60 protein-coding genes and 1 pseudogene (1 of these 61 cut by a window edge) are annotated in these 56,365 nt (G+C 49.6%); 19 read left to right on the forward strand and 42 right to left on the reverse strand.

Features of this window, described 5'->3' with window-relative positions; translation table 11 throughout:
- Positions 1-376 precede the first annotated feature (376 nt).
- The 7 genes from P0Y67_RS06010 to P0Y67_RS06040 form a co-directional block, all read right to left on the reverse strand.
- On the reverse strand, positions 377-886 hold the full coding sequence (locus P0Y67_RS06010; RefSeq protein WP_342391135.1) for a GNAT family N-acetyltransferase: 510 nt from the start codon (positions 884-886) through the stop codon (positions 377-379).
- Between the two features lie 64 nt (positions 887-950).
- Positions 951-1,112 carry a hypothetical protein gene (locus P0Y67_RS06015; RefSeq protein ID WP_192014184.1) on the reverse strand — a complete coding sequence of 54 codons (162 nt, stop codon included), beginning with the start codon at positions 1,110-1,112 and terminating at the stop codon, positions 951-953.
- A 65-nt stretch (positions 1,113-1,177) separates the two neighbouring features.
- Positions 1,178-1,768 carry a GNAT family N-acetyltransferase gene (locus P0Y67_RS06020; RefSeq protein WP_342391136.1) on the reverse strand — a complete coding sequence of 197 codons (591 nt, stop codon included), beginning with the start codon at positions 1,766-1,768 and terminating at the stop codon, positions 1,178-1,180.
- Between the two features lie 20 nt (positions 1,769-1,788).
- A complete protein-coding gene (locus P0Y67_RS06025; RefSeq protein ID WP_342391137.1) occupies positions 1,789-2,514 on the reverse strand; it encodes an esterase/lipase family protein in 726 nt (241 codons plus the stop codon).
- A gap of 233 nt (positions 2,515-2,747) precedes the next feature.
- The gene (locus P0Y67_RS06030) at positions 2,748-4,808 is read right to left on the reverse strand and encodes a PhoX family protein (protein ID WP_342391138.1); all 2,061 of its coding nucleotides are present in this window, start codon (positions 4,806-4,808) and stop codon (positions 2,748-2,750) included.
- Positions 4,809-4,977: 169 nt separating this feature from the next.
- Entirely contained in the window at positions 4,978-5,376 is a 399-nt protein-coding gene (locus P0Y67_RS06035) for a carboxymuconolactone decarboxylase family protein (RefSeq protein ID WP_342391139.1), read from the reverse strand.
- 75 nt (positions 5,377-5,451) lie between these two features.
- Positions 5,452-5,805: a DUF2750 domain-containing protein gene (locus P0Y67_RS06040; RefSeq protein WP_342391140.1), complete on the reverse strand. Its 354-nt coding sequence runs from the start codon at positions 5,803-5,805 to the stop codon at positions 5,452-5,454.
- A 248-nt stretch (positions 5,806-6,053) separates the two neighbouring features.
- Between P0Y67_RS06040 and P0Y67_RS06045 the strand changes: the two genes are divergently transcribed.
- Both P0Y67_RS06045 and P0Y67_RS06050 read left to right on the forward strand, forming a co-directional pair.
- Entirely contained in the window at positions 6,054-6,671 is a 618-nt protein-coding gene (locus P0Y67_RS06045) for a class I SAM-dependent methyltransferase (RefSeq protein ID WP_342391141.1), read from the forward strand.
- 48 nt (positions 6,672-6,719) lie between these two features.
- A complete protein-coding gene (locus tag P0Y67_RS06050; RefSeq protein ID WP_342391142.1) occupies positions 6,720-7,475 on the forward strand; it encodes a hypothetical protein in 756 nt (251 codons plus the stop codon).
- A gap of 1 nt (position 7,476) precedes the next feature.
- On the opposite strand, the gene P0Y67_RS06055 is transcribed toward P0Y67_RS06050, so the two are convergent.
- The 3 genes and pseudogenes from P0Y67_RS06055 to nrdD form a co-directional block, all read right to left on the reverse strand.
- Complete coding sequence (locus P0Y67_RS06055) at positions 7,477-7,740, reverse strand: DUF2960 domain-containing protein (RefSeq protein WP_120512255.1); 264 nt, start codon at positions 7,738-7,740, stop codon at positions 7,477-7,479.
- 207 nt (positions 7,741-7,947) lie between these two features.
- A complete protein-coding gene (gene nrdG / locus P0Y67_RS06060) occupies positions 7,948-8,457 on the reverse strand; it encodes an anaerobic ribonucleoside-triphosphate reductase-activating protein (RefSeq protein WP_342391143.1) in 510 nt (169 codons plus the stop codon).
- Between the two features lie 15 nt (positions 8,458-8,472).
- Positions 8,473-10,296 (reverse strand): annotated as a pseudogene (gene nrdD / locus P0Y67_RS06065) (anaerobic ribonucleoside-triphosphate reductase); the annotation flags it as partial.
- A gap of 210 nt (positions 10,297-10,506) precedes the next feature.
- Between nrdD and P0Y67_RS06070 the strand changes: the two are divergent.
- A complete protein-coding gene (locus tag P0Y67_RS06070; RefSeq protein WP_342391144.1) occupies positions 10,507-11,535 on the forward strand; it encodes an endonuclease/exonuclease/phosphatase family protein in 1,029 nt (342 codons plus the stop codon).
- A 195-nt stretch (positions 11,536-11,730) separates the two neighbouring features.
- The gene (locus P0Y67_RS06075) at positions 11,731-11,859 is read left to right on the forward strand and encodes a hypothetical protein (protein ID WP_255558089.1); all 129 of its coding nucleotides are present in this window, start codon (positions 11,731-11,733) and stop codon (positions 11,857-11,859) included.
- Positions 11,860-11,938: 79 nt separating this feature from the next.
- Here P0Y67_RS06075 and P0Y67_RS06080 read toward each other — a convergent pair whose 3' ends face one another.
- From P0Y67_RS06080 to P0Y67_RS06105, 6 genes are all read right to left on the reverse strand, one after another.
- Positions 11,939-13,285, reverse strand: a complete 1,347-nt coding sequence (locus P0Y67_RS06080; RefSeq protein WP_342391145.1) for a VpsR-related response regulator — start codon at positions 13,283-13,285, stop codon at positions 11,939-11,941.
- 271 nt (positions 13,286-13,556) lie between these two features.
- A complete protein-coding gene (locus P0Y67_RS06085) occupies positions 13,557-14,084 on the reverse strand; it encodes a hypothetical protein (protein ID WP_342391146.1) in 528 nt (175 codons plus the stop codon).
- 15 nt (positions 14,085-14,099) lie between these two features.
- Positions 14,100-14,780, reverse strand: coding sequence for a C39 family peptidase (locus P0Y67_RS06090; RefSeq protein WP_027254228.1), 681 nt, complete (start codon positions 14,778-14,780; stop codon positions 14,100-14,102).
- A 148-nt stretch (positions 14,781-14,928) separates the two neighbouring features.
- Positions 14,929-15,477: a hypothetical protein gene (locus tag P0Y67_RS06095; RefSeq protein ID WP_342391147.1), complete on the reverse strand. Its 549-nt coding sequence runs from the start codon at positions 15,475-15,477 to the stop codon at positions 14,929-14,931.
- A 180-nt stretch (positions 15,478-15,657) separates the two neighbouring features.
- A complete protein-coding gene (locus P0Y67_RS06100) occupies positions 15,658-15,990 on the reverse strand; it encodes a hypothetical protein (RefSeq protein WP_046219929.1) in 333 nt (110 codons plus the stop codon).
- A gap of 44 nt (positions 15,991-16,034) precedes the next feature.
- Entirely contained in the window at positions 16,035-16,703 is a 669-nt protein-coding gene (locus P0Y67_RS06105) for a hypothetical protein (protein WP_342391148.1), read from the reverse strand.
- Positions 16,704-17,069: 366 nt separating this feature from the next.
- Between P0Y67_RS06105 and P0Y67_RS06110 the strand changes: the two genes are divergently transcribed.
- The 3 genes from P0Y67_RS06110 to P0Y67_RS06120 all read left to right on the forward strand — a co-directional run bounded on the left by P0Y67_RS06110 (position 17,070) and on the right by P0Y67_RS06120 (position 19,193).
- Positions 17,070-18,098, forward strand: coding sequence for a transporter (locus P0Y67_RS06110; RefSeq protein WP_342391149.1), 1,029 nt, complete (start codon positions 17,070-17,072; stop codon positions 18,096-18,098).
- 199 nt (positions 18,099-18,297) lie between these two features.
- Positions 18,298-18,699, forward strand: coding sequence for a DUF2750 domain-containing protein (locus P0Y67_RS06115; RefSeq protein WP_161444629.1), 402 nt, complete (start codon positions 18,298-18,300; stop codon positions 18,697-18,699).
- A gap of 125 nt (positions 18,700-18,824) precedes the next feature.
- Positions 18,825-19,193 (forward strand): HopJ type III effector protein, encoded by a 369-nt coding sequence (locus P0Y67_RS06120; RefSeq protein ID WP_337111312.1) that lies wholly within the window; start codon positions 18,825-18,827, stop codon positions 19,191-19,193.
- A gap of 55 nt (positions 19,194-19,248) precedes the next feature.
- On the opposite strand, the gene P0Y67_RS06125 is transcribed toward P0Y67_RS06120, so the two are convergent.
- Positions 19,249-19,692, reverse strand: a complete 444-nt coding sequence (locus P0Y67_RS06125; protein ID WP_342391150.1) for a methyltransferase family protein — start codon at positions 19,690-19,692, stop codon at positions 19,249-19,251.
- Between the two features lie 232 nt (positions 19,693-19,924).
- Between P0Y67_RS06125 and P0Y67_RS06130 the strand changes: the two genes are divergently transcribed.
- On the forward strand, positions 19,925-20,347 hold the full coding sequence (locus P0Y67_RS06130; RefSeq protein WP_218386605.1) for a DUF3010 family protein: 423 nt from the start codon (positions 19,925-19,927) through the stop codon (positions 20,345-20,347).
- Positions 20,348-20,399: 52 nt separating this feature from the next.
- Here the strand turns inward: P0Y67_RS06130 and P0Y67_RS06135 are convergent, their stop codons facing one another.
- From P0Y67_RS06135 to mrcB, 5 genes are all read right to left on the reverse strand, one after another.
- Entirely contained in the window at positions 20,400-20,633 is a 234-nt protein-coding gene (locus P0Y67_RS06135; protein ID WP_192014215.1) for a DUF3820 family protein, read from the reverse strand.
- 45 nt (positions 20,634-20,678) lie between these two features.
- Positions 20,679-21,296 (reverse strand): fumarylacetoacetate hydrolase family protein, encoded by a 618-nt coding sequence (locus tag P0Y67_RS06140; RefSeq protein WP_342391151.1) that lies wholly within the window; start codon positions 21,294-21,296, stop codon positions 20,679-20,681.
- A gap of 77 nt (positions 21,297-21,373) precedes the next feature.
- Positions 21,374-21,961: a YceI family protein gene (locus P0Y67_RS06145; RefSeq protein WP_342391152.1), complete on the reverse strand. Its 588-nt coding sequence runs from the start codon at positions 21,959-21,961 to the stop codon at positions 21,374-21,376.
- A gap of 154 nt (positions 21,962-22,115) precedes the next feature.
- Positions 22,116-22,649, reverse strand: a complete 534-nt coding sequence (locus tag P0Y67_RS06150) for an NUDIX hydrolase (RefSeq protein ID WP_342391153.1) — start codon at positions 22,647-22,649, stop codon at positions 22,116-22,118.
- A gap of 70 nt (positions 22,650-22,719) precedes the next feature.
- Positions 22,720-25,116: a penicillin-binding protein 1B gene (mrcB, locus tag P0Y67_RS06155; RefSeq protein ID WP_342391154.1), complete on the reverse strand. Its 2,397-nt coding sequence runs from the start codon at positions 25,114-25,116 to the stop codon at positions 22,720-22,722.
- A 175-nt stretch (positions 25,117-25,291) separates the two neighbouring features.
- Here mrcB and P0Y67_RS06160 point away from each other — a divergent pair, with 175 nt between their 5' ends.
- Positions 25,292-25,753 carry an exoribonuclease R gene (locus P0Y67_RS06160; RefSeq protein ID WP_342391155.1) on the forward strand — a complete coding sequence of 154 codons (462 nt, stop codon included), beginning with the start codon at positions 25,292-25,294 and terminating at the stop codon, positions 25,751-25,753.
- 123 nt (positions 25,754-25,876) lie between these two features.
- Here P0Y67_RS06160 and P0Y67_RS06165 read toward each other — a convergent pair whose 3' ends face one another.
- From P0Y67_RS06165 to P0Y67_RS06190, 6 genes are all read right to left on the reverse strand, one after another.
- Positions 25,877-27,598, reverse strand: coding sequence for a phospho-sugar mutase (locus P0Y67_RS06165; protein ID WP_342391156.1), 1,722 nt, complete (start codon positions 27,596-27,598; stop codon positions 25,877-25,879).
- A gap of 298 nt (positions 27,599-27,896) precedes the next feature.
- Positions 27,897-29,231, reverse strand: coding sequence for an N-succinylarginine dihydrolase (gene astB, locus P0Y67_RS06170; RefSeq protein ID WP_342391157.1), 1,335 nt, complete (start codon positions 29,229-29,231; stop codon positions 27,897-27,899).
- 615 nt (positions 29,232-29,846) lie between these two features.
- Positions 29,847-30,191, reverse strand: a complete 345-nt coding sequence (locus P0Y67_RS06175; protein ID WP_337112048.1) for a DMT family transporter — start codon at positions 30,189-30,191, stop codon at positions 29,847-29,849.
- A 130-nt stretch (positions 30,192-30,321) separates the two neighbouring features.
- Positions 30,322-30,708 carry a hypothetical protein gene (locus tag P0Y67_RS06180; protein WP_337111320.1) on the reverse strand — a complete coding sequence of 129 codons (387 nt, stop codon included), beginning with the start codon at positions 30,706-30,708 and terminating at the stop codon, positions 30,322-30,324.
- Positions 30,709-30,905: 197 nt separating this feature from the next.
- The gene (locus tag P0Y67_RS06185; protein ID WP_342391158.1) at positions 30,906-31,871 is read right to left on the reverse strand and encodes a cation diffusion facilitator family transporter; all 966 of its coding nucleotides are present in this window, start codon (positions 31,869-31,871) and stop codon (positions 30,906-30,908) included.
- 130 nt (positions 31,872-32,001) lie between these two features.
- Positions 32,002-32,577, reverse strand: coding sequence for a DNA-3-methyladenine glycosylase I (locus P0Y67_RS06190; protein WP_342391159.1), 576 nt, complete (start codon positions 32,575-32,577; stop codon positions 32,002-32,004).
- A 378-nt stretch (positions 32,578-32,955) separates the two neighbouring features.
- On the opposite strand from P0Y67_RS06190, the gene P0Y67_RS06195 reads away from it, so the two are divergent.
- A complete protein-coding gene (locus P0Y67_RS06195) occupies positions 32,956-33,243 on the forward strand; it encodes a hypothetical protein (protein WP_342391160.1) in 288 nt (95 codons plus the stop codon).
- 277 nt (positions 33,244-33,520) lie between these two features.
- Here the strand turns inward: P0Y67_RS06195 and P0Y67_RS06200 are convergent, their stop codons facing one another.
- The 5 genes from P0Y67_RS06200 to phhA all read right to left on the reverse strand — a co-directional run bounded on the left by P0Y67_RS06200 (position 33,521) and on the right by phhA (position 37,680).
- Positions 33,521-33,877 carry a hypothetical protein gene (locus P0Y67_RS06200; protein WP_342391161.1) on the reverse strand — a complete coding sequence of 119 codons (357 nt, stop codon included), beginning with the start codon at positions 33,875-33,877 and terminating at the stop codon, positions 33,521-33,523.
- Between the two features lie 161 nt (positions 33,878-34,038).
- Complete coding sequence (locus P0Y67_RS06205; RefSeq protein WP_342391162.1) at positions 34,039-35,232, reverse strand: cystathionine beta-lyase; 1,194 nt, start codon at positions 35,230-35,232, stop codon at positions 34,039-34,041.
- Positions 35,233-35,358: 126 nt separating this feature from the next.
- Positions 35,359-36,066, reverse strand: a complete 708-nt coding sequence (locus P0Y67_RS06210) for a hypothetical protein (protein ID WP_342391163.1) — start codon at positions 36,064-36,066, stop codon at positions 35,359-35,361.
- Between the two features lie 467 nt (positions 36,067-36,533).
- Positions 36,534-36,875 carry a 4a-hydroxytetrahydrobiopterin dehydratase gene (locus P0Y67_RS06215; RefSeq protein ID WP_342391164.1) on the reverse strand — a complete coding sequence of 114 codons (342 nt, stop codon included), beginning with the start codon at positions 36,873-36,875 and terminating at the stop codon, positions 36,534-36,536.
- The gene (gene phhA, locus P0Y67_RS06220) at positions 36,868-37,680 is read right to left on the reverse strand and encodes a phenylalanine 4-monooxygenase (protein WP_342391223.1); all 813 of its coding nucleotides are present in this window, start codon (positions 37,678-37,680) and stop codon (positions 36,868-36,870) included. The genes P0Y67_RS06215 and phhA overlap by 8 nt, the downstream gene beginning before the upstream one ends.
- Positions 37,681-38,196: 516 nt before the next feature.
- On the opposite strand from phhA, the gene P0Y67_RS06225 reads away from it, so the two are divergent.
- The 4 genes from P0Y67_RS06225 to P0Y67_RS06240 all read left to right on the forward strand — a co-directional run bounded on the left by P0Y67_RS06225 (position 38,197) and on the right by P0Y67_RS06240 (position 43,148).
- Positions 38,197-39,327: a homogentisate 1,2-dioxygenase gene (locus tag P0Y67_RS06225; RefSeq protein ID WP_161458566.1), complete on the forward strand. Its 1,131-nt coding sequence runs from the start codon at positions 38,197-38,199 to the stop codon at positions 39,325-39,327.
- A gap of 54 nt (positions 39,328-39,381) precedes the next feature.
- Entirely contained in the window at positions 39,382-40,404 is a 1,023-nt protein-coding gene (locus P0Y67_RS06230; protein WP_342391165.1) for a fumarylacetoacetate hydrolase family protein, read from the forward strand.
- Between the two features lie 12 nt (positions 40,405-40,416).
- Complete coding sequence (maiA, locus tag P0Y67_RS06235) at positions 40,417-41,055, forward strand: maleylacetoacetate isomerase (protein ID WP_342391166.1); 639 nt, start codon at positions 40,417-40,419, stop codon at positions 41,053-41,055.
- A gap of 77 nt (positions 41,056-41,132) precedes the next feature.
- Entirely contained in the window at positions 41,133-43,148 is a 2,016-nt protein-coding gene (locus tag P0Y67_RS06240; protein ID WP_342391167.1) for an acetoacetate--CoA ligase, read from the forward strand.
- An 85-nt stretch (positions 43,149-43,233) separates the two neighbouring features.
- On the opposite strand, the gene P0Y67_RS06245 is transcribed toward P0Y67_RS06240, so the two are convergent.
- From P0Y67_RS06245 to P0Y67_RS06255, 3 genes are all read right to left on the reverse strand, one after another.
- Positions 43,234-43,707 carry an NYN domain-containing protein gene (locus P0Y67_RS06245; protein ID WP_027254201.1) on the reverse strand — a complete coding sequence of 158 codons (474 nt, stop codon included), beginning with the start codon at positions 43,705-43,707 and terminating at the stop codon, positions 43,234-43,236.
- 144 nt (positions 43,708-43,851) lie between these two features.
- A complete protein-coding gene (gene fghA, locus P0Y67_RS06250; protein WP_342391168.1) occupies positions 43,852-44,715 on the reverse strand; it encodes an S-formylglutathione hydrolase in 864 nt (287 codons plus the stop codon).
- 74 nt (positions 44,716-44,789) lie between these two features.
- Positions 44,790-45,938 carry an S-(hydroxymethyl)glutathione dehydrogenase/class III alcohol dehydrogenase gene (locus P0Y67_RS06255; protein WP_342391169.1) on the reverse strand — a complete coding sequence of 383 codons (1,149 nt, stop codon included), beginning with the start codon at positions 45,936-45,938 and terminating at the stop codon, positions 44,790-44,792.
- A gap of 173 nt (positions 45,939-46,111) precedes the next feature.
- Between P0Y67_RS06255 and P0Y67_RS06260 the strand changes: the two genes are divergently transcribed.
- The gene (locus tag P0Y67_RS06260) at positions 46,112-47,014 is read left to right on the forward strand and encodes a LysR family transcriptional regulator (RefSeq protein WP_342391170.1); all 903 of its coding nucleotides are present in this window, start codon (positions 46,112-46,114) and stop codon (positions 47,012-47,014) included.
- Positions 47,015-47,041: 27 nt separating this feature from the next.
- Here the strand turns inward: P0Y67_RS06260 and P0Y67_RS06265 are convergent, their stop codons facing one another.
- On the reverse strand, positions 47,042-47,815 hold the full coding sequence (locus P0Y67_RS06265) for a helix-turn-helix domain-containing protein (protein WP_342391171.1): 774 nt from the start codon (positions 47,813-47,815) through the stop codon (positions 47,042-47,044).
- Between the two features lie 126 nt (positions 47,816-47,941).
- On the opposite strand from P0Y67_RS06265, the gene P0Y67_RS06270 reads away from it, so the two are divergent.
- Positions 47,942-49,204: an MFS transporter gene (locus P0Y67_RS06270; RefSeq protein ID WP_342391172.1), complete on the forward strand. Its 1,263-nt coding sequence runs from the start codon at positions 47,942-47,944 to the stop codon at positions 49,202-49,204.
- A 161-nt stretch (positions 49,205-49,365) separates the two neighbouring features.
- Here the strand turns inward: P0Y67_RS06270 and P0Y67_RS06275 are convergent, their stop codons facing one another.
- The 5 genes from P0Y67_RS06275 to P0Y67_RS06295 form a co-directional block, all read right to left on the reverse strand.
- A complete protein-coding gene (locus tag P0Y67_RS06275; RefSeq protein ID WP_342391173.1) occupies positions 49,366-49,854 on the reverse strand; it encodes a GNAT family N-acetyltransferase in 489 nt (162 codons plus the stop codon).
- A 114-nt stretch (positions 49,855-49,968) separates the two neighbouring features.
- Positions 49,969-50,706 (reverse strand): SDR family NAD(P)-dependent oxidoreductase, encoded by a 738-nt coding sequence (locus tag P0Y67_RS06280; RefSeq protein ID WP_342391174.1) that lies wholly within the window; start codon positions 50,704-50,706, stop codon positions 49,969-49,971.
- A gap of 113 nt (positions 50,707-50,819) precedes the next feature.
- Positions 50,820-51,194, reverse strand: a complete 375-nt coding sequence (locus P0Y67_RS06285; RefSeq protein ID WP_342391175.1) for a nuclear transport factor 2 family protein — start codon at positions 51,192-51,194, stop codon at positions 50,820-50,822.
- Positions 51,195-51,599: 405 nt separating this feature from the next.
- The gene (locus P0Y67_RS06290; protein ID WP_342391176.1) at positions 51,600-52,271 is read right to left on the reverse strand and encodes a hypothetical protein; all 672 of its coding nucleotides are present in this window, start codon (positions 52,269-52,271) and stop codon (positions 51,600-51,602) included.
- A gap of 191 nt (positions 52,272-52,462) precedes the next feature.
- A complete protein-coding gene (locus tag P0Y67_RS06295) occupies positions 52,463-53,251 on the reverse strand; it encodes a bestrophin-like domain (protein WP_342391177.1) in 789 nt (262 codons plus the stop codon).
- 307 nt (positions 53,252-53,558) lie between these two features.
- Between P0Y67_RS06295 and P0Y67_RS06300 the strand changes: the two genes are divergently transcribed.
- The 3 genes from P0Y67_RS06300 to P0Y67_RS06310 form a co-directional block, all read left to right on the forward strand.
- Entirely contained in the window at positions 53,559-54,548 is a 990-nt protein-coding gene (locus tag P0Y67_RS06300; protein ID WP_342391178.1) for a CobW family GTP-binding protein, read from the forward strand.
- A 65-nt stretch (positions 54,549-54,613) separates the two neighbouring features.
- Entirely contained in the window at positions 54,614-55,996 is a 1,383-nt protein-coding gene (locus tag P0Y67_RS06305) for a TldD/PmbA family protein (RefSeq protein WP_342391179.1), read from the forward strand.
- Positions 55,996-56,365, forward strand: partial view of a TldD/PmbA family protein gene (locus P0Y67_RS06310; RefSeq protein ID WP_342391180.1) — the beginning only. Its footprint extends 971 nt past the window's final position; the window shows 370 of its 1,341 coding nt (coding positions 1-370); it begins with the start codon at positions 55,996-55,998; its stop codon lies off the right edge, out of view. Before P0Y67_RS06305 ends, P0Y67_RS06310 begins: the two co-directional genes overlap by 1 nt.

Consider the following 56,365-nt stretch of genomic DNA (forward strand, 5'->3'; position numbering starts at 1 on the left):
TTGGCTATCTCAGCCCTGAGAATTTTGAATTGAAGAACAGTGCTTAGCTAAGTGTCCAGAGTTAGTGGATCAGATCATGGTGATCGATCCTACGATTTAACAACTTCTCATTCATGATACAAAATATATCATCTTGTCTTAGCTGAATGCCATTTGCTACTCGTTTCAACACAGGTAATCAGGGCTGTAAATATTTATTGTCGGATCATCAGCAAACCCCGCTCCGCGCCTGAAACGGGCCTTTTAGTCAAGTCGCCCGAGCGGTGGCTATGCTAGAAAACATTGACTTTCAAACGGTTAAAGACTGCTTGCCAGCAGACCGGGTGCGAGTGACCCCGCTCCCGAGACTGTTTGTGGCCAACACACTTACAAGGTTTTACACCGTTAATTGCTTATAGAAAAATATCGTTGCATCCAACTGACCTGACGCACTCAGGGCAAAGTCAGGAATTCTTCCCGCTTCGGTATAACCCAGTTTACGGTAAAGGGATGAAGCAACATCCCCTTCCCGGGTATCGAGCACAATCAGGCTGCGCTGCCACTGCTGACAACATGCTTCAGCCGTGGCCATCAATGCTTTTCCAACCCCTTTGCCGCGGGCAGCCGTGTTAACCATCAGTTTTTCCACTTCCGCCCTGTGGTATCCGTTACGTTTTGACGTCAAAGCAAGCTGCACCGTGCCAATGACGGAGTCGCCCTCACAGGCGACAAACAATTTACGCCCGTCACCTATGTCATTTCCCACTCCAAGCCAGTAAGCCTCGGCTTCCGCATCGCTTAACGGGGGCAAAAAACCTATGGAAGCGCCGTCATCCACGCAGTTTTGCAACAGCGGAATTAACTGCGCCTTAAAGGGTGAAACGTCCTGAATCTCTATCACATCCATATTAGTTACCCGTACAACCAAAATAATATTTTACCTGTTAAACACTGTCTCTATTTAAGCGTGATCATGGGGTCTGAATCACGCAGATCGGGAAATCACCCGGGTTTCTGCCGCCGCCCATATCCAAACATACGTCTTCATAGCGAAAACGTTCAAATTGCATACCGGCCCAGAAAACAGCCAGCAGTATGGCCAGAGCAGCAACGACTTGCATCACTTTTTTCATAACACCCTCTCTGAAGCAGACTGAATATCAGCCTGAACATACAGACCTCACCTGGCACAATCCGCTCAAGTGAAGCTATTTCCACATCCGGGCGCTGCGAAAGACAGCCCCGTTTTTTTCCAGCGGCGGAGGTCCATTTCCATAGTGACAACGTCCCACCAGCGCCCTTTAAAGTAACGGTGGGAATGCAACCGCTCGGCTTCGATCATACCAAGACGGCGACAAAGTGCTATTGCCGCTTTATTGGCCGCCAATGTTTCTGCATACACTCGGTGAATCCCTAAATCTTCAAAACCAAAGTTGACTAGCCCTATCATTGCTTCTTCTGCAATGCCCTGCCCATGACAGGCTCGCAGCAAACCGCAGCCAACCGATGCATCACCGCTGTTATCTATGCGTAATCCCGCAGTACCGATCAAAGGAGACACTGGTTCCTTGCCTTGTGCCAGACGGATCGCTAACTGATATTTTGCCCGGGGGCGTTCTCTGGCCTGCTCAACAAACAGAGTGACCAGATCACGCATAGTCTTCTCATTGCAATCTTGCTCACTGTAAAAACGCTGATACTTTTCATCTTGTGCCATCGCCAGATACGCATCTGTATCTGACGGCAGGAAATCCGTTAAGGCTAACCGTGGTGTAGGAAGTACAAACATGCGGGCGATCCTTGAATCTTTTAATGATTATCTATAAAGCGGCCCTGACGTAAAAATGTCATGGTCTGAGCAATAACTTCATGATTGTTCATGATAAAGGTATGGCTGACCGGCAGGACCAGATGCGATTGCATCCCCTCGACCCGGGTACTGGCGACCGACACTTTACCGTCATGAGGCAAGGGCAACAGCCAGGAGGTCAGCAGGTTGATACTGTAATTGCCTGCAATCACGCCCAGCTCAAACTGAACCGGTCCGAGCGTATTGGGCACACTGGCCTTATCCGTGCCCAGTTGTTGACCCGCCGGGCCGTAAATCCACTGATACAGTGTAAAATCACGCATCGCATCCACAATTTCACTGCCTTTGTTGGGCGGAGCAAGCATCACAACCCTGCCAAGGCCTGATATGTGATTTGCCGATAGATACTGCCGGACTAAGATGCCGCCCATTGAGTGTGTAACAAAATGAACCGGTTCAATGTGCTGGCACTGAGACAGCGCTTGCGGAATGACGGACGCCGCAAGGGTCTCAATACTTGCCGTTGTCGACGGGTAATCCATATTCACAGTCTGATACCCTGCCTGCTCCAGTGCCGTTGCCATGGTATCCATCGCATTTGCTGTTCTGGCAAGGCCATGCAACAAAATCACACATCCCGGCGACTGTGATGGCGCCGCCTTAACAGCGACAGATACCGCACACAAAACAACCAGCAGAACAACCTTCACACCTGCATATCTCATTCGCTATCAATCCTGACGGTAAACCCGGTCAATCTGAAAGACGCATCAAAACATCCTTTACAAATCATAGATCTATTATGCATCAGGGTGAGTTTTAATGAAATCTTCATCAGGGAAAGTCGCGAAGAAATGAAATCGGAGGATAGATATCAATAGAAAGGTATCAAAGGAAATTGCAACGAAAAACCCGCAGTCAGACTGCGGGTTGATAACGGGTTAGAAGACCGCTGACATCAGATGCCAATCTCTCCGCCATCATTACGGCGAATCACTACAGTGGCGGCACGAGGGCGAACCGTCTGACCTGACGGGGTTTCTGTCGTCGCGTTATCAGAATACGGCCAATTGTCCGGATGCTGAATGTTAATAAAGACAGATTTATAATCAGGACTGATCGCAAAGCCCGTCACTTCACAACCGTTAGGGCCGACAAAAAAGCGTTTCAGCTGGCTTTGGTTTGCGCCGGTGACCGCTTGCTGCTGACCCTGACTGTCCACCATGGCAGAGGGTACAATCGCCAGCATCTGATCATTGGTATAACTGGTGACATCCGCCGCCCCATTATCCGTCTGCACCCACAGGATACCGCGCTCATCAAATGCCAGGCCATCCGGGCTGGCAAACATATTGAGCTCGGTCAGGCCAGACAGATTAGTGTCGGCATCTGCACTGGCGGGTGAGCCAAACAGGAAAATGTCCCAGCTGAACGAGGTCGCATCACTGCCTTCATCCCAGCGGATAATATGACCAAAGTAGTTATTCAGGCGCGGGTTAGCGACATTGGCTTCTGTGCGGCTCGAATTGTTGGTCAGCGTCAGATACACAGTGCCTGTAAACGGATCCACTGTGGTCCATTCCGGTCTGTCCATTGGCGTTGCCCCCACAAGATCAGCCGCCCCGGCGGTATTGAGCAAAATAGCGGCCAATGAATCAAAGGTATCGCCCAGCACACCACCACCTGTGGTCGGGCTGTTCATGGTCAGTGGTAACCAGCTACCTGCCCCGTCTTCTGAAAACTTCGCCACGTACAAGGTGCCGTGATCCATATACTTATCGCCCACAGCGCGGCGGTTCGACGGATTGGCATCTGCCGGGTCCCATACCGCGTCAGAGACAAATTTGTAGATGTATTCAAATTTTGAGTCATGCCCCGAATAGAAAACAATCGGTTTTCCTTCCTCCAGCTTGCCGAAAGCGCAGCCTTCATGGCGGAAACGGCCCAGAGCGGTACGTTTTACCGCACGGGCATTCTGGCTGTAGGGATCGATTTCCACGATGTAACCAAAGCCATTGGCTTCGTTGCGATAATCAGCGGCGGCACTTGCCGCGGTTGGGGTGACATTAAAACGCGTAAATTCATCAAGGCGTTCATCTGCATCACCGGCCAGATCATCCCAGCCATAACGTGTGGCCGAGCCCGATACGCCGATGCGATTCTGCTCTTCGGTCTTAGTGCCTGTATTGACAAAATAACCCGGCCAGTTCTCTTCACAGGTCAGATAGGTGCCCCAGGGGGTATAGCCGTTACCGCAGTTGTTCAGTGTGCCGCGGGTCTGGCTGCCATCGGGCGAGAAACGGGTTTCAAGATAAGAGGTGTACGCCAGCGGGCCTGCCATATCCATCACAGTGGCCGCCGTAAAACGCCGGTTAAGCGGATCGTTATCAACAATCGCCCACTGATTACCGGTGAGTTTTACACGCACTACACTGACGCCGTGCGCGTTGATCTCTTTGCGGATTTCCTCGGCACTGGTGCGCAAATTGGTGCCAAAATCTGTCGTCGGTCCGTTGGGATGTAACGCATCAGGTTCGATGTACTCATGGTTAATACACAGTAAACCATCATCGGCAGCGTCGTTGAGCGGGAAAAAGTGCATGCCGTCATGGTTCATCCCCATCGCGTTCGCCTGATCCTCTGCCGAGTTATTGCCCGTGTTATCCCAGGCGCTGGCTTTATTGTTCAACGGGGTGCCCCAGGGGACCAGCACCTGGGCGGAATAACCGGCCGGCACAGCCACGGCGTCCAGTAAAGAGCCGGGAATGGAATCGAAATTCAGCACGGCTGTGCTGCGGTTTGGCGCTTCAGGATTTGTCCCCGAGCCGCCGTTAGATTTACCAGAGTCACTGTCACTGCCACAGCCGGCCAGACCAAAGGTGCTCAATGCGGTCAGTGCACCCAGACCTAATGTGCTTTTCAGTGCGGTACGGCGGGAAAGGTGCTTATCCAGCACCTGCTGAAACGTTTCATTGCCACTCTTGTTGTAACATGTTGGATCGAATGTTGCCTTGCTCATCAGACTTCCCCAGTTAAGTTTCTTATCAGCTTTTATGTGTTAACGGGCACACATACTGAGCGCAGAGTGTTACAACTGGGTGCAATCTTAATGACGCTTAGGTTTCATTATCTTTAAAATCAGAATCTTACAAGGTGAAAATTCAAACTGGCTGACAGAGCGCTTCTGCTCAGTCACTCAGTTCAGTGGGTATGATTCCCGACTCCTGAAACACGTTTTTTGCCACTGTCATGCCGTTGATCGCTGCCGGAAAACCGGCATAGACGGCCATCTGCAGTATCACTTCGACAATCTGCTGAGGCTGGCAGCCAATATGGAGTGCACCTTTGATATGGCTGGCCAGTTGCGGCTGGCAGTTGCCCATCGCCGTTAACGCCGAAATAGTCGCCAGCTCGCGGGTCTTAAAATCCAGCCCCTCTCTGGAAAGCACCTCACCGAACGGAAAGCTGATAATAAAATCGGCCAGCTCAGGACAAATTGCCTGAAAGGTTTCCTTCAAATGCTGCTCTGCTCCCGGGTCCAGTTCATTGAGCCTGGCCAGCCCGGCCTGATAACGTTTTGAATCCATAAATTGCCTGCTTTTATAAAAAATAGCGCCAAAAAAACCGCCTGCCGGCGGTTTTCACTGTATGTTCGAAGAGTATTACAAATACTGTTTCGCCACTTCCTGAGGTTCCATTTCAGCACCTTCCAGTTCCTGGTTCCAGTTCAGGCCAACCAGTACCCCTTCTTCAGACAGGGTGATCATCCAGTCCTGAACAAACACGTCTAGTGGCAGCTGAGATGGCTGAAATTCAGCCCATTCTTCCACACAATGAAATTTCGCATCCGCTTCAGTGGACCAGAACGGCATCACTTCCGACTCTTCAAACTCGCTTGAGTCAACAGACAGCCAATCCCCTTCTTCATTGCACAGGCCGTACACCACATGCGTCTCTTTAGACTCAGTGAAGAACAATTCAGCATTCGCCTGTACGTCTGTAGTTAATTTCGTCATGATGATTTCTCTCTTGATTGGGGGCTCGCTGGTTCGCGGGCTTGTTGGCGCAAATAGTAGCAAAGTTTGTGCGCAATGTAAGATCAAATTCTTGATACGGCGCAACACTTTTGCCTCTGCCCGCCTGCCGGGGCCATGGATGACAGGTCTGAGAATCCGCACGAAGAGGATGCACAAAGATTATCGCTGTGTCTAACAATTGAACGTTGGCTTCAGCACGCGCGGCTTATACTTGAAATGACCACGAAGTGAGCATTATCGAGGTATACATGGCCACCATAGACTGGCAAACCTATCTGTTTCCATCCGCTCTGCAAGCGCCCCGTACGCACTTGGTTGAAGCACATCAATTACTGGGTGAACGACTCAGAGGGAAAGTGGCGGTTGACTGCGGGTGCGGCCATGGCAGAGATACCTTCTATCTGTTAGAGCAGCGTTATCGTGTGTATGCCTTTGACAATAATCTGGAAAGCCTGAGGCAGTTATCCACCCATCCTCTTGCTGCCTCGAATCCGCTGCTGGATCTGCAGCATTGCTCCTTCAGCGAATACCGCTTTCCTAAAGCCCATCTGGTCAATGCCAGTGCGTCATTGTTCTTCTGTCCGCGCACAGATTTTTACGGTGTATGGCAGAAAATCGTGCAGTGCCTCAATCCGGGGGGAATCTTCTGTGGCCATTTCCTGGGCATGAATGGTGATGATTCCGACTTTTCAGACAAGATAATGACGCACAGCAAGCCAGAGCTGGAGCGGCTGTTCAGTCAATTCTACGTCGTGACCTGGCAGCAGCGCCATGAGGTCTCTTCCCGGCTGACGGGCGAAAAACGCCAATGGCACATTCATACTTTCATTGCGATGAAAAAGTAGCAGCCATTGACTGTCATGCCTGGATCGGAGCAACTAAAAGCGGGGCTGTTGATTGGGTCAGCCCTGTTGCTCATTGTTGTGACCCTGTACTGGGCGCCGATAACCCAACCAGCCAATTTTTACGATTATGCCGATAACCACCAGCGATTCGGCATCAACAACTTCAGCAACGTCATTACCAACCTGCCGTTTTCCGTAGTCGGGTTGCTGGGTATCAGGCTGCTCAGCCGGATCCCGTCGCGACAGGCCGATCAGGTTATCGAACCTGAAATATCCAGCGCGTATTTCCTGTTTTTTCAGGCCCTGCTAGCCACCAGCCTTGGCTCAGCGTTTTACCATCTCTCGCCCGCCCCGTTCGGATTGATGTTAGACCGCATTCCGATCAGCCTGGCTTTTGTTAACTTGTATTGCATCGTCTTAAGCGAGTACATTTCGCCGAGGTTAGGACAGCGATTGCTGTTGCCATTGAATGTCTACGGACTGCTTGCCGTTGTGTACTGGTATCTGATGACGACCTATCAGGGAGGCGCTGCGGATTTAAGTGCGTATATTCTGATTCAGTTGCTGCCCATTGTGCATTTGCCACTGATTCTGATGCTGTATCAGGAAAGACGCCCCGGTGGCAGATATTATCTGGCGGCACTGGTGACATACGGATTCGCCAAGATTGCCGAGCAGCAAGACACCGCTATCTATCTGCTGACTGGGGAGTGGATCAGCGGCCACAGCATCAAGCATTTGTTGGCCGCTCTGGCAGGTTGGTGGATTTATCGTTTACTGCAATTGCGAGCAGCAAAAAGATAACTTATTTTTCACCAATTCCACGATGCTGTTTCGGTGCCAGCGTTATTTTGCCGAACCCCAGCTTACGAAAGTGGCTGTCACGAAAGTCTCTTACTGCCTTCTCGCCGCTGGACACAGCTTCTACCTGCTGTTCCATTTTCAGATATCCAGTTAAATCAATCCCTTCTGCAGCGGCAACCGCCTCGTGAATAGAGCGAAACTGGCTGTAGGAAAAACTGATGTGCTTTTCCTGATCTTTATAGGTGTAAATAATTGTTCGTGACATAGCAGGACTCGAGTCGTTCTTGGTTTGAATCGGGTGGCGAAGTGTACCGAAAATTCCCTGCCAAGCCCAGCACTGGTCGGTGTTTTAACCATGGGTTTATCCACCTCGGTATTATTCATGCACTATGTTTTCCCACAGTTATACACAGAAACAGTGGATAACTTTAGCAATTATCAATAAAAGCCATGAAAATTGAATGGGTTAATATCAACGCTGTTGATAATTGTTCATTTCTACCCATGCACCTGACGGCCCGGCTTTGCGCAATACCCGCTGGTTACTGCTGCCCCGCCAGATAAGTGAGGCATGATGTAACGGCTGAACAAAGGGGCCATCAATCATCACATCAATATAGGATACCACCCGTTTTTGCTCCGCAGTCAGGTGCTCCATCAGATACCCGGTCCACAGCCAGATATCTTTATCCGGGCATTGCTGTCTGACCCTTTTCACTAACTGACTGATGCTGCCCAGATTGGCCGGATGAAGCGGATCGCCACCGGACAGCGACAATCCCCGGCGCAAAATACGCGTATCCTGCAGATCAGCAATGATGGCATCTTCCATTGTCTGGTCAAAATATCGGCCACTGCTAACCGGCCAGGTCGATTGGTTATAGCACCCCCGGCACTGATGCTCACAGCCTGAGACAAACAGGGTACAGCGTGTACCCGGCCCGTTGACCACATCGCAGTTATAGTATTGATGAAAGTTCACTCTCACTCCCGAGCATTACATATGTTTGACACGACGACGGACTTCTTCCTGCTTGCCGGCATTGAAAGGCCGTGCATCCGGGCTGCCAAGATAACCGCAGACCCGGCGGATAACAGAGACTCTGGCGGGCTCTGTGTTGCCGCATGCAGGGCAGGTAAACCCCTTGCTGGTGCAGCGAAACTCCCCTGAAAAACCACAGTCGTAGCATTCATCGATAGGGGTATTTGTCCCGTAATAAGGTACCCGGGAATAGCTGTAATCCCACACGTTTTCAAGCGCTTCCAAATTATGCTGCAGATTCGGGTATTCGCCGTAGCAGATGAATCCCCCGCTGGACACTGCGGGGTAAGCCATTTCAAAGTCAATTTTGTCGTAAGGATTGACTTTCTTTTCGACATCCAGATGAAAACTGTTGGTGTAGTAACCTTTATCCGTTACCCCTTCAATTTCCCCGAACTGTTTTCTGTCCAGCGCGCAAAAACGGCTGCACAGGTTTTCACTGGGCGTGGCATACAAACTGAATCCGTAACCGGTTTCCTGCTTCCAGCTGTCCACGGCCTGTCGCAGAAAACGAACGATGGCCAGCGCTTTTTCCTGCCGGTGCTGGCAATCAAAAATATGCACATCACTGCCATACAGTGCATTGATGGTTTCATGTAAGCCAATATAGCCCAGGGAAATCGATGCCCGGCCGTGGCGGAACAAATCGCTGACTTCGTCTTCAGGGCCAAGCCGTACGCCGCAGGCACCTTCCATGTACAAAATAGGCGCCACTTTGGCTTTCACGCCGTTTAACGATGATATTCGGTACGCCAGTGCTTCTCTGGCGAGCTGTAAACGTGCTGACAATAACTGATAGAAGACCTCTTCCTGACCGCAGGCTTCCAGCGCAATACGCGGCAAATTCAGACTGACGACGCCAATATTGCAGCGCCCTTCATGAACCAGCCTGCCATCGGTTTCAAAGCGATCCAGAAAACTGCGGCACCCCATGGGCGTTTTAAACGAGCCCGTCACCGCTTCTACCTGTTCGACATTGAGGATATCGGGGTACATGCGTTTTGACGCACACTCCAGCGCAAGTTGCTTGATATCATAATTGCCGTCTTCCGGTTTATGGTTGATGCCGTCTTTAATAGCAAACACCAGTTTGGGGAACACGGCGGTTTTTCTGTTTTTTCCCAGACCGGCAATGCGGTTTTTCAGTATGGACTCCTGAATAAGACGCGACTCCCAGGACGTGCCAAGACCAAAACCAAAAGTGACAAAAGGCGTTTGCCCATTGGCGGTATGCAGCGTATTTACTTCATATTCCAGTGACTGAAAGGCATCAAAACATTCTTTTTCCGTCCTCTGCCTGGCGTATGCTCTGGCATCGGGGATCTCCCACTCCCGGGCAACCTCCAGGTGTTTTTGATAACTTCTGGTGACATAGGGTGCCAATACTTCATCAATGCGGTTCACCGTTGTGCCGCCATAAATATGGCTGGCAACCTGGGCGATGATCTGAGCTGTCACTGCTGTCGCCGTTGAGATAGAGCGAGGCGTGGCAATATCGGCATTGCCCATCTTGAAACCCTGGGTCAGCATGGTCTCCAGATCGATCAACATGCAGTTAAACATCGGAAAGAATGGCGCATAATCCAGATCATGAAAGTGCAGATCGCCACTGTCATGCGCATCAGCAATATCCTGAGGCAACAGAAATTGGCGGGCATAATGCTTTGCCACTATTCCCGCCAATAAATCCCGCTGAGTAGGAATGACTCTGCTGTCTTTGTTCGCGTTTTCATTCAGCAGTTCGGCATGGGTTTGCCCCATCAGTCCGCGAATATCTTGCAACATCGCTTCCAGCCTGTTGTCGCTGTCCTTGTTCACTGTCACCACACACCCCATAAACACAAAATAAGCACATTGTTATTAGCACGAGACACAATATGTAGTGCATTAAGCGACAGATGCCGCAGCTTTGCTTTGATCTGAATCAGGAATGTATAAATGTCGGTTACACTTTGATAAGTGTTTCATTTCAGTGCAGGAGAGGGTCTGATGGCGGCAAGGTTAACCAGGGTAAACAGCGTTCGGTCAAGCGTTAGAATAGCGCTTGGCCTGATCCTCTGTGTCATTTTTATCAGCATTTTCAGCCATGCATCAGACACCCTGTCCTCTTTTAGCCGCGAACAGCCACAACCGCAATCACTGACTGTTATGAGCTGGAATCTGGAATGGTTTGGCACCCCCCGGGTAACCCGCACCGATGCCGATTATGCCTACTTTACTGATGTGATCCGCCGGGTCTCACCGGACATTATTGCGTTTCAGGAAGCAGACAGTAAGGAAGCCGTTGAGCGTATCCTGCCCAAAGGCCAGTACTCGCTGTATCTTTCCGACCGGTACGGCAAAACCAGTGAAAGCTTCAGAGACGGCAATCAGTACACTGGCTTTGCTATCCGCCAATCCCTGCCCGTCAGTGACCCGCAAGATATCGCCAGTCTGAATATCCGCACCGCGCCTAAGTCAGGCGAACGGGCCAGAAAAGGCCGCCTTCGCTACGGAACGTATGTGGTTGTTCACCCTCAGTCAGGCAGGCCGATACACCTGCTCAGCGTGCATTTAAAGTCCGGCTGCTACACCAGCAAGATCAGCAGACAGTCTGCGTCCTGCCGTGTCCTGAGCTATCAGGCCGGTGTGCTGAAAAACTGGATTGATCAACGGCTGGCGGCTAAAGAATCGTTTTTGATCAGCGGCGACTTTAATCACCGCATGGCCGACAGCGGTGACTGGTTGTATCGTTCCCTGAGCGCTTCTTCTTCTGATCGTCATTCTGTCCATCTGCTGACAAAAGACGTGAACGCCTCGTGCTATGTTCGTCTGAACCGCGCCAAACGCAAGGCAGAATACCGGCGATACACCGCCCTGATCGATCACTTTGTGGCGTCAGCCGACATTGCCGATGCCCTCAGGCAGGGAGAAGTCTATCAGTACCCGTTTTCCAAAAAAGATGTCAGCCGTTTAACGCTGTCGGATCACTGCCCGCTGGTACTGGACATTACTTTGCTACCAGGCTCAGGCCGTTAAGCGAAGGGCTAATAAGGTCTCGGACTTATTTGTGGGCGATTGATTTGTGGACGACGAATTTGTGAACAAGAGTCAATGATAGCCAAACGACTCTGCACATCGCCGCGTTGTCATGTTAATGTCATCTCAAACACCTAGTGTTTCTGGCAGACAGAAACCAAGCTAAGTAGTAAAGCTAAGAAGTAAGGAACACAAATGGACAGTATCAACCTGGCGACACTCGTTGTGCCAACCATGGATGAGCTTATGGTTGACCAGCCTGAGTGTGTCTACACCAATACAGATTCCGATGAGCACAACGAAATCATTCTGTTGTCTCACTAAAAAATGTCATCTCGTTCAAATTGTATAAAAACAAACACCCCGCACCAAAGTGCGGGGTGTTTCACTTCCAGCTTACGGATTATTCACGCATAAACGACGAGTTATAGTGGCGGACATCAGGCACAATATTGTGCTTGTTCAGCAACCGATACATGGTTGCACGCGACACACCCAAATCTTTGGCCGCCGAAGCAACCTGACCCCGGTGCGTTTCCAGTACCGCCACCAGCACGTCTTTCTCTGCTTCATCCTTGATATTACGCAGGCTTTGCTTGAAGTTTGCCTTACTGGGCAAATCAAAATGCTCAGCCCTTACTTCGTTCCCCTCCGCCAGCAACGCTGCCCGTTTGACCTGATTAATCAGCTCACGGACATTACCCGGCCAACTGTAGCGCAGCAAGAGTTGCTTGGAGTCTTCCGAGAAACTCGATGCCATGGTGCTGTATTCCTTGGCAAACTTCTGCAAAAAGGTTTCTGCTAACAAGAAAATATCAGAACCACGCTCACGCAAGGTTGGTACTTTTATGTGGAAGACATTCAGACGATAAAACAATTCTTTGCTGAATTCCCCTTTCGCCACCAAGGCGTCCAGATCTGCGCTGGTTGCCGCAATAATGCGAACATCGCAGGCCGAATCGCCATCCAGAGAATCACTGCCGGGTGCCTGAATGAAGGACAGGAGTAATTCCTGAAATTCTTTGGTTAACTCTTCCACATTATCCAGCATGATGGTGCCGTTAAAGCCGGCGCCTTCCTCATCAAGCCTGGACACATGTCTCAGGAAGTTCAGCTTTTCATCATCTTTGCTGAGTGCCCCGCAGTTAATTGTCACAAAGGGGGCATGTTTGCGTTTAGACAGGTTATGAATCGATTTGGCTATCAGCTCTTTGCCCGTGCCATTCTCCCCGGTAAGAAACACGTTAACTTCTGTTAACGCCACACGACGAACCATGTCACGAAGTTGTTTGATCGTTTTTGACTCGCCAAACAAGCCCATTTCGTGCTGGGTGGTAATCTCATGCCAGGAACTGGATTCAATATCCAGCATACCCAGCTGATGACCAACGGTATCCAGCAGATGGCTGCCTGGTACGGGTACAGTGAAATAGTCGACACAAAAGTTATTGATAAACTGACATATTGCATCTGTTTTCAATTGCTCTTTTTTGATCAGAGCAATCCATCTCACTTGTTTGGTTTTATTTGCCCTCAAAGATATGCTGTTCAAGCTAAAATCATTATTGCTTAAATCAACGATACAAATACATGGGCTGAACTCTTCCAGGATTGAATCAACCGTTCTTAAATCATAACAGCACTGGGTTTTCCAACCTGACTGTTCGAGAAGCGCTATCCAAGGCTCGTAGTTACATCCTATTGCCACTAGTCTGCCATTTAGTGCTTTATTTTGACATTGACCTACCATCAGAAGTCACCTTCATTTCAATGCACATTTATTATTAATGTTCATTGAAAATATAGGCAAGAAACCTCTGTTACGCGTGGTATCAATAGTAAGAATTGTCTCAAGAAATGCCTTCTCACAACATAATCAGCCAATATTCAGCAGTTTAAGATTCGAGGCAATTCTGGAACTTTTTACGACCGTATACCTGGCTGGACAAAACTGCATACAAAAAAGGTACAGCAGCCTGCTGTACCTTGACACTAACAACACAAATGAAAGGAAATAACTATCAATATCCTGTATGCAAAATCGCATTCTCAAGTCGGCTTTTCAGTACACTATGCTGGATGTATCCGTTAATATCAGCATCAATGTCTATGTTTCTCTCAATACGGATATTGCTGCCATCCAGGCTGTTTTGCACCACCTGCATGATACTGTTGGGTAATAAACTGGGCCGTTCAAAAGAGTTGTTATCCCCCACCTGCTTCAAAGTGAGCATTTCGCCGCTTGAATAGGCGGAGCCTGCAGTGGTGGTAAGCAACCCGTTGCTTATGGTGAAATTGGCAATGTGTGAGCGCAGAATCTCTTCGCCATTCAGGGCCGTGATGATACTCAGCCCTATGCTTATCAGCGAACCTTCCGCCGAGAAACCACCTCGAATTGCAGACATTTCCGATTGTGTCATGGCAATCATGCCCGAGTCATTCAATACCAACAAACTCGATGGCTTGGTGAATGCGTTCGCGGAAGTATTTGCCATGACAGCAGCACCTCCCAGGGTGGCTGCTACAACATAGTAAGATAGCTTGTTCATACTAGCCTCTGCCTTTTAGTAATCGTTTGTACCCGGCAATGTAATACTGAACGTTGACAGCGAGTCCCTTGCGACAGCATCAGATACTGGTGAAGGGTTATATACACTGTAGTTTTCTTGGGTAATGAAACTTTCGCGTCCCTCTTTTACTTTGTTTTTCACCAGCAATACCGAGCCGCGATAATAAGGTTTAAATTCACTGAGCTTCATCACCATGGTGCCACGCGATGGATCGCCCAGGATAATCTGTTCGCTGTTGATGCCTTTAATCACCACAAAGTGCATGTAGCCATCAAAATTGACAATGGTAATAGCGGGTACCCCAAGCGTTTTAAATTTCTCAAGCGGCAGGCGATAACCATTGGCATCCAGCCCAACAGACTGCATATAGTTCTTCATATCGAACATGGAAAATCCCTGTTTCTCAATTTTTTCAGGATCTCCCTTCTCAAACATCGACTTGAATACCGTATTTTCATTGGTCTCAATGCCGTAGTGATAAGTCATCAGTGAAGCCACCGCCGCAGAACCACAACTAAAGTCGTACTGCTGGCGCATCACATCACCAAAGAGTTTCTCCTGATAACTTTGCACTTTTACGTTGTATGCGCCTCGGCTTGGGAAATAGTCCAGAGCACTTACGGTTGTGCTGACCATTAATCCTGCCAGTGCCAGGGTTGCCAGTTTTATTTTCATCACCACACCCTTTATTGTTATTAACCCGACGCCGCTCTTATTGTCGTCAGGCAGGAAATCATTCTTATCTATCGGAGATTCTCAAGATGATTGAAAAGCTCCATAGGTAAAAACAATGAAAGGGCCGCCTTGCGACGGCCCGATTTGGTTAGTAACTAGCAGAGCCAGACAGTGTAGCGTTGGTGCTGGTAGATTGCTGAACCATAGAGTTATTACCTGCGTTCTGACCAGCAATGCTGATACCGGACGCATCACCAAACGAGTTCGCCATGGTGTTGAAGTGTTCAACATCAACAGTACCGGCTTTACCGTCACAGCAAGCGCCGCCATAGGTCACTTCGTTTTTAATCACTTCGCCATCAATTTCAGAATCAGCGAGTACTTTATCCATGCTGTATGATTTTTTGAAAGTTTTGTCGATTTCCACATCAGACACTTTCTTCACAACCCAGGAATTATCGCTGTTATTCTTAATGGTTTTGGATTTATCGTTACCGATGTCCTTCATGTAAAGAAAATCATTATCTTCATTGAATGAATAATCGATTTCTTTAGACTTGCTGACATCAACAGTCAATGTTTTATCGACAGTATCATTGAAGCTGCCTTCAATGTTATCTGCATCTGGATAGCCACTTGCAAACGCCATAGGCGATGCAATTATCGCTGCTAATAACAACACGTTTGATTTACGCATGATGTTACTCCAATTATGTTCCCCATAACGCATGAGATTTAAATAAATCTCATGCTGGGTAAATGTTATAGATGTTGAAGCAATGATGTTAGCCCTGCGAAACCAAATATCAATTACTAGTAATTTAACATTTAGTTTTATTCCCGGATTAAATAATCCGGCTTAGATACACTAACAGTGTTACTTCAATGTCAGGTTAACCACGGTCGCATTTTGAATTAACACATTATTACCGGTGTTTTGGACTACGTTGAATACCCCTGATGATCCGCTGAAGGCTCCGCCATCAATTACGTTATTACCAGTTGTATTGCCATACGCGCCATTACCTACGACATCACCGTACATATCCGAATCAGCTTGCATGTAGTCAATGTTGAGCTCGTACTGCCCACCCCGAGTCTCATACATTGAACTATCACTCAACGTATCGGAAGTTGTTAGAATATCCAACTCATCAGCAACTGCACCCCAAGATAACAGTACAGCTACGGTCAGCGTTAAATATCTCATGACGTCCTCCTGAGAGTTGCCTCTGACACCTCTCAGCTAATGTGTTATTGGCCCAGAAGTACAGCGTTAGTGCTAGCACTTTGTTGAACCAGCGAGTTGTTACCGGCGTTTTGACCTGCCAGGCTGATACCTGAAGCACCGGCAAAGGCACCTGTCATGTCATTGATGTGGGTCACAGTCAGTGAACCTGCATCGCCGCCACCGTTGCTACCACCATGGCCGTAACCGCGGTTACCGTAGCCACCACCATGACCCCAGTCTTTATCATCACAGCAAGCACCGCCGTATGTGACGTCATTACCAATGACTTCACCTTTCAGGTCAGATTTCGCCATGTAGAAGTTTTCATCAACATCGATTTTCCAGGTTTCAGTGTGCTTATAGTTACTTTCGAAGTGGAACTTCTTGCTATTGTCACTGTTATCTGTGTACTTAAAGCTTTTATCGTTGTTGATATCTTTCATGATCAGGTGATCATTGTCTTCGTTAAAGCTGTCGGTAATGGTTTTATCACTGTCGTAGGTCAGCGTGGCTGTCTTAGTGATATCATCATTATATGAATCAACGATGGATGAATCATTATCATCATAACCACCATTATGACCACCGTAACCACCACCACCGTAGGTTGGTGCTTGAGGATAGCCACTAGCCAGAGCCAGTGGAGATGCAACTACGACTGCCACTAACAGCGCGAGATTAGATTTACGCATGATTAAGACTCCAAATATGTTGAGTTTTTATTTTATTGCTCCCCCGTGTTGCCACGAGAGATAACTTAATACTAGTTTTCGCCACTTTTTAGTTTGTATTATTTTTAATAAAAACGATGGCAATAAAAACCACACGCATTCCTCTATTTACTTTGTCTGAACGTCCTTATTTCTAAGAATGGATTCACCAATCTCATTACTAATAATTGTATTGAGATTAATACTGTTTTTATCAGGATGCAGAAGTAAGACAAAAATAACCTTTTATTGATCACTTTTTATCGAATGCTTGACTATTCTTATGACAAGTCAGTGCAACTGACTGCCATTTTTTGGGGTGACCTTTGCAAACAAAGTGAGGATATCGTGAGAAAGTTTAACACACACAGCCTTATAGCGCTGATAGCGATCTTTTCAACCACGGTTGCTGCAGAGGAATCTACAACAACCCAACAAAAGTCGCGTCAGGTTCAGACAGTGACAGACATTCTGGAAAGACCAGGGGTACTGACACCGAAAGGGTCGTTCGTTCTTGATTCTTCCTTAACCTATACCCAGAACTCCTCCAATACCGTTTCGGTGGTCGGTTATACCGTTCTGCCATCACTCATTGTTGGCCTGATACGGGCCAGTGATATTGACAGAACCACCATGACGTTTGGCCTTACCGGACGTTACGGGATCACCAACCGGCTAGAAGTCGAAGCCAGGATTCCCTGGGTTTACCGTAACGATTCCATCTCCGAGCGGGATATCAATGGCCCTTCCAACAGTCCCACCACTAAGACAGTTGAAGGTAACGATTTGGGGGATATAGAAGCGGCATTTAAGTACCAGTTCAATATGCTCGAAGCCCCCTACTGGATAGGCAGCCTGCGCTTCAAAAGTACCACAGGGAGCTCACCTTATGAGGTACCTATTGATAGCACCAATGATTTCAAAGAGTTGCCTACAGGCTCAGGCTTTCCAAGCATAGAGCCGGGCGTCACTATGATCATGCCACTTGACCCTGCCGTGCTGTTTCTTAATGCCAGCTATATCTGGAACATTAAAGATGATGTCAGCATACAAATCCCGGCAACGGATCAAGCCCCAAGTACACAAGTCAACACCATTGATCTGGGTGACACCATTTCATTGGGCGCAGGTATGGGTTTTGCCGTCAACCCCAGATTCTCATTCAGCATTGGCCTGAACCACAAAACCATACTGAAATCGAAAGTGAACGGAGGGTATCCTGACGATGCGAAATTACTGCAACTGGATACTATTTCGTTCGGTGCCAACTATGCCGTGAACAGAGAAACCACCATAAACGTGGGTGCAGCGGCAGGGTTAACGGCTGATGCCCCTGATTTCCAATTGACCGTCCGGATACCTTATACCCTGAAATAACTCAGGCTTCTCATCAGAAATGCCAGTCTCTGCTGGCATTTTTTTCGCCTGGCCTTCCCCCTTTCTTCCCATCCCGCTTTCCACTATGCTTAGAGCAGTTGATTCTGGGCGATCTATAATGCCGTTTTTCTAAATGCTGCCAATAGCGCCGCCAAGTCAACAAATCATAATAATCAACATCCGAAAACAGGATCCAACTATGTCCACCACCCCTTTATCCACCGAACAAATTGACACTATTTTGCAGTACGATGCGGAAAAAAGATGTCAATACCTGCTGAAAGAAGTGACCAGTCAGGGGCAGATCTGGATTCTGACCGACGAACACGGCTGCGTCATGTTAAACAGCGAGGATGAAGACTGTGTGCCAATTTGGCCCAATCAGGAGTTCGCGCAAGCCTGGGCAACCGGAGACTGGGCGGAATGTAAGCCTGAATCGATTTCAATCAACAAATGGCACAGCCGCTGGACACCAGGGTTAGAAGACGACGAACTGGCGATTGTCGTGTTTCCGAACCTGGATCAGGAAGGCATTATCCTGTACCCGGAAGAGTTGGACGACGCGCTGAGACAGCAGTCCAAAAAATCAGGTAAACGTTAAGCAAGACAGCAATACACCTGAACTCACTCATAGCTTTTGCATATCCGACGCATGATGCCGGATATGCAGAGCTGCTACGGGGCTTCCCCCGTTTTCCCCCAATATAACTGAAGCAGGAGAACAGCATGGATACGCTGCTCAAAACCATCAAGGAATCACCCACGAGCGTTGCTTTCGACAACGTCCTGAGTGTCATAGACCAGCACTACGACTACAGGCCGACGGCATTCAGCAATGGTCTGGGCAATGAAACGCTTGCCAACGAAGCGGGCAGCAATGAAGGCTCGTGCCGTATTTTCGCCTTTGCCCAGCAGCACAAACTCTCTGAACAGGAAACGCTAGCCTGTTTTGGGCATCACTATTTTGATGCTGTGCTGAACAACCCTGATGGCACCGATCATATGAATATACGGACATTCATGAAATATGGCTGGCGTGGTATTCGCTTTGCCGGCCAGCCGCTAAAGCCTAAACATTCCGTTGCGGATTGCTAATCCTCAGATCCAAAACAGGGAGCACACAGCTCCCTGTTTTATAACCCGATCCCTATCAGCACCATCGTCTGACCTGCTGGCAATACTCCTGGTACTGCTGGCCAAATGCGTGTCTCAGTACTTTTTCCTCTGCCGCAATCTGCACGTAATTCATGTAAATGGCAAACACAGGAATCATGATCAGGCTGGAAATGGCTGACAAATTAAGAAAAACCGCCACCAGCAACAACAGCAAACCCAGGTAAATCGGGTTTCTTGATACCCGGTAGACGCCAGAGGTCACCAGTCGTGTAGTTTTAAGTGGATTGATTGCCGTCTTCGCACGGGCAAAGGCCATGATGCCAGCCAGCCCGAAACCGACTGCCAATACACTGAATACCCATTCCAATAAAATCTTGCCGGGAAAACTGAAACGCCATAGCGGAAAATACTGAGCCAGCAAATACATTGCAGCCAGGGTAATTAAAAACACTAAAGGGGGCGTAAGTCTGAATCTCATCTTATATCCCTTAATCACAGTCAACAGCTTGATATGAAAAGTATAAGCACATTTATAACTAAGCAGAAAAGATTGTTTGAAAAATGTTAAAGCCCTTTAACCTTTCTCTCGCTTCACCCAAATGCAACGCAGCGAAACCCGGTAAAAAATCAGCGTCACACAGTGATTATCACTGACAGCCCGTCTTATCTTGGCTTACAATAGCCGCCATAGTCATTATTCGAGATATACCATGAAAATTTTTGCCGTTGAGCTGAAAGGTAAAGAAGCTAACCTTTGTCTGCTGTCACTGAAACAAGGGATGTTTTCAATTCCTGACTGCCGATCGCAGAAACTGGTGCTTAGCGATGCCTTTGACAACCAACAGATGCGTCAATTTCAGAAAAGCTTCAAAAAGCTGGTCGAAGACTACCAGGTGGAGCACATCGTCATTAAAACCCGCGAAACGCGTGGCAAGCATGCGGGAAGCGCTGAAAGCTTCAAAATGGAAACCGCTATTCAGCTGATTGACGATCTGGATGTCACTTTTATCAGCAATGCCGATATCAAAGAAAAGCTGAAAAGAAGCCCGTTGTCAGTCGATTTCCGCGGCACAGGACTGCGCCAGTTTCAGGAAAATGCGTTTGTGGCAGGCTACGCCTTTCTGAGCCAGTAAACACAACAGGGAGCCAGACGGCTCCCTGTTAATTTCTGATAGCTGATATTGATCAGGCCTGAGCATCAAGGCGAAAACCTTTTAATGGCCTGATAACCTCTTCTAACCCTTCAATTTTCATTTCAAGCGTGATCGCCAGCAATCGACCCAGCTCGCCATCCGGAAAACCCTGCTTGGCAAACCAGAGCAGATAAGGTTCAGGTAAATCAATAAGTACCCGGCCACTGTATTTGCCAAAAGGCATTTTCATATTGGCCAGTTTAACCAAATCACGTTTTTCGAACATGGATGCCTACCGCTTTGTGTTCACTTGTCTCCGGCTGAGAAGGTGTCAGTCCTTTGCTGTCCAGCCAATACTGACCAGCTCTTCTTCATGACAGGTTAATGCACCAAGAAACTCTTGCCCTGCTATCACCTGACCAACCCCTTTCGGCGTCCCGGTCATCACCACATCGCCATCCTCAAGCGGAATGACCTTCTGCACTTCAGCCAGAATAACGTCCGGTGAGTAAAGCATGAAGGTTGTGTCGCCCTTCTGAACCAGGCTGCCATCTATGTGCAGCGTTAATCCAAGCGGGGAATCAGAAGCGGGCAAAGCGACGAACTCACTGAACAGCGCGGCTCCTTCGAACACCTTGCTGCGCTCCCACGGCAAGCCTTTGCCTTTCAGTTTAGATTGCAAATCACGCTTGGTCAGATCCAACCCCAGAGCAGCTGCGCTGAACCGGCCGCCATGATAGAGATACGCGATCTCGGCTTCATAATGCAGCACTTCACCACCATGGGTGGCGTGTAATTGATCTCCAATCGCAGTGTTAGGCTTCATGAAAATGACCATCTCTTCGGGCACTTCATTACCTAGCTCTTCGATGTGGGCTGCATAATTTCGGCCTATGCAGACCACTTTTCCCGGTTGAATTTGCTTACCATTGACCACCACACGCTTCATGACCATTCCCTGTATTCAATGTGAATAAGACAAGAGCATAATGAGCGGGACCGCCAAGGTCAAAATAATTCAGAGGGTTATGGCTCAGGCACAAACGCCAGATTCACAAAGACTGGGACACTTGGCAGTATGCCATTCAAATTCGCGACTTCTTGTAACGCGGTAATTCCCTTTTCCAGGCCAAAGGCTTTCGCATCAAGGATAATCGGGCTCTGGCTGCTGACCATCAACGTGCCGTCAACCAGCCGTGTAATCCGCAAATCCGCATTGACCGGATTAATCGCACCATGCAGATTAAGCTTAAGAGACACTTGCTGAGTCAGTGTTTCTCCCGGTTTCAGATCCGCCAGCCCGGTCACATCAACCTCACCTTCCAGCATTGCTTTGGGAAAGTCCGACACATTAAACAGCATCGCTTTCATGCGTTCATCCCGGATGGGGATTTGTGTGTCTACACTGGATAAATCCAGCATCACCTGCACTTCGCCCTGATCCGTGATAGAGCCTTCGATTTCTTTAAATGAATGCTGCTCAATCACACTGTTATTTTTTACGGATAAAAATCGCAATTGCGATTGGCTGTTATCCAGTTTCCATGCCGCTGATGCACAGAGAGGAAATACCGCCAGAGCGACAAAAAAAATGTTGCGAACAAATAAAGCCATAACTATCTCCAGAAATACGATGACATGGATATAATCATAGGCAGTTTCCGTCCATTTCGCGTGTAAAATAACTGTGAAGTTACCATTTATCGAGCGAATTCACTTTTTGTCTTGAACAATGCAATCAATTACTTACTTTAGGATGACATCAGAGTCAGGCATTCTCAGTCACAGTTAGCAGCTCATCACGGATACATTGAAGCAAAAACAACTCGCGCTCCACGGACATTCCTTTTTTATCGCTTTTTGCGACCGTTTCTTGGTTATGAGCTATCGCGTCATGGATATTCATCCAGACAGGTTTCATGCCATTCTGGATTTCATACGCTTCCAACTGCGTTTCACCTAACTGACTGTCGATGCGGCAGGTGAAGCAGAATGATTTCATATGCATGATATCAAACTCAGGTTTGTACCATGGCCGATACTCTTCGTAGAGACCAAAAGGGACAATGTCACGGATATTACGGGCGCCGGTTTCTTCTTGCAGTTCGCGGATTAGCCCGGCCTCGATCTCTTCTCCTTCATCAATACCGCCGCCGGGTAAGCTGTAGTCGTGATACCTTGCGGTGTACAGCATCAGAATATTGTCACCGTCCAGAATGATTGCTCTGGCTGCTTCACGGTAAAACACTGAACCACTCAAATCAGAGATATCAGGATGAACCGTACGCTTGAGAAGCCGCATAAAAGGTTACTCTTCAGATAAAAAAACGGGTCGGCATTGTAACCGACCCGCTGATGATTTTCAGTCACTGTTACCAATTAAAGATCGAGCGAATAATGGTAGAGACTTTATTTTCACAGCCTTGAGACTGACGGCCGTCTTTATCCCAGACAGGCAATTCAACCTGACCGATGCAGGCCTGCGTCAAACCGCCTTGCTGGTTAACCTGATAGGCAACATCTGTAATATTTTCAGGTTCCTGCAGCTTGACCGGTTCAGGATCACGGCGCTGTATGTAATCCGCATACAGGCGCAGCGGGCCTGAGGACCCTGTCAGCTTGACATTTTTATTGTCATCCCGGCCCATCCACACTGTCACGACTTCACGGCCATCAACGCCTACATACCAGGAGTCCCGGCCTTCATCAGACGTACCGGTTTTACCGGCCAGCTTCAGTGACGGAAGGATCGAGTCCAGATAACGGGCTGTGCCTTCAGAGACCACTTTCTGCATGGCATACATGGTCAGCCAGGCAGATTGCTTGGAGACCACCTGTTTCGCCGTCGGCAATGCCTGATAAATCATCTCACCATCGCTGTCAGTCACAGCACTCAAAGCCGTCAGTTCGCTGCGGCGCCCCTCATTGGCAATGGTCTGGTACATTTGCGTCACTTCATACGGCGACAAAGTAAAGGCGCCCAGTAAGATTGCCGGTACCTGAGGGATCTGGCCACGATCAACACCAAGATCAACCAGGGTATCCACCACGTTGTCTAAACCAACAGACATCCCCAGATTCACTGTCGGTATGTTGTAGGAGCGTGCCAGCGCCTGAACCAAAGGCACTTCACCGCGAAACTGGCGATCATAATTACGGGGAGACCAGGTTTTCCCCTTTTCATCGGTCAGCGTCAGTGGTTTGTCATCCAGGTTGCTGGCCAGAGTAAATCGCTCTGGTCGTGCCAACGCCGACAAGTAAACCGCCGGTTTCACCACAGAACCAATCTGACGGCGGGCATCAAGTGCGCGGTTGAATCCGTCAAACTCAGGACGGCTGCCGCCGACCATAGCGCGGATTTCACCGGTCTGGCGATCTGCAACGACCATGGCGGTTTCAAGCTGTTTGCCGTGCTGCTTCTTGAGTGCCGCCATTTTTGCCCGCACAACGCCCTCAGCACTGGCCTGGGAAATAGGATCCAGTGTGGTATAAACGCGTAAACCCAGACCCGGTTTATAACCCTGGCTGACACGCTTGTTCAGCTCTTGCTTCAATAAGCTAAAGAATGCGGGCTGCCTGCCAGCGACATGCCCTTTTGGCTGCAAGTCTAAATCTTGCTTGATCGCTTTTTTATACGTCTCATCATCAATCTTTTGAGTATCGTGCAGCAAGCTGAGCACCAGATCCCGGCGCTCTTTCGCACGCTCCGGATAACGCCAGGGATTATAGTAGGACGGTCCTTTGACCATACCGACCAGCAGGGCCTGCTGATCAATACGCAGTTCAGACAGCGGCAAACCAAAATAGAAACGGGCGCCCAGGGCAAAACCGTGAACCGCATCCGAGCCGCTTTGCGCCAGATAGACCTGATTCAGGTACGCATCAAGGATTTCATCTTTGTTGTAGCGATAATCAATGATTAACGCCATATAGGCTTCTTTGAACTTACGCCACAGACTGCGTTCGCTGGATAAAAACAGGTTTTTTGCCAACTGCTGAGTGAGCGTACTGCCGCCCTGCACGGTACGTCCCGCTTTCATGTTCGCCAGAAATGCGCGACCGATGGCAACCACAGACACACCGTCATGGGTATAAAAATCACGGTCTTCTGTTGCGAGCAGTGCATCAATCAGCGTGGAAGGCAGCTCTGATTTCGGTTTGTACAAGCGCAACTCGTTGGAGTCCGTTTCCAGCATACCCAGCATTTGCGGTTCAACAGAAAAAATACCGTATTCACGTTGCGTGTTCGCATCGACGACACGCTTAACCGAGCTGTAGCTAAACTCAGCAATCACATGACGTGCTTGCTGGGGACCACTGCGTGACTGAAAGGGGCGACGAATGAATTCCACTTTCAGGCGGCTGGTACTGTACTCACCCACCCGGGTCGGCTTGCTGACTTTGCGGTAGTTCAGGGCTTGCAGCTCCTTCACTAAATCTTCGTATCGCACCTGTGCTCCAGGTTCCAGCACCAGCTCGCGGGCATATACCACAGACGGGAGCTGCCAAAGCTGGCCGGCAAATTTATCCGCTATCTGTTTATTGAGCGTCCAGCCCAGCCCACCTATGGCAACCAGGCTGCCAACCAGAATAAGGGCAAGCAGAATTTTCCACTTGCTGCGGCGTGGTGGCTCGCCCCCATCAGAATTCTTACCCGGCAAATATCGGGCTGAAGTATGGGCAGATTGTTGTTCAGACTCTGTCATTACCTTCATCTTCGCTAACTGCTGAATATGCACACTCAGCATAATTTGATTACTTTGTGGCATGCAAGATAGCTAAATTTTGCTCATTTTTTGTCAATCCTGTGTCAACTAAATGACGCCAGACCGCATGCGTAAAGGGCTCCACGGCTGTAACTGAATGACAGCGGTAGTAATTCTTCACATCATCACGCAAAATACGGGCCATTCGAAATTGCAGCCTTACCGGAGAAAGAGAGCAATGCAACGGGATTACACATTAAACTGTCTGCTCACTATGCCCCGCCACGAACTGGAAGAGTTCAGTCAGCGTATCCTCAGCCGTATGGTCCCTGAGGATGTTATGGAAGAGTTGTTCAGCTTTGAGCCGGAGGAAACCCAAACAGCGGATCGCCTGCGTGCAGCCCAGTTTGACGCCATGCTCAGAATGTCGGCGATTGCTTTAGGGGAAGTCTCTTCCGCCTTTTCCGGCTCTGAGCAGGCAAAACAAAATACCGAGAGAATGACACGGCTGCTGCTGTGGCACTTTTATGCTATGGCTTTCCAGATGGAGGAAGTCGTCACCCTGGAGCAACATTGCCAGGAAGTAGAGAAGCTGCTGAAAAACGCCCCGTCAGACACCTTCGGCTGGATTCAGTCGCTGACAGAGCTGCTGCACCGTTATGCCAGTCTGAGCGGTCACGCGTCTGGCTCTGACTCATAACCTGCCCGGCCAGCCATTTTCACGAAAGCAGCAACCAGCACCGCATCGTATATGGCAACGGTTATCAACAAAAAAACGCCAGCGACAGAACTGGCGTTTTTCTGTTCAGACAGCGACAAATAATTACCTGTCGGTCAGGCCCGTCAAACTGTTCTGATGACGTTGCACCAGTTCGTCCATACTGCTTTGAGCGCGCTGATAGGCATGCTCCAGGGTGTCGATCTGATCAATGACCTCAACCACCTCGTAGTAGCATTTCAGTTTAGGTTCTGTTCCTGAAGGGCGGACGACCACTCTGGAATCATCTTCCAGGAAATAAATCAACACATCACTGGCGGGCAGATCGATCGTCTCGACTGAACCATCAGCCTTGTAGCGTGTGGAGGATTTCAGATCATCGATACGCACAACTTTCCGCCCGGCAATTTCCTCAGGCGGTTGCTGACGCAGGGTGTCGCCGATAGGCGGAGAGTTCGGTGACAGCGCAATACTGACCTGTGAATTGACATACAGGCCGTGTTCGCGATAGATGGCTTCCAGCTGATCCCACACGGTGCGCCCTTGTGAAGTCAGCTCCGCCGTCATTTGTGCAAACGCCAGCATGGCGGATAAACCGTCTTTATCCCACACCATATTGCCCACGGTATAACCGAGCGCTTCTTCATACGCAAACAAGAAACAGCTGTCTTCACGCTGCTTCTCCATCGCAATATTGGTCAGCCATTTGAAACCAGTGAGTGTCTGGTAGTAATCAGCACCGACACGCGACGCCACTTTTTGCAGCAGGCTGGAAGAGACAATCGTGGTGCCGACAAGGCTGGTTTCAGGATTCGCTCTGGTCAGCAAGTAATGCCCCAGCAAGACACCAACCTGATCGCCGGTCAGCATTTTATACTGGCCTTCAGGGGTGCGAACCGCCACCGCAAAACGGTCGGCATCCGGGTCGTTAGCACATGCCAGAGTCGCTTGATGTTTCTCCGCTTCCGCGATAACCAGATCCATGGCGCCCGGCTCTTCAGGGTTAGGAAAATTTACCGTCGGGAACGTCCCGTCCGGCTCTCGCTGAGCGGCGACACTGTATACGTGGGTAAATCCGGCGTCGGCCAGCAGCGTTTCTGCCATTTGTGCGCCCACACCATGCATCGCAGTGTAAGCAATACTGACCGCATCGGGTTTGGCATGATTTTGTAGTAATGCACTTTGTTTAATCGATGCTCTGTAATCGTTATAAAACTCATCATCCAGCCAAACCAGTAAGCCCTGACTCTGGGCTTCATTGAGATCCATCAGATCAAGTGGCTGAATCGCTGCTTTATCTATGGCGGCAGCAATACCTTTATCGTGAGGGGTAATAATCTGCGCCCCATTGCCCCAGTACACTTTAAACCCGTTGTAAGCCGGCGGGTTATGGCTGGCTGTCACAACAATACCTGCGGCCGCCTTTAAGGCTGTGACACCGTAAGCCACCAGCGGGGTTGGCGCGACCGTGACCGTCAGGTAAACCTTGATGCCCTGTGCCGTTAATACCGATGCGGCATCATGGGCAAAGGTTTTTGAATCTGGCCGGCCATCATAGCCAATAACAACGCCTTGCTGGGTCGCCTGAGGCACAGTTTGCTGTAAATACTGCCCCAGCCCGGTCGCCGTTTCCTGAATAACCAACCTGTTCATCCGGTTGGGGCCTGCACCCACTATGCCCCTTAACCCCGCGGTACCAAACGCGAGACGACCAGAGAAACGCTCGGTCAGTTCCTGTTCATTACCGGCATCAATCAGGTTCTGTAGCTCGTCCCGGGTGGCAGGATCGGGATCTCTTTTTAACCAGCGTGTTATCAACTCTTTCATTCTCTGTCTTCCTAATTGCAGGGTCTGAAAACAAAATATCACAAATGATAGTTATTCGCATTTTAACTGCTTTTGATGTTAGCTGACTGTGCGAATTTCATACCGTCCCGGCATCAAAAAACGGGCATCGCCATGGCGAAGAATGGCCAGGAGAATAGTCGGCATGGTATCACTCTGTCTGACAAGTATAGAGGGATACACAGCTGATGGTGTCAGATTTAAGCGAATGATAAAAAAGAAAAAAGCGGCAGCCTTAATGGCTTACCGCTTTAGCTTGGAGAAAAGCTGTAACAGAAGCTTAGCGCTGGAACGGGTATACCGATCCCAGAGACAGAATCTGGGTCAGTTCATCCAGTGCAGCACGGGATTCATCCAGCAGCTGTGGATCCGCCAGATCAGCCTCAACCATCTGGTCACGATAATGCTTATCAACCCACTGAGTCAGGCTGCCGTATAAGCCATCATTCATCAGGGTTGAAGGATTCACTGCACGCACTTCCTGCTCATTAAGCACAACACGCAGACGCAAGCACGCAGGGCCGCCGCCGTTGGCCATACTTTGTTTCAGGTCGAACACTTTTACCTGATCAATACCGCGTTGGTCTGCCATCAGCTGCTCAACATACCGCCAGACATTCTCGTTTTTACGGCATTCTTCCGGCAGAACCAGCAGAGTTTCGCCGTTAGGCGTTTCGATCAGCTGAGAGTTAAACAGGTAACTGGTTACAGCGTCATCAACAGACACAGCGCTGGTAGGGACTTCAATAATGTTGAAGCCTTCGCCCATTTTCTCTTTCAGAGAGCGGTAAGTGCCCTGCTGATCCAAAAATGCCTGCTGGTGGCAGAACAGGATATTCTTGTTACCTACTGCGATCACATCGTTGTGGAAGACACCCTGGTCGATCACATCCGGGTTTTGCTGCGCTATCACCACTTTAGCCGGATCCAGCTGATGCAAACGGGCAACCGCTTCGCACGCTTCAAACGTATGGCGGGCCGGGAACACTTTAGGCGCCGGGTGACGGGTATCGAAAGCGTGACGGCCAAAGACGAAAAACTCAACGCCGTGCTCACCGTATTCGTTACAGAAACGCGTATGGTTCGCTGCGCCTTCATCACCAAAATGTTCTACCGCTGGCAGTGCCGAATGGTGAGAAAAGTATTCAGGGTCGGCAAAAGTACTGCGCAAAATACGGCCGGTCACTTCATGTTCAATCGAGCGGTGGAACTTATTGGTCAGGTTTGCCGGTGTGAAATGGATCTTGCCGTCAGCAGTATCCGCCGATGGCGACACAGTGGCTGCATTCGCAGTCCACATGCTGGACGCCGAACAACACGCAGCCAGCACTTTAGGCGCTTGTTTCGCAGCCTGTTCAATAATTGATTTGTCGCTGCCTGTGAAACCCAGGCGGCGCAGAGTGTGGACGTCTGGACGCTCTTGCGGTGCCAGCACACCCTGCAACATACCCATGTCGGCCAGGGCCTTCATTTTGTCCAGGCCTTGCTTGGCAGCTTGTTTCGGATTAGATGGCGCCGCCTGATTTTTGGCAGACGCAACATTACCATACGACAGACCACTGTAGTTGTGCGTAGGCCCTACCAATCCGTCAAAATTCGCTTCACGTGCTTTCATAGACTTTCCATCTCAGTTTATCTCGGGCTAAAGATAACAAAGCTTTTACATTAGCAACAAGATCCAGATAAATGTCTAACCAAATGTTATAAATTAGATATTATCACCAATTTGCAGCATGGCTATTCATCGCCTTAATGCTATTTCACTCAGTGTAAGCTCCGAAGAATGGGAGCGGCATAGACAACTGCCATGCCAGTGCTTTGCAGGTGCTTTTCTGATGACAACGAAATGGGTTCAGGTAAAACAGGGCATGCTGTCTCTTGCCCGGCTCAACTTCCCCCTCTCTGAGCTGTGCCCCTTAAAGGGCAACTGTTTTCACTCGAACCATGCACAAAGATGACGCAAAACTCTGTGGTCTGCCGTTCATTGTTTTACAAGCATAGACTGTCTGTGGCAGGACAGCATTCAACCACAAGCCGTCTTGCTGGAGCAGGAAAAAACGGCTTCAGGCGACTGCATATCGAATACATAATTACGCACTTTCCACTGGTGAAAAGTGCGATATTTTTCTTATTCTTTCTTTTGATTTTGTGTGACTGATCAGGTTTATCAGCCCGGACAGCCATGCAGATTGATACCACTGAGCAACAAATGCCACGCAATACCGGACTATCAGTGCGCTAAGGACTTGGAAAATACATTGATGATGAGTGTGCCGGCCATGATAAATGCAATGCCGATCAAGGCATACAGATCCAGTTTTTGTCCGTACCACAACCAGCTGATCAGGGCGACCAGGACAATTCCGGCACCACACCAAATGGCATAGGCCACACCAATGGGAACGACTTTTACCGTCACAGAAAGCAAAAAGAATGCAGCACCATAGCCAGTTAACACAACTAAGGTGGGCACAAGTTGAGTAAATTGCTGCGTTTTAGGCAGCATAGAGGTTGCGATCACCTCACAGACAATCGCCATAAATAATGCCAGCATAGGTGGCAACGCAGAAATCATATGCAGCATGATCGGCTCACTTTAATAAAAAATCAGCCCATTCTACACACGAATTACCTGCGTTTCATGGCATTACAAAAAAATGTTTTGCCAGTCCGTCACAGGCACCTGAGCGATCGCACGGCTGTCGTTAGTTTTCCCATTCCACCACATGGCCATCGTCATACACACCATCACTGTAAGCCGGGGTGTAGTTGATGAAAATGTTGTTCTGCGCAATCGGCAAGGTATGTGACAGGCTGCTGGCTATCAGTTCCAGCATGGCTGCAATTTGCGCTTCGGTGTTGAAATTGGGTGCAACCATATCAACAAGAACAGGATGCGAATTTGATGGTTGCTGATTCGCCAGTTGTCCGCCATGCACGAAATGGCCCGCAGGTATGTACTCCCACACAATCATAATGTGCTGCTGGGGAATCAAAGTGGCGTCGGCAATGGCCTGGGATAAAATTCCCAAGGCAACGTTTACTTCAACATCGCCCGCGAAGGGTAATGATTTGATACGAATGAGCGGCATACATCCCCCGGTCTCTCATGAGCCAGTCTGCTACCGACCAGCCGTGAAGGTTCAAAAAAAACCAAATATACAGTCGGTTAGATGACACACATATTCGGTATTTTCATTTTAAGCCTAGTGAGATCACGGCAATAAAAGAGAATCACAAATGAGACGGGAAGATAAAAAAGTACCAAAAGGCTTAATGAGCTGCGCCCTCAGCGATTTGGTTTCTTCTTCTGCTGATGAAGCTGTTCGTCCAGCGAGCACGGGTTCACCAGCCTCTCTTCACAGGTATAAGGTTCAATATGGATCACCACATCGATGACATTGTCCATCTGGGTGATAATGTTCTGTTTAAACCGCTCGCTTATCGCATGGGCATTTTCAATCGACATCTCAGGATCCACCAGAATATGGCAATCCAGTAACAAGCTTCCCCCCGTCTGGCGGCTGCGGATCGCGTGGATTTCACGAATGTCTTTGTCTTCTTCAGCCATGTGTACCAAGCGTTGTTCCACATCCTCGCTGCCACGGGCATCGGTCAGTTCATTAAAAGCAGGCAAGATGATCTCGAATGCCGCTTTCAGAATCATACCCGTCACCAGTAATGCCGCAATTTGGTCCAGATATTTCAGCGAAGGAAAAATGGCATTGGTAATCACTGCGACAGCAACAGGCACAGAGCTGAGCGCATCACTGCGATGATGCCAGGCATTTGCCCTTAAAACCGCACTATGGATCTGCTTTGCTTCATGCATTGTCCAGCGGTACAGCAGTTCTTTAATCACAATCGCAGCGACAGCAGCATAAAATGCCAGCATTCCAGGCGCTGGCGGAGGTGTGTCGCTGAGCGTTTCAATCGAGTCCCAGCCAATACCAATTCCGACCAGTGCCAGCATCAACCCGATAAAAACATTCGCCAGGGTTTCAAATTTGCCATGGCCGTAGGGATGGCCGCTGTCTGCGGGTGCCATCCAGTATCGGGAGCCCAGCAAAATGACAGCATCTGTCATTAAATCAGAGAAGCTGTGTACACCATCTGCTATGAGTGCCTGACTGCCCGCAACCTTACCTATTCCAATCTTTAATACCGCCAGAAAAACATTCAGAATCGCGCCCACCAGGGTCACGGTGCGAATGGTTTTTCCCTTGATATGATGCTGGTCTGATGACTCTGACATACTCATTCCTGCTACTGACTCCGCACAACCACTTTTTTGTCTTTTCTGTCTTTTCTGTCTTTTCTGTCTTTTCTGTCTTTTCTGTCTTTTCAATGATGTTGAGAATAAAAAGACGCACTGCATGCTTGTTTTACTTGCTATTGCTGTTGGCTGCTGCCCCCTGGCTCATGACGGCGCGCTCGTAACAATAGCAGTCAACCAGATGATCATTCACCATACCTACCGCTTGCATGAAAGCATAACAAATGGTTTCACCGACAAACTTAAAGCCTCGCTTTTTGAGGAACTTGCTCATGGCTTTTGATTCCTCACTACTCGCAGGCACCTGATCACTGCTCTCCCAGCGATTATTGATAGGCACGCCATCCACGAACTGCCACAATGCCGCCGACAAACTGCCGAACTCTTTTTGTAACGCCAGCGCGGCGTTTGCATTGGTAAAGACAGAATTAACCTTGCCCCTGTGCTTAATAATGTCAAACCCGGTAAGAATCGCTTCCGCTTCTTCATCGCCCCATTCCGCTAAGCGCTTAATGTCAAAATCGGCAAAAGCCTGCCGGTATGCCTCACGACGTTTTAATATGGCATACCAGCTTAAACCGGCCTGAGCACCTTCCAAGGTGATGAATTCAAACAAGATTCTGTCATCTGTTACAACCTGGCCCCATTCTGCATCATGGTATTCCCGCTCAAGAGGCTGATGCATAGCCCATGCACATACGTTCGATTCCCCGATCATCAAATATACCTTTTAGCAATAAAAATAAACATGTGATTAAAACAACAACTGGAAATATAACCGTTTTACATTCAAGTATCTCATTCTTTATTCGATATTATGGTTTTATTAAAAAATCAATAAAAACGATATTTCTTAGCAAGATACGTATAAAGAACACTTAATAAGAAACACTGTACATATCATTTTCTATGCCTATGACAAAATAGGGCAACAAAATTTCACAAAAATATCGCTTAAGTCACAATATTAAATAAATCCCATCAAAGAATTTGAATTTCATTGCGGGTATTTCATAATAGTCGCGTCAATATTCAGATATTGACTCGACAATAAGGACTGGAAATGAAACACATCGTTGATTTCATCGAGCAACTTGAAAGAGACGAACACTCTTTCACCATTTGGGTGTATGCCCGAAATGGAAAATTTAGTCCATTTGCCGGAAAAGGAAAAACATCCACAACAAGAGCGCTTCAGAAAGCAATTGATCAGAATTTACAAGTCGTTGTAGAGCTGCATACACCAGCAGAACACAACAGTTACTTAATTCTGACTGAAGTACACATTGTTGTGCCGGTGCTGTTCCACCAAGGACAAGTCCATTCAATGGGTAAATCCTTAGCGGCATAAACGCACCAGAATTGTGGAAAAACAAAAAGAAGAACTTGGGCTAGGTTTATTTCTTATCCACATTATTCCCGATGCGTTCTAAAACAGACCGAAAGGTCTGTTTTTTTGCCCCATATCTAACCAAACAGTAAGATATATATTTCACTCAAACAAAAAACTTAGCTAATAAATTTATTACTAACCGTGAGTGGCGGCAACAATGAATATAAATCATGACTTTACTCTCCTGTGACAGGAAACAATCCGAGTAATGTCGCCTGTTTTCCGTCACATAAAGTTAATATGTATTTTCCTCCGCCACTTTAGGTTCACCAGCCAGTATGTGGCTACTTTCCATGAGTCGTCGCTGACCATCGTCACACGCCGTTTTACCGTCATCCCAACCTTCGTTATAGCGGGTATCTGAATTATTCAGAGCAATATCTTTCATATATTCAGTATCCACCACACCTTTCAGACTTAATGCACTTTCACAGCCCTGGTTAAATCCAAAGTGATAAATGCTGTCATAAGGGTCTTCATTAACATAAGCCTTAGGGAATAGTGTGTACTCACCCACACCGTATTCCGAATCCATGCTGGTACAACCTGCCAATACCCATGTCCCTAACAATAGTAGAGATAATTTTTTCATGGCCTTTCTCCTTTTCGTTCAGCCACAAGTGACCCAAACAGGTCATATGACTAAATTCTAGCCTATTTCAGAAACTTACCTAAAATGTGTTCGGTATTTATCAACAGCCAGAGACAAAAAAGGCCACATCAAGTGGCCTGTCATCATGAAAGTGAGGAATCTTACTCTGCCGTCAGAGCCGCGTTCAGCCTGTCGAATCCTTTTTCCAGATCCCGAATAAGATCATCGCAATCTTCTAATCCGATATGAAGGCGTAAAATCGGGCCCGCAAAGGCTTTTTTCTTCGCAGTACGCAGTTTATTGACATCTTCACTGGCCAGGATCAGGCTTTCGAATCCTCCCCAGGAATAGCCCATACTGAAATGCTCCATGCCATCCAGCAATGCTGTCAGCGCTTCCGTATTACCCCGGTTCAGCACAACGGAAAATAATCCGTTACACCCTTTAAAGTCCCGAAGATAAAACTCATGCCCTTCACAACTCGGCAGGGCCGGATGGCGAACATGGTCTACTTCTGGTCGTTCAGCCAGCCAACGGGCCACTTTCAGGCTGCTCTCCTGATGCTGACGCAGACGCACGCCCAAGGTACGCAGTCCCCGCATCGCCAGATACACGTCATCAGGAGAGGTACACTGTCCCATCAGATAACTGTGTTCACGTAACTGATCCCAGCAACGTTCATTGGCCGTTGCTGTGCCTAACATCACATCCGAATGCCCGACGATATACTTGGTCGCGGCCTGAATGGAGATATCAACACCATGTTCAAACGGCTGAAAATTGATAGGCGAAGCCCAGGTATTATCCAGCATAACAACAATATCGTGCTCATGGGCGATACGCGCCAGCGTGGGGACATCCTGCACTTCCATGGTAATGGAGCAAGGTGATTCCAGAAACAGAACGGTAGTATTCGGACGAATTAAATCCCGGATTCCTTCGCCAATCATAGGATCATAATAGGTGGTTTCGACCCCCATTTTCGCAAGCACTTTGTCGCAAAAATCCCGCGTTGGCTCATAAGCGCCATCGACCATCAGAACATGATCGCCCGTTTTTACAAATGACAGAATGGCATTAGAAATCGCAGCAGTACCGCAAGGGTATAACGCGCAGCCCACACCACCCTCCAGTTCAACCATGGCATCCTGAAAGGCAAAATGCGTGTTGGTGCCGCGGCGGCCGTAAAAAAGCGCTTTGTTCGCCCGGTTGGCGGTGGCGTGCTTCATCTCTGCGACTGAATCAAACACTATGGTAGAAGCGCGGCTGACCGGGGGGTTCACTAATTGCTGAGTCCACTTTTTCGAGCGGCCGGCGGTGATGATTTTAGTATCTAATGCTTTCTTTTCTGCCATGCTGTTCCCAATGCCTGTCATTCGTCCATTTAACCGATAAAGCCATTGCAATCGCAATGGCTCCTTACATCACATGACGTTATCACACTTGCCTTGTGTTTGGGTACAGCGCAGTAGCTGTGTCAGTTATCTTATTGCCGCATAAGATATATCATTCGCGATTGGTGCTGGCGCCGTCTGCGGACGCGGCTGAGATTTAGGTTGAGGCATCACCACAGCCTCTGGATCCACCATCTCAAGGTGTGCACGATAATTCAGGCATTCGCGCATCACTTCTTGTTCATCAGCCACTTTGGCCGTCAGTACCGTCAGCAGCACGGCTTTATAGGCAAAGTGTCGATGTAACTCTATGGCCAGATTGGCAGAACAGGGTTTGTCGCCTAACGGACGCAGAACCTGCAGCGCCTGCCGCTTCGGGTAAAGCTGAAAAACATTGTGATTGATGCCATTCGCTTCCCGGATTTGGTTTCTGATTTCACACCGCGACACCGGGCTGTAATAACCGTAGTCTTCTTCACCGGCCACACGCTTGAGATAGGCATGATGCAGATGGGTCATGGTGCCATGCAAGGCGGGCAGGCTGAGAAAGATAATGTCTTCATAGTCTTCACCCAGGGTTTGAAAAATCCCCCGCGTTTGCGGCACAAAGCCATGATTGAGCAAACAGGTGATAGACTTCAGGCCGGCCATATATTGCGTGAGCACCGCTAGCATAGCCGTATAAAGTTCAGGTGGTTCAGTGATATTTTCGCGGATATTTTCGTGAAGTGTCTGAAGCTTATACTCCAGAAACTGTACAATCTGATGGTTCAGCTTCATCTCTGCGTCATACATAGCGCCGCCCCCATTTCTGTTATTGTCCGGATCATACCGACCCGTGATACGCCACATTGCTTTACAGCTATTCCACTTCCTGTCAAATCGCACAACCACGACAAGAATGTGATCTTTATCATGCAAATAAAGTGCCGGGTAATTGTTACGGGGAGACGAGCCTGTTTCGGATATGAGCTGTAAATTTTTGTGACTTGCATCGCATTTTGCAAGGCGAAATGCAAAACACGAATCCGGAAAGACCATCAGAGAGGCAGCAAGACTTTCCATTCGCGCAGTCTGGCCCGGGATGCCTGCTGAATCGGCACACTGACAACGTCGGACCAAGATTCAGCACGATACAGTGTCAATTATCCTGACACACTAAAACCGCACAACCAGTAACAGCAAACAAAAAAAGCGCCGGTAATCCAGCGCTTAACAGTTATTCTTTACTCACTGACGTGTTTTGGCAATCAATAAAGTGTTTAATTTTCAAACAGACGATCTGTTTTCGCGGCACAGATAAAGTCGTTTTTATGCAGCCCTTTAATGGAATGGCTCCACCAGTTTACCGTCACTTTACCCCACTCAAGCGTGATGGTGGGGTGATGGAATTCTTCTTCGGCCATCTCTGCCACCTGATTGGCAAACGCCCAGGCCAGCTTAAAATTCTTAAACTTGTACGCCCTTTCCAGTTGCTTGATACCTGCAACATTGAGCACCTCCCACTCTGGAATCGCTTTTGTCAGCGCAACCATTTCATGGTCTGTCACCATAGGGGCGTCAATTTGACAGGCTTCACACTTCAATTCAGTTAAATCAGACATATTCCCCAACTTGCTCCTTGTTCTTCGGTGGGTATAAAGGTGCATGCAAACCCAATGACTGGGCCTGATGAACCATGCTCATGATGTCTTGATGTGCCAGCTCAAACAGTTGCTGTATACCATCAATCTCAAAATAAATCGGTTGCATGATGTCAATACGATACGGTGTGCGTAACACATCAACAGGATCAAACACTTTGTAAATCGGTTTATCGCTGGTCATCGCATATTCGGTTTCGCCCGGTGAAGACAGAATACCGCCACCGTAAATCCGGCGCTCACCGTGCTGACGCATCAGACCAAACTCGACAGTGAACCAGTACAAACGCGCAAGATAGACCCGCTCTTCCTTGGACGCAGCAAAGCCTAAACGGCCGTAGGTATGGGTAAATTCTGCAAAGGCCGGATGGGTCAGCATGGCGCAGTGACCGAACACTTCATGGAAAAAGTCAGGTTCCTGCAGGTAATCAAATTCTTCACGACTACGCAGGAATGTGGCGACCGGAAACTGTTTATTTGCCAGCAGTTTGAAGAAGCGGTCGAAATTAATCAGCGCCGGCACTTCAACGCACTGCCAGCCTGTGCTTTTCATCAGCACCTTGTTCACTTCCGCCAGTTGCGGTACGCGATCGACAGGCAGATTCAGCAGTTCCAGCCCTTGGATATATTCGTCACAGGCCCGGCCTTTTATGCAGCCAAGTTGTCTTGTCACCAGATCGTGCCAGATTTGGTGCTCATCGTCAGACCAGTGAATAAAGCCGTTTTCATCCGGCTGTTTAGATACATACTTTGTCGCTTTGCCCATAAAACAACCTTCTATGTCTCTCTGCCTTACCTTGGCAATCATCAGCTCAACGGTCTGTTTCTCCGGCTCAACCATTGGCGAGCTGCGAATAAACAACAGAAAAGTCTGGAGCTGTCCCTTCTCGTTTAAGGGTAGGCGTTTTAGGGATCGCAATGGAACCATCTGAGTGGAATCGCACAATCCATTCAGTGTAACAATAATTTTACATACCCCTGATTGCTCAGCATCTGTCAGGCCAGATTGAAAAAACGAAGCAGAGCACCGACTTAGACCATCAATAAGAACATACAGTTATGTAAAAAAAACCGCACACTTTGCAAAAGTGAATATTGCTTAAGGGGTTGCTTGTTAAGTCGCTCTCAACCAGAGTTAAAGCAGAAGGTTAACACTATGTTAAGCCAGATGTGCCGGTACTCGACCATCAGAGTTTCCAGGGCGTCTGGCACACAAGGATAGGGACAGTGGGTTTGTCGCTGCAGACAAACGCAGGCTGTCATCGTCAATGAGGACCCAAAGATGCGTCACTGGTTTCAATTTCCGATTATAGAAGGTAAAGCCTCACGCCAGGCCCACTGCGACTTGCCGGAAGGTACGTATGAACGTGAATGCGGTAAAGAAGGTTTCTTTGGCCCTGCAAGCCACATGTATCACAGCAATCCGCCAACGGGCTGGGTGGAGTGGGAAGGCCCCTTACGCCCCCGCGCCATAGACACGACCCGCCTTGAGCAGCCGGGCGAATCGCCCTGGGATGCCTCTTTGGTACTGTTCAACAACCAGCTGAAACTCAGAGTCTGGAATACCACAAAAAGCATGAACCATCTGGTCCGCAATGGTGATGGCGATGAAGTGCTTTTCATTCATCAGGGCAGCGGCCAGCTGTATTGTGATTATGGCCACCTGACCTTCACAGAAGGCGACTACATCACCATTCCCCGCGCGACCAGCTGGCGCATTGAGGTCGACGAACCTGTCTCTATGCTGTTGATTGAAGCGACCAACGGCGGATATCAGATGCCGGATCGCGGCCTGGCAGGTCAGCATGCCGTGTATGATCCGGCGGTGCTGGAATACGCGCGCATTGATGACGCCTTTCTGGCGCAGCAAAATAATGATCAGCGCTGGCAGGTCAGACTGAAAGCCCGCGAGCAGATGAATACCATCACCTACCCGTACAACCCGCTCGATGCACAAGGCTGGAAAGGGAACCTGACCGTCTTCAAACTGAACTGGCGTGATATTCGCCCGCTGATGAGCCATCGCTATCACCTGCCGCCGTCAGCACATACCACATTCGTCGCGAATGGTTTCGTCATCTGTACTTTCGTACCTCGTCCGATCGAGTCTGATCCGGGCGCATTGAAAGTGCCTTTCTATCATAACAACGATGACTACGATGAAGTGCTGTTCTACCACAAAGGCAACTTCTTCAGCCGCGACAATATTGAAGCCGGCATGATCACCCACCACCCTTGCGGTTTCTCGCATGGTCCGCATCCGAAAGCGCTGGCGGCCAGTCAGTCGCAGCCAAAAAAAGAAACCGATGAAGTGGCGGTGATGATCGACACCCGATATCCGCTGGAAGTCGCGGATCTGCCGGAAGGTGTTGAAAACAAAGACTATGTGTATTCCTGGATCAACCGTAAGTGATCCACAGGCGAAAAAACAAGCATTAGATTTACATTGTAAAGTAAGGAGTAAAACGTGAAATTAGCTTCTTTAGACCAAGGCCGTGACGGACAACTGATTATCGTTTCACGTGATCTCACTCAAGCCGTACATGCACACAACATCGCGCCGACGCTGCAGTTTGCTTTAGATAACTGGGATCAGGTCGAGGCGGATCTGCAACACCTGTATCGCAACCTCAACGACGGCATTGCCCAAGATGTGTTCCCGTTTAACCCGGCACATTGCGCCTCTCCGCTGCCGCGGGCTTTTCAATGGGCAGACGGCAGTGCGTACGTCAACCATGTCGAACTGGTTCGCAAGGCACGCGGCGCTGAAATGCCGGAAAGCTTCTGGACCGATCCCCTGATGTATCAGGGTATGTCCGATGGTTTTCTCGGCCCGCGCCAGGACATTGAAATGGCCGATGAAAGCTGGGGAATCGATTTTGAAGGTGAAATTGCGGTGATCACCAATGATGTCCCAATGGGTACACGCACCGAAGAAGTCCACGGCCATATCAAATTGCTGATGCTGGTCAATGATGTCTCGCTGCGCAATCTGATCCCAGCAGAGCTGAGCAAAGGCTTTGGTTTCTTTCAGTCCAAGCCGGCTTCGGCCTTCTCACCTGTGGCTGTCACACCGGATGAACTGGGCGACAGTTGGCATGATTACAAAGTCCATCAGCGCCTGAGCGTGCACCTGAATGATGAGCTGTTCGGTGAGCCCAATGCCGGTGTCGATATGACGTTCAACTTCGCCGAACTGGTGCAACACGTGGCGAAATCCCGTCATATCTGCGCGGGCACCATTATCGGCTCCGGCACTGTTTCTAACGTTGATCGCTCCAGCGGCTCCTGCTGTCTGGCTGAACGCCGGATGCTGGAAATCATCGATCAGGGTCAAGCCGTTACGCCTTTCATGAAGTTTGGCGACAAAGTCAAAATTGAAATGTTTGACGACAATGGCGACTCCATCTTTGGCGCGATTGAACAGACGGTGGTGAAATACCAGCATCAGTACGATCCTGCCGATCTGAACCACCATCAGCCAGACTAACAAGGAGGCCGGATGACGCTTTATGACTATTTCCGCTCATCCGCCGCCTACCGGGTGCGTATTGCGCTCAACCTGAAAGGGTTGAGCTATACCAGCCACCCGGTGTCTCTGGTGGATAAAGCGCAGCAATCACCGGCTTATCAGGCCATCAATCCGTCTCAGTTAGTACCGACACTGGATACGGAGCTTGGTCACCTCAGCCAGTCGCTGGCCATTATAGAATGGCTGGAAGACACCCATCCTGAGCCTGCTCTTCTGCCCCGCGATCCCTGGCAAAAAGCACAATGCCGCGAACTGGCTCTGAGCATTGCATGTGATATTCACCCGGTGAACAACTTGCGTATTCTCAACTATTTAACGCAATACTTAGGTGTGAGCCAGGAAGATAAGCTCACCTGGTATCACCACTGGCTGCACCAGGGTTTGTCTGCGCTGGAAGCCAGAGTAGCGGCAAGGCAGGCAAATCAGCCGAGCACCTTCTGCTGTGGCGACACGCCCTCGCTGGCCGATATTTGTCTGGTGCCTCAGCTTTATAATGCGCGCCGGTTTGAGCTTGATTTGTCCCCCTACCCGACACTGGTCAGAATCGATGCGGCCTGCCAGAAACTGGCGTCTTTCGCACAGGCTCACCCGGATAATACGCCACAATAAAAGCATCAAGGCGACATCACATGTAGAACGCCAGGTCTGCGATTAAGACGTAAGCCATCACGATAAGGACGATAACGATGAGCATGCAAGACCATCATCTGGAAGAAGATCAAGCGCCAATTCTCTGGCAGCCGACCAAAGACAGTATTCATGACAGCTTGCTGTACCAGTTTATGGTGGATCTGAGCGAGCAGGAAGACACCTTGTTTCACGACTATCAGCAGCTTCACCATTGGTCTGTCACGCACAGTGAACAGTTCTGGGATCGACTGTGGGACTTCTGCGGCGTCATCGGTGACAAAGGCAGCAGAGTGACAGACTGCCCCCCTGGCAGCGCAGAGCCGGCCAAAGACACCCTCTGGTTCCCGGATGCCCGCCTGAACTTTGCTGAAAACCTGCTGGCCTACGCCAAACAGGCACCGGAATCAGCGGCCATTGTGTTTCACTGTGAAGGACAGGCAGAGCGACGCCAGCAACTGAGCTGGCAAAACTTGTATGATCAGGTTTCACAGCTCAGCCAGTATCTGCGCCAGCAAGGCATCTCGCACGGTGATGTCGTGGCCGGTTATCTGCCTAACCTGCCCCAAACGCTGATCGCCATGCTCGCCACCAGCGCAATTGGGGCGATCTGGACGTCGACCTCGCCGGACTTTGGGGTCGACAGCGTGGTAGAGCGCTTTGGCCAGACATGCCCGAAACTCCTGTTCGCGGCCGATGGTTATTTTTATAACGGCAAAAGCCACAGCTGCATCGACAAAGTCAATGCCATGCTGACGGAGCTGCACAGCGTAGAGAAAGTGGTGCTGATCCCATTTACTGACATGGCGCCGCCTGCTGCAGCGCCGTTAGCTGAGCGCTACCAGTACTGGGATGAAGCGCTGGCCACGTGTCAGTCATCAGCAATTCAATTTGAGCAGGTTGAGTTCAATCATCCGCTCTACATACTCTATTCTTCCGGCACCACAGGAAAACCCAAATGTATCGTCCACAGTGTCGGTGGCATTTTGCTCAATCATCTCAAAGAACACATGCTGCACAGCAATGTGAACAAAGGGGATCGCCTGTTCTATTTCACCACCTGCGGCTGGATGATGTGGAACTGGATGGCCAGCGGGCTGGCGGCGGGCGCGACGCTGGTGCTCTACGAAGGTTCTCCTTTCTATCCCGATGGCAATGTGCTGTGGGACATGGCCGATCAGGAAGACGTTACCTTATTCGGTACATCAGCCAAGTATCTTGAGGCGCTTGAGAAAAAGGGCTATCAGCCCAACCAGACTCATCGCTTGGCCAGCCTTCGAACCCTGTGTTCTACCGGCTCGGTGCTGGCGCCGGAACAGTTCGACTATGTGTACCGGTCTGTCAAATCTGATGTGCAGCTGGCGTCGATCTCCGGCGGCACCGACATCTGTGGTTGTTTTGCCATTGGTAACCCCATCAGCCCTGTGTACCGTGGCGAATGTCAGGGCCGCGCGTTAGGCATGGATGTGCAGGTTTATGATGATAACGGAAAGTCGGTGATCGACGCTCAGGGCGAGCTGGTTTGCTGTAACAGCTTTCCGCACCAGCCTGTCGGTTTCTGGAATGACGAAGGCGGTAAGCGCTATCACAGTGCGTACTGGGAGGTTTATCCAAACACCTGGCATCACGGTGATTTTGTTCAGCTGACCCGTCACGGCGGCTTAGTCTTCTTTGGCCGCTCCGATGCGGTGCTCAATCCGGGCGGTGTGCGCATCGGGACAGCGGAAATCTACCGTCAGGTCAATCCGATGGACGAGATTACCGATTCCATAGTGATCGGACAAAACTGGCAGAATGACGTCCGTGTTGTGCTCTTTGTCCAGCTTGCCGAAGGGCAGCAGCTCGACGACACCCTGCAGGCCCGGATTCGCCAGCGCATCAAAGAACATTGTTCGCCACGCCATGTCCCTGCGGTGATTCTGGCTGTCACCGATATTCCGCGTACGAAATCAGGCAAACTGGTTGAGCTGGCGGTGCGTAATGTAGTCCACCAGCAGCCGGTGAAGAACGTCGGCGCACTGGCCAACCCGGAGGCGCTGGAGCAATACAAAAATCGTCCAGAGTTGATGCTGTGATCACCCCTGAACATTATTCTGGAAACAAAAAACACGCCTGTAAACCGGGCGTGTTTTTTTATCATCAACCAGTGAACCTGGTTTACTAAAGTAGCAACGCATCATCAATGGGAACGAATGTACTGGCTTCGTTAATCAAAGAGGCTGCCGTCAAATCAGGCACACCATACAGCTCAACCTGCTTGCCTTTATCGACTCGCAGTTTATTCAGCAACAGATCAAAATCGCCATCACCGGATACCAGCACCACCACATCGGCCATGCCTGTGTGCTCCAGAGCATCAATGGTGATGCCAACGTCCCAGTCACCTTTTGCCGAGCCGTCAGATCGCTGAATAAAAGGCTTCAGTTTGACCTCAAAACCAATGGCCCGCAGGATGTTCTGAAATTCTTGCTGCTTACGATCACCACGGTCAATGGCATACGCGAACGCAGCAACCACTTCCCGGTCTTTGGTCACTTTGGCCCAGAAGGCGTTGTAGTCAAAGTTTCGCTGATAACTCTGCCGGGATGTGTAATACACGTTTTGCACATCCACAAATATGGCCACTTTTTCCATTCAGTTACGTCCTGATTAATGAAAGTTCGCTGCCTGTATCAGCAGCGTTTGGGCAATACTACCTTGTAAGGAAGTCAAGGCATAGCAAACCGCCTGATCAGGGTACGTTTCAACGTACCCTGCAGTGGCTCGCGCTGTCAGGCCTTAGTTGCGGCCGCTCAGCAGATACCGGGCATGAAAACGCAGATGATCTTCAATGAAGCTGGCAATGAAGTAGTAACTGTGGTCATAACCGGGCTGCATGCGCAGTTCCAGCGCGGAATCATGCAATGCGGCGGCGGCTTGTAATGCCTCAGGATGCAGCTGCTCTGCCAGGAAGTTGTCTGCATCGCCCTGATCGACCAGCATCGGCAGCGAAGCCTGTCCCTGACGTAACAGCTCACAGGCATCATACTGACGCCAGTCTTTTTTATTGTTGCCCAGATACGCCTGAAAGGCTTTTTGCCCCCAGGGGCAAACCATAGGATGGCTGATAGGACTGAACGCCGATATCGAACAATACTTGTCGGCATTTTTCAGCCCTATGGTCAGGGCGCCATGACCGCCCATACTGTGACCTGAAATCGACTTCAGGCTAGAGACGGGAAAATGGGCTTCAATCAGTGCCGGTAGCTCTTCCACAATATAGTCATACATGCGGTAATGCTTGTCCCATGGCGATTGAGTCGCATTGAGATAAAACCCTGCGCCCTGCCCCAGATCGTAATTGTCGTCATCGGCCACATCGTCACCGCGGGGGCTGGTATCCGGCATGATCAGCGCGATCCCCAGCGATTCAGCCACACGAAAAGCACCGGCTTTTTGCGAGAAATTTTCGTCAGTACACGTCAAACCCGACAACCAGTACACCGCTGGCACCGGATGCTCCGCTGTGGCGGCAGAAGGCAGGAAAACTGAGAAACGCATGGTGCAGTTCAGCGATTCTGACGCATGGGTATATTGTTTCAGCCAGCCGCCAAACGTTTTGTTCTGGCTGACATGCTGCAGGTTTTGGGATTCAGAAGTCATCACATCATCCTTTGAAATCGAACCACACAGCCTGTGGCTGTATGGTTCATGCTTGATTTGGGTTCAGTTTGGCTTTATTTGTCCATGTGGACAACACTGCGGATGCTCTTGCCTTCATGCATCAGATCAAACGCCTCATTGATCTCATCCAGACCCATGGTATGCGTGATGAACTCCTGCAGGCCAAACTCACCGGCCAGATACTGTTCAACAATGCCCGGCAATTGAGAGCGGCCTTTCACACCACCAAAAGCAGAACCGCGCCAGACCCGACCAGTCACCAGCTGGAACGGACGGGTGGAGATCTCCTGCCCGGCACCGGCCACACCGATAATCACCGACTCACCCCAGCCCTTGTGGCAGCATTCCAGCGCCGAACGCATCACATTCACGTTGCCGATACACTCGAACGAGAAATCTACGCCGCCGTCAGTCATTTCAACAATCACTTCCTGAATCGGCTTGTCGAAATGCTGCGGGTTGATCACATCGGTCGCGCCCAGTTGCTGCGCCAGCGCGAACTTACTTTCGTTGATATCAATGCCGATAATACGGCTGGCGCCGGCCATGCGTGCACCTATGATGGCAGACAGACCAATACCGCCCAGGCCGAAGATCGCCACGGTATCGCCGGATTTCACTTTCGCCGTATTGAGCACAGCGCCCATGCCCGTGGTGACACCGCAACCCAGCAGGCAGACTTCTTCCAGCGGCGCGGTTTTATTCACCTTCGCCAGAGAAATCTCTGGCAGCACTGTGTATTCCGAGAACGTTGAGCAGCCCATATAGTGATAAATCGGCTCGCCATTGATTGAGAATCGCGTGGTGCCGTCCGGCATCAGACCTTTGCCCTGGGTTTCACGCACCGCCTGGCACAGGTTGGTTTTGCCCGAGGTACAGAACTTACACTCGCCGCATTCCGCGGTGTACAGCGGGATCACATGATCACCCACTTCGACGCTGGTCACACCTTCGCCAACCATTTCAACAATACCGCCGCCTTCATGGCCCAGAATCGCCGGGAAAATACCTTCCGGATCATCGCCGGACAGGGTGAAAGCATCCGTATGGCACACACCTGTCGCCACAATGCGCACCAGCACCTCACCGGCTTTCGGTAACTGTACGTCCACTTCTTCCATTTTCAGCGGTTCACCCGCCGCCCAGGCAACGGCAGCTTTTGATTTGATCGATGTCTGTCCGGGTTTGAGTTCCAGTGCCATGCTGTTTTCCTTGTTCGTTGATGAGTACACATTTCTCCGCAAGGAGAAATCAAAGGCTTACTATGACACTCAGTATAAAACCTTCTGTTTTGTAAATAATGACTGTTTCAGGCAAATCATTTTTACGGATGTGTAATAATCAGCTCACCAATATCCAATCAAGGGACAATCCAATGGCACAGTGGGAAGGCGTCAGCGAATTTGTGGCTGTGGCAGAATCGAGCAGTTTCACGCTGGCGGCCAGGAAACTCGCGACATCCGTGGCCCAAGTCAGCCGCCGCGTATCGGCATTGGAAGAGCGGCTGGCCGTCAAGCTGCTCAACCGAACCACACGGAAAGTCTCGCTCACAGAAGCCGGTATTCTGTATTTTCAGCAGTGCAAGCACCTGATTGAAGGGCTCGAGCAGGCCGAACTGGCTGTGACACAGATGCAAACCTCACCGAAAGGCTTGCTTCGGGTAACCGCCCCCGTCACCTACGGCGAGCTGCACCTGGCACCGCTGATCAATCAGTTTTTAGAACAGTACCCGCAGGTCGACGTAGAACTCATGCTGACCAATCAGAAGCTGGATTTGATTGAGTCCGGCGTCGATCTGGCGATCCGCCTTGGCCGTCTGGAAGATTCCAGCCTGATCGCCCGCCGTCTGTCGACCCGGCAATCTTACGTCTGTGCCAGCCGCGATTATCTTGACAGGCACGGCGAACCCCATACCCTGTCGGAGCTGAGTAAACACCAGTGTTTGGTTGGCTCAGTCGATGTCTGGCGCTTCAAAGACAAACAACAATCCAGAGCACTGCGTATTTCAGGCCGTCTCAAATGCAACAGCGGCTTCGCCCTGCGCGACGCCGCCCGCCGGGGACTGGGTTTGATCCAGCTACCGGATTACTATATCCAGCAGGATCTGGAATCCGGCGAGCTGATTGAAGTGCTCACCCAATACCGCGACGACAAAGAAGGCATCTGGGCATTGTTTCCGTCCAGCGTCCGGCTGTCACCGAAAGTAAGGCTGTTGGTGGATTTTCTGGTGGAGCGGTTAAGTGAAGGCGCATCTTCCGATAGCCCTTCACAACACTGAAGCAGCGTTACGCACTTGGCAACAGCATCATTGAACCGCATCGGTCAGGTTGGGAATGTCTGGCAGCTTGTCATGAAAGGCCCCCTTAGCCGCCATAAAGCCAAAGGTATAAGAGGCAACTTTCAGCCCTTCCCGCGCTCTGACATCCTGGCTTTCGCGCAGCAAATTGAACATCCAGTCATCTAACTTATGCATGACTTCCAAAAACTCTTCATGCGTCAGCTCTGCTTTTAACGTCATCAAAAAGGCCTGATTGTCTTCAGCAGGGAGATCAATCACTCGCGCCTGAAGACGGTTCAGCACCGTTCGGGTGAAGTAAATGGGGAACCGGGCCCCTTTTTCAAAAGAAGTGTGTGTCGGGACCAACAACTGACAGGATCGATTAGATTTGATCTCAATCAGCTGGATGATCTCAAGCTTTCTCAGATAAAGGTAGATTGAAGCCTCGTTCAGGCCATACCGTTCAGCAATCTCATTCACCGTCCTGTGCTCTGTTAACTCAGACCAGAAGGTAAACAAAGCCGGACATTCGAAAAAAGCCTGATCCTGCGCTTGAGTAAAAACGGGAATGGTGTAGATATTTTTTTCCGCTTCTTCAAGCAGCTTCGACAATGGCAAGTTCAGCAAACGACTGATACGAATCAGCCTTTGCATCGACAGGGGCTGCACGTGATTCAACAGTCGCTTCACACTCACTTCAGAGATTTCCAATTCATCCGCTAAGTGCTGATAGGATATTTTACTTTTCCTGAGTTCCTTTTTAAGCAGGGCACACACTGCTTGCGACAACCTGTCATCCATTTGGTGTTCTCCGAATCACATCCCGACACTCAAAGCATCATAATACGACCCTTCATGAGATTACATTGAAACAATGAATCAATATGAGATTCTTTGCGAACATTCAGCATCACAGAGAACATCAGCATGAGCAAAAAAGGACTGACACGCCGATTCGGGATTCAACAATGCCTCCACTGGACGATTGTGGGCATCATGATTCCGGTACTGATACTGATTTTCCAGTCGAGAGGACTCAGCCTGATGGATATCGGGATCGTCATGGCGGTCTGGATCGGTAGCACCGCCCTGCTTGAAATCCCTCTGGGCGGTGTCGCAGATACCTACGGGCGCAGGAAGACTTACCTTATCTCGCTGCTGGTCAACATTCTGGGCTGCATCGTGCTGTACTTTGCAGACGGCCTGCCCTTCATTCTGATTGCAGCCATGCTGCTGGGAACAGCAAAAGCCGTATATTCCGGTACGCTTGACGCTTGGTTTTACGACAGCTTCCGGCGCCAACCCGGCCAGCAATCTTTTCATTCCGCGATTGCAACCATTCATGTGTTCGTCACGCTCGGACTGGCGGCTGGCTCCCTGATCGGTGGCTGGCTGCCCGACTTTGCATCTCGCTCATTCCCGCCGCCATCAAGGTTCTCAGGGTTAAATATGTATGATCTGAATATCGTATTGGTTGCCATCGCCAGTCTGGTTCTGATAGTGATCACGCTGGCACTGATTCTTGAAGAAGATCAACCTGTGCCTTCACCCGCAGATCAGCATCAAACCGATGCTTTCCAGACAAGTTTGCAAGCCATCAAAACCGCTTTCCGCCATGCGGTGCTTCGCCGGCTGATGCAGACCACGCTGGTGTTTGGCATGGTCTTGAGCGGGATTGAAAACTACTGGCAACCTTATCTGGCAGAACTCATCCATGGCACAGGTTATGGGGTCACCTTTTTCGGATGCCTTTCTGCCCTTTACTTTCTGATGTCTGCCAGTTCGTCAATTTTGTCCGTCCGATTAGTCAGACACTTGAAAGGGTCGCACAAAATCCTGATGCTCTCGACCCGAGTCGCCGCCGGCATCGCCTTCATTGCCTTAGCCAATACCTCGCAACCTATCAGCTTCACCCTGTGTTACCTGCTGTTCTTCTTCCTGTTCACCGCCGGCAATAATTCCGAACGTGTCTTGCTCCATGAGCATACAGAAACGCGTATCCGTTCAACCATGTTGTCCATCAGCTCTTTCATGATCACTTGCGGCGGCGTTCTTGCATCGCTGTTTTTCGGATTGATTTCAGATCATTACGGCATTTCTGTCAGCTGGACCATTGGTGGCCTGCTGCTTGTCGCGTCTTCTGCGCTGTTTCTCTTCATGCCTGAGAGGCTGGAGGCTGAAGTGGCATGAAAAATGAGCCAAAACCACAGTTGAGCTTCCCTGAATCTTGTGAACAAAAGGCTTGCCCCTCCCTGTCAGTGCGATTGGGACACAGGCGTGCTAAGGTTTCCCCATTCCAGATTGCAGCGATACTCAAGGTTTTCATTCTCGGAATGTCTCACTCTGTTGGATTAATTCTGCTTCTTACCTGCCAGACACTCCGCTACGTTGAGCTCATAGGTTGTGAACCTATCGCCTATCATTTCCGTTGGGAACACGCTTTGAGATATTTTACGTAAGAACTCATATTCAGGGCGTGTGTGCAGTAAGTGGATATAAACGACTTCATGGCCAAAATCATGAGCCCATGAGATTAGCGATCTAAAAACCATTTTCCCAATGCCCCAACTGCGGTCATCAACGACTATGGCTATCTCATAACCAAGCTCTGATAATTGAATTCCACACCAACCGACTAGCTCGTCATCGACGGTGATGGCTCTCACTATACAACCTTCAAGATCATCAATTTCGATCTTGTCGCGAATCCATTTTTCTGCAAGATCAGAATCAAACTCATCATGAGTAATGAGGTGCTTTCTGGTACTCGCTTTATTGAGTATGGGAATGAACTTGTCTGATTCTATTTCATCAAGAGACACGTACTGAAGATTACTCATTAATCACCATTTCGCCTGAAGAATGACACCACCATCTCATCTGCTTTGCCACACACTCGTAAAGCCGGATAAAAACAGTCAGCTGCGCGACACTTATCATTATCTGTTAACCGCTTATGCCAACGATAACCCACCATCTACGACCAGCGTATGCCCCACAATGTAGCTGGCTTTCTCAGATAATAAAAATTCAATAGCATTGACGATTTCGTCAGTATTGGCAAAACGCTGAATCGGCACAACGTTGGACACATCTGCCCGGATATTGGGGACATCAATCTGCCGCTCCTCCCAACGAGGCGTCCAAGTAACACCGGGAGCAACGGCATTAATACGAATGCCTGAGCTTATATTTTCCAAGGCCAATGAACGTGTTAGTCCTTCTAGGGCATGTTTGGCTGCACTGTACATTGAAGCATTCGGCGTTGGCCTCAAGCCATTTACTGAGCTGATATTGACAATAGAATCGCCCGTATTCATCAGACTGATTTCGTGCTTTAAACACAAAGCCTGCGACCAGAAATCCATCGTCAGCGTTTCTCTTAACAATGAGGTATCAACTTCATGGAAATTTCCTCTTGAGGAAAGAGCGGGTGATGCATTATTCACCGCAACATCCAGTGAACCGTATTCAGCCCTGATATGACGGAACAAATTGTCAAGATCGGACTCAACGGATATATCTGATTGTTGATAATCCACAACGCTCAGTTCAGGAAATATCTCGAGTACAGTTGCCCAGGTATCTTGTGAACGAGAACATGTGATCACCTTATACTCTGACTCGACCAGACGCCTGACGGTCTGAAGCCCAATTCCCTTTGTACCTCCCGTCACTAAAGCAATTTTCATTTTTGAATTCCTTTTCATATATTTCGATTAACAACTAACACCTCATCAGGCGTTGCCACACACTCGCAAAGCCTGCTGAAAACAGTCAGCTGCGCGACTCTAATCTTTATCTGTTATGAGATAACTGTCGACTGGGCTGAAATGAGCTGCCAATGGTTGTTTTGCTTTAGCCAAACGCGAGTGAAAGCAAAAACACCATTGGCCTTAGCGCCATCATATTTCCCTTTAATGTCTGCGTTTACATGAACCAGAGCGATATTTCCTTGTGGTACCACCTGAAAATCACGCAGTTCGATTGATTCAATGGCTAACAAACCAGAACGGTGCAAGGCGATATCATCTTGCTTTGATACCCGTTGGCCAAAATGATTAATGAATACCAGGCTATCGGATAGCAAATCGGTTAATGCAACAGTATCTGAGCTGAGCATTGAAGCCTTCAGTTTTTCCTCAACAGCAAAAATTTCCTGAACTATGTCACTTTCCATACGAACAACGTCCTATTCTTTTCTTTGTATCACACAGCCAGCACGCGCGGCTTTGTCGCGAAGAGATGATGCACCGAGCCAATTAATATCAATTCGAGCTCATGCGGCATATCTACCCGTCCCTCAATCAAGTTCCAGAATGCATAAGCTTTAGCGATATACGGCAAGATGCTGTTTCACGCAGCTGCCAGACTGCTCATGTCGCACACAATATGCACTAAATAGAATATTTTTCAGTGAGTGATTTCACCAAAACAGACAATCTCTGTCTCGTTAATACCATGCATTGGGCCAGCAAAGCGTATCTGACGCGCATCCTAAAATGGTGATATTTTCGCCAAAACAAAGCGCGACATACCAACGCGATTCAATATCTGCACTCTTAGCCGCCAAGAGCAAAAACAATCACCACGCCGGCCAAACCTCATTCAGATCAAAGCGGTATTTATACGCCATCACCACATTATGGCCTTGAAAGTCATACTCTTTTTCGCTGAGTACCGGGCTGAAATTATAGAGCTGGAACTGATGCGGCCCCTTGTTGGCTTCCAGATACACATTAATGGCCATACCAAAGCCGTCGAAGTTCACATCACGGGTTTCGCCCCGATGTTCTGCAACATGGGTGATCTGATAATTGCCTTTCAGATCCAGATAGCCTGCGCCAAAGCCGATGCCGACTTTGGCATTCCAGTCTGAGCCGGCATCACGGTTCCAGTGATAGAACAACACAGGTACCGCCGTAATGGCATAGCCTTTCACGGACGTGCCCAGATCGACGTTTTTCTGGCTGTCCTGCAGCTCTTGCTGGCCTGATTTGAAAAACGACCAGTCGAGCTGAAACTGCACGCCAACATTGGAATTTTCAGAAAAGTAATACGGCGACGACACCAGTGAGGCGGTCGGGAGAATATGGAAGCCGCTGGTCATCACAGCCACGTCTTTATCTCCATGTTCCGGGTCCTGAATTTCAATATTGGTGAAGGTACTTTGTAATCCAACGGCCAGCTCAACAGCATAGCTGACGACAGGAAAAGCAGCGAACAGAATAAAAAAGAAAGCGCGAAACATCGGCATGTTGGGTCAGTCAGAAGAGAAAGTCGAAGTCTAACAGTGACTTACCCTTTGAGCAATCAGTGCCGATCATATGCCTGCCGGACGCGTGTTGCAGGGTTACTCTGACCTCAGCCATCAGCCATCAGCCATCAGCCATCAGCCATTAGCCAGAAATGACAGCACAGCCAGCATGCAAGGTTCATAGCCAGACATTAATTGCCGCTCTTGTTGCCATCCATACTGTTCTGAAGATCAACCATCGACTGCTGGCTTACCTTGATCAAGCCGCTTTGCGGCCGGTTGAGATCGACCACCAGAGTCACCAGCACCGCGAACGCAAGGACTAAGGGGATCACCGCAATCAGCCTTCGCTTAGCGGAGTAACCCACCTGGGTGCCCAATGCAATCATGGCGAGCGCTGTGATCGCTGCCAGCGCCAACCAGATACTAAAAGGGATCCGGTTTCGTAATGCGCCCGTCACTCTTTTTTCATGCATATCAATCAGATCATTGGTCGCCTGAATCATCAACGAAGTCAAAGGGCTTGGATTGGCGATTGCGTAAACAGAGACTGCGTTCCACAGCTGGCGGTGGATCGCCGCAGATTCTTTCAGCGCTTCATTGATGTCACTGCCTCTGGCCGCGTCGAGACGGATATCGACATACGATTTGAGCAAATCTTTCACAATGGTTTCAGAAGACTCATCAAGTAAATCGGCCCGCAAATAGGCTGTGCCAATGATATTGGCTTCTTCAAGCACATTGTCTCTTCGGGTTTCGTGCTGCGAGGATGCAATGGAAAAAGTAAAAGCGAGCACAAACGCCAGCATCCCCAGCAGCCCCCCAACCATAGATCCGAGCGGGCCTGGGACGTCTTTATCTTTTCGTTTAAATACATACCGGCCAAACTGATAACCAATTTCGCAAAACAGCAGCATCATCAGAGCAATGCCAACAAAGAGCCAAAATATATGCAATGATTCAAAAAGCCTGACATGCATATGCCACTCCTATCGATTCAACTTGCGGATATCCCAGGCTACATCCCGTTATGCGTTCAACGGATTCTTTGTTAGGCCCGCTTTAATTAAGCATAAATCGCAAATGTCATAAAGGAAGCAAAGTGACTAAATAACCGCAAGCAATCAGTCTCACGGCTCTGTTAAATACCGCTAAGAAATCGCGAACAGCGCTCGGTGCTGACGAGACTAACCGGAGCTCTCCACTCCAGCCCCTTCGCTCTACCCTTCATTTCCGCCATACAGTATGATGACCAGTAACTTAGTTATGCGGTAAGACGGATTCTCAATGACCATCAGCAAACCTATCCCGACCAATATCATCACTGGCTTTCTGGGAGCCGGTAAAACCACGGCCATATTGTCGCTGCTGGCGCGCAAGCCTGCCGATGAGAAATGGGCCATTCTGATCAATGAGTTTGGTAACGTGGGTGTCGATGGGGCCATGCTCGACCAGCAGGGCGCCATCGTCAAAGAAGTGCCGGGCGGCTGTATGTGCTGTGTTGCCGGGCTACCGATGTCGGTGGGCATCAATGCCCTGCTGGCCCAAAAGCCGGATCGCCTGCTGCTGGAACCCACCGGTCTGGGTCATCCCAAAGAGATCATCAATAAACTGACCTCTGACAGCTATGCCAAATACATCGATCTGAAAGCGACGATCACCCTGGTTGATCCGCGTCAGTTTTCAGACAGCTTATATACAGATAACCAGAATTTTCAGGATCAGATTGCGCTGGCCGATGTGCTGGTTGCCAACAAAATCGATGCCTGCAGCGATTACGATTTGCTGATGTTTGAGCAGTACGCCAGCGAGTGCGAACCTGCCAAACAAATGATCACTCAGGTTGAGCAAGGGCAGCTTGATCTGTCGCTGCTGGAACAGCCTCGCATTGCACGTCAGGCTGCACACAGTCATCACCATCATCATGACGATGTGGCCGCGCCGCTGCCGGGGTTAGAGCTGGCCCCCGGTGAAACCTTCATCCGCAAAGAAAACCATGGTCAGGGCTATCACAGCTGCGGCTGGTTCTTTGCGACCGATCTGCATTTTGATTTTTCCCAGCTGTTTACCCTGTTTACTAACCTGAATGCCCAGCGTGTGAAAGCCGTGGTCAACACCGAACGCGGATGTTTTGCTTTTAATGTGGTCAATCGGGTAGTCTCGGTGAATGAACTCACTCTGGAAGGGTTTGAGTCCCGCATTGAAGTCATTGATAAGGACATACTGCCTTGGGATGAGTTAGAAGAGATTCTTGTCTCTTTGACAAAAAAAGCCTGATACCGACTATTATTCATCAATGCTTTGGGATCAACTTGCCACCTGAATTTACGCAAGGAGCAATTATGCTAAACCCATCAACGGCGAAAGCCGTCATCGACCATGCGCTGTTTCTCGGCGCAGACTTTGCCGAACTTTTCGTCGAGCACCACCAGTCGGGCTCTGTCGAGTTCAATGCCGGTGATGTCGATAAAATCAACGGCGGTATCGATTTTGGTATCGGTATCCGTCTCTTCTTTGGTCACAAAGTGCTGTACGGTTACACCAACAGCACTGAAGAAGAAGAACTGAAGCGTGTCACCAGCCTGCTGGCCGCCAAAGATAACCGCGATCAAATCGTGCAGGCATCCGCACTGAACTTCAGCCGACTGACTGACAAACACCCAGTGCGCCAGCCTTTGTCGCAGGACGCCAACCTGGAAGCCAAAATCGCCTTCCTGCGTGCTACCGACAAAGCGGCCCGCGCAGAAAACGCCAAAATTGCCCAGTTCATCGGCCGCATTCTGCAGCGTCAGCAGCAGGTGGAAATATTTAACTCCAATGGCCTGCACACCGGTGATATCCGCCATTACACCCGCATTGCTGCTACCGCTGTCGCGCAAGATGGCAGTGAGCAGTCAACAGGCTTTGAAGCACCAGGGGCACTGACCGGCTGGGAATTTAACACTCGTATTGATCCCACATCGCTGGGCCAGCAAGTGGCGAAACAGGCGATGATCAAGCTGACGGCTGATAACTGCCCGTCGGGTGAAATGCCGGTGATCATAGGCAATGGCTTTGGCGGTGTGATTTTCCATGAAGCCTGCGGACACCTGCTTGAAACCACCTCGGTGGCCAAAAAAGCCTCGGTCTTCCATGACCAGATGGGCGAAATGATTGCCAACCCTGTGGTCAGCGCCGTGGATGACGGCACCATGGCAAATGAATGGGGTTCCATCAACATTGACGACGAGGGCATGGCAACCCAGCGTACCCAGTTAATCAAAGACGGTAAGCTCACCAGCTTTATGGTCGATCAGATGGGCGCCAAGAAAACCGGTTTTGCGCCAACGGGTTCCGGCCGCCGTGAATCTTATAAGTTCGCGCCTACCTCCCGCATGCGTAATACCTTCATCGAGCCGGGCGACAGCAGTCTGGAGGCGATGATAGCCAGCGTCGAAAAGGGCATATTCGCCAAGAAAATGGGCGGCGGTTCCGTTCAGCCAGGCACGGGCGAATTCAACTTCGCGGTGCAGGAAGCCTATTTAATCGAAGACGGCAAAATTACCCGTCCGCTGAAATCCGCCACCCTGATCAGTACAGGACCGAAGGTTCTGAAAGAAATCAGTATGGTCGGTCAGGATTTCGAACTGGCAGCCGGTATGTGCGGCTCGGTCAGCGGCTCAGTGCCGACCACAGTTGGTCAGCCAGCACTTAAAGTAGACAATATTCTGGTGGGAGGTAACTAATGGCGGATCAACAAACCCTGCAACACGCCATGGAACAGGTACTGGAACTGGCTACCTCTGCGGGCGCCGAAGCGGATGTCCTTGCCAGCAGCAGCCATAACCTGTCACTGAAAGCCAACAACGGCGAACTGGATGAATACAAAGTCACCTCCGGCCAGGTGATTGGCGTACGCGTTGTCAAAGACGACAAAGTCGCCACCAGCTACTCGGAATCCCTGCATCCGGACAGCCTGAAACTCATGGTAGAGCAGGCGCTGCAAAGCGCGCAGTTCACCAAAGCAGATGCCCACCAGCGGATCCAGGCAAAGAACAGCCGCTTAACCACTGACTCGCCTGAGATTTATCAGCAAGACGATGTGGATATCGAGC

Origin of the sequence: Photobacterium sp. SP02 (assembly GCF_038519165.1) — a bacterium.
In the GTDB taxonomy this organism is placed as follows: domain Bacteria; phylum Pseudomonadota; class Gammaproteobacteria; order Enterobacterales; family Vibrionaceae; genus Photobacterium; species Photobacterium halotolerans.

Excerpts from the sequence above, each read along its gene's own strand:
- P0Y67_RS06010 (WP_342391135.1), bottom strand. The coding sequence starts at position 886 with ATGGATGTGATAGAGATTCAGGACGTTTCACCCTTTAAGGCGCAGTTA.
- P0Y67_RS06015 (WP_192014184.1), bottom strand. The coding sequence starts at position 1,112 with ATGAAAAAAGTGATGCAAGTCGTTGCTGCTCTGGCCATACTGCTGGCT.
- P0Y67_RS06020 (WP_342391136.1), bottom strand. The coding sequence starts at position 1,768 with ATGTTTGTACTTCCTACACCACGGTTAGCCTTAACGGATTTCCTGCCG.
- P0Y67_RS06025 (WP_342391137.1), bottom strand. The coding sequence starts at position 2,514 with ATGAGATATGCAGGTGTGAAGGTTGTTCTGCTGGTTGTTTTGTGTGCG.
- P0Y67_RS06030 (WP_342391138.1), bottom strand. The coding sequence starts at position 4,808 with ATGAGCAAGGCAACATTCGATCCAACATGTTACAACAAGAGTGGCAAT.
- P0Y67_RS06035 (WP_342391139.1), bottom strand. The coding sequence starts at position 5,376 with ATGGATTCAAAACGTTATCAGGCCGGGCTGGCCAGGCTCAATGAACTG.
- P0Y67_RS06040 (WP_342391140.1), bottom strand. The coding sequence starts at position 5,805 with ATGACGAAATTAACTACAGACGTACAGGCGAATGCTGAATTGTTCTTC.
- P0Y67_RS06055 (WP_120512255.1), bottom strand. The coding sequence starts at position 7,740 with ATGTCACGAACAATTATTTACACCTATAAAGATCAGGAAAAGCACATC.
- P0Y67_RS06070 (WP_342391144.1), top strand. The coding sequence starts at position 10,507 with ATGGCGGCAAGGTTAACCAGGGTAAACAGCGTTCGGTCAAGCGTTAGA.
- P0Y67_RS06075 (WP_255558089.1), top strand. The coding sequence starts at position 11,731 with ATGGACAGTATCAACCTGGCGACACTCGTTGTGCCAACCATGGATGAG.
- P0Y67_RS06080 (WP_342391145.1), bottom strand. The coding sequence starts at position 13,285 with ATGGTAGGTCAATGTCAAAATAAAGCACTAAATGGCAGACTAGTGGCA.
- P0Y67_RS06085 (WP_342391146.1), bottom strand. The coding sequence starts at position 14,084 with ATGAACAAGCTATCTTACTATGTTGTAGCAGCCACCCTGGGAGGTGCT.
- P0Y67_RS06090 (WP_027254228.1), bottom strand. The coding sequence starts at position 14,780 with ATGAAAATAAAACTGGCAACCCTGGCACTGGCAGGATTAATGGTCAGC.
- P0Y67_RS06095 (WP_342391147.1), bottom strand. The coding sequence starts at position 15,477 with ATGCGTAAATCAAACGTGTTGTTATTAGCAGCGATAATTGCATCGCCT.
- P0Y67_RS06100 (WP_046219929.1), bottom strand. The coding sequence starts at position 15,990 with ATGAGATATTTAACGCTGACCGTAGCTGTACTGTTATCTTGGGGTGCA.
- P0Y67_RS06105 (WP_342391148.1), bottom strand. The coding sequence starts at position 16,703 with ATGCGTAAATCTAATCTCGCGCTGTTAGTGGCAGTCGTAGTTGCATCT.
- P0Y67_RS06115 (WP_161444629.1), top strand. The coding sequence starts at position 18,298 with ATGTCCACCACCCCTTTATCCACCGAACAAATTGACACTATTTTGCAG.
- P0Y67_RS06120 (WP_337111312.1), top strand. The coding sequence starts at position 18,825 with ATGGATACGCTGCTCAAAACCATCAAGGAATCACCCACGAGCGTTGCT.
- P0Y67_RS06125 (WP_342391150.1), bottom strand. The coding sequence starts at position 19,692 with ATGAGATTCAGACTTACGCCCCCTTTAGTGTTTTTAATTACCCTGGCT.
- P0Y67_RS06130 (WP_218386605.1), top strand. The coding sequence starts at position 19,925 with ATGAAAATTTTTGCCGTTGAGCTGAAAGGTAAAGAAGCTAACCTTTGT.
- P0Y67_RS06135 (WP_192014215.1), bottom strand. The coding sequence starts at position 20,633 with ATGTTCGAAAAACGTGATTTGGTTAAACTGGCCAATATGAAAATGCCT.
- P0Y67_RS06140 (WP_342391151.1), bottom strand. The coding sequence starts at position 21,296 with ATGAAGCGTGTGGTGGTCAATGGTAAGCAAATTCAACCGGGAAAAGTG.
- P0Y67_RS06145 (WP_342391152.1), bottom strand. The coding sequence starts at position 21,961 with ATGGCTTTATTTGTTCGCAACATTTTTTTTGTCGCTCTGGCGGTATTT.
- P0Y67_RS06150 (WP_342391153.1), bottom strand. The coding sequence starts at position 22,649 with ATGCGGCTTCTCAAGCGTACGGTTCATCCTGATATCTCTGATTTGAGT.
- mrcB (WP_342391154.1), bottom strand. The coding sequence starts at position 25,116 with ATGCCACAAAGTAATCAAATTATGCTGAGTGTGCATATTCAGCAGTTA.
- P0Y67_RS06160 (WP_342391155.1), top strand. The coding sequence starts at position 25,292 with ATGCAACGGGATTACACATTAAACTGTCTGCTCACTATGCCCCGCCAC.
- P0Y67_RS06165 (WP_342391156.1), bottom strand. The coding sequence starts at position 27,598 with ATGAAAGAGTTGATAACACGCTGGTTAAAAAGAGATCCCGATCCTGCC.
- astB (WP_342391157.1), bottom strand. The coding sequence starts at position 29,231 with ATGAAAGCACGTGAAGCGAATTTTGACGGATTGGTAGGGCCTACGCAC.
- P0Y67_RS06175 (WP_337112048.1), bottom strand. The coding sequence starts at position 30,191 with ATGATTTCTGCGTTGCCACCTATGCTGGCATTATTTATGGCGATTGTC.
- P0Y67_RS06180 (WP_337111320.1), bottom strand. The coding sequence starts at position 30,708 with ATGCCGCTCATTCGTATCAAATCATTACCCTTCGCGGGCGATGTTGAA.
- P0Y67_RS06185 (WP_342391158.1), bottom strand. The coding sequence starts at position 31,871 with ATGTCAGAGTCATCAGACCAGCATCATATCAAGGGAAAAACCATTCGC.
- P0Y67_RS06190 (WP_342391159.1), bottom strand. The coding sequence starts at position 32,577 with ATGCATCAGCCTCTTGAGCGGGAATACCATGATGCAGAATGGGGCCAG.
- P0Y67_RS06195 (WP_342391160.1), top strand. The coding sequence starts at position 32,956 with ATGAAACACATCGTTGATTTCATCGAGCAACTTGAAAGAGACGAACAC.
- P0Y67_RS06200 (WP_342391161.1), bottom strand. The coding sequence starts at position 33,877 with ATGAAAAAATTATCTCTACTATTGTTAGGGACATGGGTATTGGCAGGT.
- P0Y67_RS06205 (WP_342391162.1), bottom strand. The coding sequence starts at position 35,232 with ATGGCAGAAAAGAAAGCATTAGATACTAAAATCATCACCGCCGGCCGC.
- P0Y67_RS06210 (WP_342391163.1), bottom strand. The coding sequence starts at position 36,066 with ATGTATGACGCAGAGATGAAGCTGAACCATCAGATTGTACAGTTTCTG.
- P0Y67_RS06215 (WP_342391164.1), bottom strand. The coding sequence starts at position 36,875 with ATGTCTGATTTAACTGAATTGAAGTGTGAAGCCTGTCAAATTGACGCC.
- phhA (WP_342391223.1), bottom strand. The coding sequence starts at position 37,680 with ATGGGCAAAGCGACAAAGTATGTATCTAAACAGCCGGATGAAAACGGC.
- P0Y67_RS06225 (WP_161458566.1), top strand. The coding sequence starts at position 38,197 with ATGCGTCACTGGTTTCAATTTCCGATTATAGAAGGTAAAGCCTCACGC.
- maiA (WP_342391166.1), top strand. The coding sequence starts at position 40,417 with ATGACGCTTTATGACTATTTCCGCTCATCCGCCGCCTACCGGGTGCGT.
- P0Y67_RS06240 (WP_342391167.1), top strand. The coding sequence starts at position 41,133 with ATGAGCATGCAAGACCATCATCTGGAAGAAGATCAAGCGCCAATTCTC.
- P0Y67_RS06245 (WP_027254201.1), bottom strand. The coding sequence starts at position 43,707 with ATGGAAAAAGTGGCCATATTTGTGGATGTGCAAAACGTGTATTACACA.
- fghA (WP_342391168.1), bottom strand. The coding sequence starts at position 44,715 with ATGACTTCTGAATCCCAAAACCTGCAGCATGTCAGCCAGAACAAAACG.
- P0Y67_RS06255 (WP_342391169.1), bottom strand. The coding sequence starts at position 45,938 with ATGGCACTGGAACTCAAACCCGGACAGACATCGATCAAATCAAAAGCT.
- P0Y67_RS06260 (WP_342391170.1), top strand. The coding sequence starts at position 46,112 with ATGGCACAGTGGGAAGGCGTCAGCGAATTTGTGGCTGTGGCAGAATCG.
- P0Y67_RS06265 (WP_342391171.1), bottom strand. The coding sequence starts at position 47,815 with ATGGATGACAGGTTGTCGCAAGCAGTGTGTGCCCTGCTTAAAAAGGAA.
- P0Y67_RS06270 (WP_342391172.1), top strand. The coding sequence starts at position 47,942 with ATGAGCAAAAAAGGACTGACACGCCGATTCGGGATTCAACAATGCCTC.
- P0Y67_RS06275 (WP_342391173.1), bottom strand. The coding sequence starts at position 49,854 with ATGAGTAATCTTCAGTACGTGTCTCTTGATGAAATAGAATCAGACAAG.
- P0Y67_RS06280 (WP_342391174.1), bottom strand. The coding sequence starts at position 50,706 with ATGAAAATTGCTTTAGTGACGGGAGGTACAAAGGGAATTGGGCTTCAG.
- P0Y67_RS06285 (WP_342391175.1), bottom strand. The coding sequence starts at position 51,194 with ATGGAAAGTGACATAGTTCAGGAAATTTTTGCTGTTGAGGAAAAACTG.
- P0Y67_RS06290 (WP_342391176.1), bottom strand. The coding sequence starts at position 52,271 with ATGCCGATGTTTCGCGCTTTCTTTTTTATTCTGTTCGCTGCTTTTCCT.
- P0Y67_RS06295 (WP_342391177.1), bottom strand. The coding sequence starts at position 53,251 with ATGCATGTCAGGCTTTTTGAATCATTGCATATATTTTGGCTCTTTGTT.
- P0Y67_RS06300 (WP_342391178.1), top strand. The coding sequence starts at position 53,559 with ATGACCATCAGCAAACCTATCCCGACCAATATCATCACTGGCTTTCTG.
- P0Y67_RS06305 (WP_342391179.1), top strand. The coding sequence starts at position 54,614 with ATGCTAAACCCATCAACGGCGAAAGCCGTCATCGACCATGCGCTGTTT.